This is a genomic window from Halomonas sp. AOP30-A1-24 (assembly GCF_052378165.1).
GTDB classification, from domain to species: domain Bacteria; phylum Pseudomonadota; class Gammaproteobacteria; order Pseudomonadales; family Halomonadaceae; genus Vreelandella; species Vreelandella citrativorans.
On sequence record NZ_JBQSXL010000011.1, the window covers coordinates 57672 to 115342 of the forward strand.

A 57671-nucleotide genomic window follows, 5' to 3' on the forward strand; every position below is an offset into this window, starting at 1 on the left:
CATTGCCGACCGCCACGTGGACCATATCGCCGAATCGGTTGACGCTAGCATTCGCATTCGTCATGCGCTGGAAGAGGGTTTGGTGGCGCGTCCTATTGCACGGGTGCCATCCATCTTCTGCGCAGCACCTCGCTATCTTGAGCAGGCCGGATACCCGCACACCCTGGAGCAGCTTAAGGAGCATGACTGCCTGGTATTTCGGTTTCCTTTGGATGGGCGCTATCTCGGCTGGGGCGCAATACGCAACGGCATACGCTTCGATGCGCCGGTGAAGGCACGTATGATCAGCGACGACATTGATGCACTAGCCCAGATGGCCATTGAAGGTGGCGGCATCACACGGTTAGCGGCGTTTATTGCAGAACCGTTAATTGCGCAGGGCAAGCTTGTCGCACTGTTTACGCCGCCGTTTGCGGCTGATGAGCCCTTAGAGGTTGACCCACTGGAGTTTTTTCTTTGTGTCCGGCATCGGCGTGAATTAACGCCCAAGGTCTTGGCGTTTCAGCAGTTTTTAACCGAGACTCTCCCTGCCCACTGGCGAGCCTAGGCCGACATAACGCTTTGCAGCATCCCTTCTGCTTCCGTTTCGCTCACCCCCAGCATTAACAAAATCTGGCGCTGGGTCGCCAATAACACATGCTGACGCTCTTCCTCACCGGGTAAGCTTTTGGCAATGGCTACAGCCCCCACCAAGGCTGCCAGAATAACCCGCGACTTATCGGCAATCACCTCGCGGTCGTGGGCAAAGGGGAGTTTTTTTAGCTTACTCAAGGCAAGCAAGCGCATTTCAAGCATCTTTTTCATCCGCAGGTAAGACGCCTCAAACATGGTACGAATCTCGGCTTTCTCGCTGCCTATTTCATTAAACAGCACCGCTTCCGGCCCTGGCTGTTGCTTACGCTCAAGCTCCTGGAGATTCCAGTAGTTAGAGACCAGCTCCGTTAGATGCTGCAAGGAGAGCGGCCCTTTTACCAAGCGTGCCGCCCGGCTGCCATCCAGCGTTTTACGCACCGAGGCATCATACAACGCCTCTTTGGAGGCGAAGTGGGAATAAAAAGCCCCGTGGGTCATTCTGGCCAGCTTCATGACCTGACCGATGGAGACTTTATTAAAGCCGTATCGGCTGAACAGTTCAGTGGCTGACGCCAGGATACGCTCTCGGGTTTTCGCCTTATGGCTTTTGGGATAAGGCATGTTGACCTCGTTATGTACTGCTAAATCGTTCGGCTAAATTGTTTGGCTAAATAATCCTGCTAAATATTATCTTGATCATATAATGCGTACTGCTAGCGTAGCCGTATTTAAAGCACTGAGGAGCCGCTATGCACTCACCTATTGTTATCACCGGCATGGGCATGGTCAGCCCGCTGGGATTTAACGTCAAGACAAGTTGGGACGCTCTGCTGCAAAGCCGTTCAGGGATCCGCCAGATTACCCGCTTTGATATCGCTCAAACGCCTATCAAAATTGCCGGTGCGGTTGCCCACTCAACTGATGACCCGCAGGCGGGGCTTTGTCTGGATGATATCGTGGATGCCAAAGAGCGCCGCAAGTTGGACCTGTTCAGCCTTTACGCCATGGCAGCGGCAAAAGAGGCGCTTGAGCAGGCTGGCTGGCAGCCAACGGACGAAGCACAACGCCGCGCCACGGCGACCATTATCGGTTCCGGCATTGGCGGGTTCCCCACGATTACCGAGGCCCAGCAAACGCTACAGCAGAAAGGTTACCGTCGGGTGTCGCCGTTTACCGTACCCGCGTTTCTGGCCAATATGGCGGCGGGCAATCTGTCGATTCGCTATGGCTTTCAAGGGCCTTTGGGCTGCCCGGTGACGGCGTGTGCGGCGGGCCTGCAAGCGATTGGCGACGGCATGCGTCTAATCCGCAGCGGTGAAGCCGACGTGGCGTTAGTGGGCGGCGCCGAGGCGTGTATTGATCCACTATCATTAGCGAGCTTCAACGCGCTCAAAGCGCTTTCCACCGAGCATGAGCAGCCTGAAAGTGCGTCGCGCCCCTTCGACAGCACCCGTAACGGCTTTGTGATGGGCGAAGGTGCGGGCCTGCTGGTGATTGAAACACTTGAGCATGCACAAGCGCGCGGCGCCACGCCGCTGGCCGTCATTAGCGGCTACGGTACCAGTGCCGATGCCTACCATATTACTGCCGGGCCAGAGGACGGTAACGGCGCCGCCGCGGCGATTCATTCGGCGCTGAAAATGGCGGGGCTTAACGCGGATGAGATTGGCTATATCAATGCTCACGCCACCTCCACGCCCGTGGGCGACCGGGCAGAAATTGCCGCCTTACGGCGTGTGTTTGGTAGCAAACTGCCACACATTCCGATCTCTTCCACCAAATCGGCAACGGGCCATTTGCTGGGGGCGGCGGGCGGTGTTGAGAGCATCTTTTCAGCGTTTTCTGCCACCACGGGCCAGCTGCCGCCCACGCTTAACCTGACGCACTGCGATGAAGATATGCGGGACCTGGACTTCATCCCGTTAACCACGCGCACCCAGCCCGCTCAGCATGTGCTGTGCAACGGATTTGGGTTTGGCGGGGTCAACGCAGCACTGATTATCAGCCAGACGTAGCACTTGGTCATCGGTTTTTTACCGCCGTTCGCGTATCCTCTTGGCCTGCTTTTAGCGGCGGAAGAACATGAAACGCTACGAACGCTTTGCCGAGGAAATATCCGAACTGATCCGCAGTGGTGTGCTGGCGCCGGGGGAACGTGTGCCCTCAGTTCGCCAGGCCAGCCGCCACTACGCCATCAGCCCATCGACAGTGTTTCAAGCCTACTATCTGATGGAAAAGCAGGGGCTAATCGTGTCGCGGCCACGCTCGGGCTACTTTGTCCGCGAACAGGCGCAGCAGTTTCTCAACGAGCCCGAAATGACCTTGGGCCACCCTGAAACGGCCGACATTGCGGTAAGTGAACTGGTTTTTTCAGTGCTGGGGTCGCTTCAAAATGTCGATACGGTGCCTTTTGGCTCGGCCTTTCCAAGCCCTGAGCTGTTTCCGCTTCCCCGCCTGGCGCGCAGCATGGCCAAAGGGCTGCGCGAGCTTTCTCCCAACGCCATCATCACCGATATGACCGCAGGCGATACGGCACTGCGCCGCCAGATCGCCCTGCGTTATCGGCTGGCAGGCGTACACCTACCGCCTCAGGAATTGGTGATTACCAATGGCGCCATGGAAGCCCTCAACCTGGGGTTTCAGTGCGTGACCGAACCTGGTGACCTTGTCGCCATCGAGTCCCCAGCCTTTTACGCAAGCCTTCAGGTATTGGAGCGCTTGAAGTTACGGGCGGTCGAGATTCCTGTTCATCCACGGGAAGGAATCGACCTGGACAAGCTGGCAGACAGCCTTGCCAAGTACCCTATTAAAGCCTGCTGGCTGATGAGCCATTTGCAAAACCCGCTTGGGGCGAGCTTGAGTACGGCCAAAAAGAAAGCGCTGTATGGGCTGTTGAAGCAGCATCAGGTGCCGATGATCGAAGATGATGTGTATGCCGAACTCTATTTTGGCACCAACCCCCCCGTGCCGGTTAAGCACTTTGATGATGAAGGGCTGGTGATTCACTGCGGGTCGTTTTCAAAGTGTCTGGCGCCCGGTTATCGGGTCGGCTGGGTAGCCGGAGGGCGCTACGCCGAAAGCATTTCCCGGCTGAAACTGATGACGACAATTTCACCCTCGGTGCCCGCTCAGGTAGCCATTGCAGATTACCTTCAGCACGGCGGCTACGACCGCCATTTGCGCAAGCTGCGCCTGGCGCTGGAATTTCAGCAAGCCCGTATGCTCTCGGCGGCGGCACGCTACTTTCCTGCGGATACCCGCGCAACACGCCCTGCGGGCGGATACTTTCTGTGGTTTGAATTTCCCAAGCCGGTGGACTCGCTGCGCCTGTTTCAAATAGCCCTGGCAAACGGGATTAGTATTGCGCCTGGGCCTATTTTCTCTGCCACGCAGGGGTATCAAAACTGCGCCCGCTTAAGCTATGGCCACCCATGGACACCGCGCAGCGAAGAGGCCATGGCGTTTTTGGGCGAACAGCTAAGAGCAATGCTGGCATCTTGTTAGGCGCTGCTTGTAAGGTGCCCATTTTCAGACGCTCGTTTTAGCGACTTACGCTTTTTGGCTATGCAGATGACGATTGTCTGCCGATGTTAACCGGGAAAGCTTTCCAATTTGATACAGGTCGTGCAGATACATATCAAGCCGGAAAATGCCGTGAGAGATGGCGATCAACACGAAAGTTAATAGCATCAGCACCGAGGGTTCATTCAGCCAGGTAAAGGCAGCCGATGAAAAGGGGTATAGCAGCGTATAGATGCTCATTCCCCCCAGGAACTGCGCCAGCATACTGTTCACAATCACCAGTAAAATCATCAGTACGCGGACGTCCCATGTTGGCAGCCGAGTCTTCCAAAAGGGTAATTGGCGCACGCGTAACTCGTCGCTAAAAATAAGCTGTTCCCTTCGACGCAGAAGCGGAATGGCATAGGTGCCCGCTTTTTCCTCAGTAAACGCTTGAAGCGCCATGTGAGGATCCATCTGAGGCCCAAATATTTGGGCGACCGCCTGGTCAAAGTCGGCTGACCCGCCTGCTTGCTTCGCCAACAATGCTTTATGCGAAAGCTCGCTTAGGCGCTCTTTATCGCCGCTTGAGAGCTTCAAGTCATTGGCAAAGTTAATATTATAATTAACCTCATACACCTGGTATAAAGCGGCCGTGACACCTATAAAAATCATAAAATAAATGAAAACAGTCAGCATAGTAGCGCGCCTCTTAAACGTTTTATTACCCTAACAGCCTGACGTCTGGTTAACGAATGTCCTGCTCGCCATCTGTGCGTTTTTGAATTCTGCCTTGCACTGCCGTTTCAGTACAGACTCAGAACGTTACGATAAATACATATCAGCTTAAAGGCTGACCCAGCGCAAGCAAACCCGGCTAGCGTGACACCTTCGCCATTTAGCCAGCCTTAATGATTTTGCTATACGTGAGTAACGTCATACAGCGCATAGCGCATGAAAGCCATCAAAGACTGAGCTAACATAGCGGCCCGCGATCAGAATCGCTTAAAACAACAATGAAACTTCAATAAAACCTCGCTCACAAGGAACCCACCATGCCCCCTCAAGAATCCAGCACGCTGGCGGCTTCTCCCTCGGCCAAGTCCATGTATGCCAAATACCTGGCCGCGCTTGGTCCTGGGTTTTTATTTGCGGGTGCAGCCATTGGCACGTCTCACGTTGTTCAATCAACACGTGCTGGGGCGGAGTATGGCATCGGCTTGCTGGGCTTTATTTTACTTGCCGTACTGCTTAAGTATCCGTCTTTCTTCTTCGGACCGTTTTATGTCAGCGTCACAGGCAAGTCGCTGGTTGAAGGCTACCGCCAGACCTTTGGTAAATCCGTGGTGGCGCTGTTTGCGCTGGTCCAAATACCTGTCTCGGCGATTATTATTGCCGCCATTGCGATTACCACGGCAGGTCTTGCCGGCAGTATCGTGCCTATGACGTTAAGCCCGCCAACCATCGCCGTGATACTGATTGCCCTGTGCTGCGTGCTGACATTCGCAGGCGGTTACAAGCTGCTTGATTGGGTCAATAAAGTCTTTATTGTCATCTTAAGCGTCACTACCCTGTTGGCGGCCCTGGTGGCCGTGCCCCTGGTCGACTGGACCTTCTACCCCGCGACAGCCGTCTCTCCGCTTTTTAATACGGCCACCTTTATTACCCTGGTAGCGGTGCTGGGCTTGATGCCGTCTGATATTACGCTCGCGGTGATGAACTCACTGTGGTCAGAGGCGCGTAATAAAAATCAGGGCGTGCGCAGCGGCACTGCCGCCGAAAAAATCGACTTCAATATCGGCTATATCGGCGCGGCCGTTCTGGCGGCCTGTTTTGTCGTAATGGGCGCTGGCGTGATGCACAGCCAAGCAATAACGCCCGCCGATGGCGCCGTCGCTTTTGCAAGCCAAGTGATTGGCCTTTATACCAACACCTTGGGCGAGTGGAGCGGCGTGGTCGTGGGTATTTCCGCGTTTACCGTCATGCTCACCACACTGCTGACCGTGCTGGATGGCTTTCCACGCATGATCACGGCCTCTTACTATACGTTTACACGCCCGGAAGGCGCCACGGAAGAGAGCCGTACGATTGAGGGCAGCCGCGCGTTTTTTATATGCATGGTGGGCTTATCACTACTGGCCGTGGTGATTCTGTATACCTTGATGGGCAGCTTCCGGCTGTTTATGGACTTTGTCATGGTCGTGGCATTTTTGATAAGCCCGGTGCTGGCTACCCTCAACCACCTGACGGCAAACGGCTCAACCGTGCCGGTGTCCCAGCGCCCTTCACGTCTGATTAATGCCTGGAGCTGGTTAGCGATCGCTACCCTGGCGCTTCTGTCACTGGGCTATATTTACGTACGCTTTATTCACTAACTCGTGTGCTTGCTAGTCAGCGCCTCGCGAAGCCGCTTTAGTTCATGGCTAAGTACTGACTGGCTTAAGTGCAGTTTTTCGGCCGCGCAGGTATTGATAGGCTCGACCTCGCATTTGCACCGTGCACCGGCACACCGGTATGTGGCGGTATGTCGACCGACTTACTGCTAAAAGTTGATATAAAGAACTATCGCCCTTCATGGTCCTCAAGAAGGGCGAATTTTATGGTCTATTTCCAATCCAAGGCTCTTAAAAATTTGTTTCAAAAACATGACGCAAAAGAGATTTTGGTGCACGTTTCAGCGTTTTCCTTCCCGAAAAAAATCCTATCTAAAATCCGCTATTAACAGGCTTTTTAGAAAGCATCTCGCTTGCCAATCTAACTTTCCTTTTTTTACTAAATTAACCTTGTTAAGATGCTTAGAAAACTAATCAAATCGATTAAAATTCGTTAGGGAACGCTGGTTTTGAAAAATTCAACTTCACTTCCATGCCAAGCTTCTTTTGATCTTGCTTTATTGAAACCACTTTTTTAACGCTGGCTTATCTGAACCAGTCAATGAGTGGTTCCTCAAAGTAAGGTATAGGCATGACATCTCTGTTGCTGCATAGCGGTAAGACAGACCAATATCGCGCCCTTGGCGAGACGGGGCAGCCGGTTTTTCACTCTGCGCTTCAATTACGTAAAACTATTGCACGCCGCCTAAAAGGAAAAGAGCGCCACCTTGCTATACCACAACGCGACCAGCAGGGAGAAGGCGTCGATTGGTACAGTGGCATCCCCGGTGACGTAGTGCCTTGGAAGAATGCTACTGAAGGTGAACGAGAGGACGCGCGTATTCAGTTGGAATCTTTTAAAAAAGAGATTCAAGCTGTCGAAATGCCCGGTGACGGCCAGGGCGGTGACCACGAAGTATTCGCACGCTTAGTCAAATGGTCTTGTCACTTCCCAGATGAAAACCATGTTTATTTGGTGGACGGCACTCCGGTACTCACCTTTTGGGGCTTTATACATCCTGAAGCCGACCGGCACGCTAATCCTTTGCAGTGCCTCTATCCCGAGACTGAGCCAGCACAGGCTCCTGCGCCCATATCCCCGCCTCTAGCTCCACTAGCGGCTGCCGTGCCTAGCAATGAGCCCACTGCTGTGAAACCGCGCCCTTGGTGGCGCCGTTTATGGTGGCTATTGCCCTTGGCTTTACTTTTAGGCTTGCTGTTGCTGCTGGGATTGAAACGCTGTTCTACACCGCCGCTAGAACCCAAGGTTGAGCTAAGTCTACCGACGGTCCAAACGCCTTCTTTTGCTGTTCCTCAACTGCCCTCGCAGGGCTTGAATACTTGGCCTTTTAGTATCGGCCCTAAAAATCTTGCGCTGCCAAATGGCGTTTTTGGGTTAAACGCTGGAGCCAGCATGCCAGCCCAGGGAAGCTCAACTGGAACGCCTGCTATAGCGTTATCTGATAACAGCTTGGCAAACACGATGCCATCTCAATCAAATATGGATTTAGCGCTTTCTGAGCCATTGCCACCTGTCAGTGAGCTGCCCGTCAACGCGTTATCACCCAGTGCCACAGAGCCGCCAGCAGGCAGAGCCAATACAGCCCAGAGCCCAACAGCCCTCCCTGAGCCACTAAACCTTCCTGCCAACACGCCAGATGGAACAGCTGCTTTTCTCGACGGTAATTGGCAAGGCGCAGGCGTAATGGATAGCCAGAGTGGTCAGCCTCTTCAAGTACGCTACGCATTCAACCAAGGCGAAGGACAGATGTTTATTCGCCGCGGTGGGCAGGCTGGTGTGATGTGTTCAGGTCCTGTGACTGCCGTGATGCAAAGTGGTGAACTCCAGGTTGAAGCCCAAGAGCGTGCTCGCTGTGAAGACGGCAGTAATTACGAAATGCCGCGCGTAGAGTGCCATCAAAACGAGGGCGAAATGGCCGACTGCGCAGCCAGCTATGACGATGAACCTTTTCCCATGCGGCTTCAGAAAGCCAGCGAATAGGACGGTAAACGGATTATGTTACCTGAGATTATTAATTTCGAAGAGGTGGCAACTCTGGTTAGCCACTCCGGCGTTCAGTTCCTGGACTTTGGTTTAACACTGGAGCCTCGCAAGGAGCCAGCTGGGGAGTTCATGTATCTGGCCACTACGGACAAGATGCTGACTCGCCTGCTGGTTAATGAAGAAGATGGCTCTTTATTTCATGAAGTAGAGCCTGGCGAGTTTGAAATCGTTAAACGCCCTCAATTCGACATGGCGATGTCGACAAGTCTTGAGCAGTTGGATAAAGCCTGGCTCCCGCTCCCCTTTTTCCGTTTTCGGCCGCCAAGCAAGTTTGATGAAGGCCCTGCCAACTGGGCCCGCATGCGCTTGACGGCCTTGGATGAGCCCGATATCGACGGCCATACTCATCGCCTGACGTTAGCCTTTGATACACAAACGCTGCCGCGTCGTGATAACACCGCATACCTTTGCCCAACGACGGATGACGTCAACTCAGGCACCAACTTCCGCCTGGCCACCAGCACGTCGAACATGCGCTGGTTTCTTGACCAATCCTGGGTAAGAGAATGGCTTGAAGAGCTTTTCCGCGAAGCCAATCCCAAGCTTGATAGCCAGGAAATGCGTGACGCTCTTGAAGAGTGCCAGCATTTTGCACATTACCTGAACGTACTTAGCCTGCTGCGCCAGCCTATCGAAGAAGAGCACAGCAAGCAGGGCAAACGCGTTCATATTCCTGACATCAAGGTTATCGCCCAGAAAGAAGGGGTAATTCCCGTCGACCTAGTGCTCGATGTCGGCAACTCGCGTACGTGCGGGATTCTGATAGAAGATCACGGCCAGTCGGGCATGGGGCTGAGACACAACTATGTGCTTGAGCTGCGTGACCTTGTCGATCCTGAGCGGGTTTATAGAGACCCGTTTGATAGTCGTATTGAATTCTCACAGACCTTTTTTGGCAAAGACCACTTATCCGTCAAGAGTGGCCGTCATGACGCTTTCTTATGGCCTACCATCGCCCGGGTTGGCGTGGAAGCAGGACGTTTGGCCGGACGGCGGCGGGGCACCGAAGGCTCCACAGGTCTATCCAGCCCCAAACGTTACCTGTGGGACGATGAGACATATCACCACGGTTGGCGCTTTAACAGTGCGTATGTGCGTACCGACACGGAGCCACATGCCACCGCCGCCCCCTTCTCTCATCTGATTAACGAGCTGGGGGATGCGCTCTACACGCTGGATGAAGAAGATCAGCTACCTGTCTTCAAGCCGCACTACTCGCGCAGCTCGCTGATGACCTTCATGCTGTCAGAAGTGCTGGCACAAGCATTGATGCAGATGAACAGCCCCGCTCAGCGTGCCCGGCAAGGGCATACCAACCGCCCTCGCCAGCTACGCTCTATCACCCTGACAGTGCCTCCAGCGCTGCCACAGGCAGAACGCAGCCTGCTGGTATCACGGCTTGAGCAAGCGGTTGCCCTGATCTGGAAAAGCCTGGGCTGGGATCACGGTGAAGAAGAGAGTAATCCGTTTGAAGCAGAAGCTGACGGCACCTTACGCGTCCCGATGCCGAGCTTGCGTGTAGAGTGGGACGAAGCCTCCTGCGGCCAGTTGGTTTACCTCTATACGGAAATCAAGGAGAACTTTGCCGGGCATCCAGAAGAGTTCTTCGCAACGCTTGCACGCCCTGATAAACCCCATCGTGAGCAGGTCAGCCTTGCCACTATTGATATTGGTGGCGGCACCACGGACCTGGTCATTACCGACTACCATCTTGACCGCAGTGGATCAACGAGCGGAGGCAGTAATGTCTCCGTCGTACCACAGCAGCGCTTTCGTGACGGTTTCCGCGTCGCCGGAGATGACATCCTGCTTGATGTCATTCAGCTGTTCGTACTTCCCAGTTTTGAGGCCGCGCTCAAGCAGGCAGGAGTAGCATCGCCTGACTCGATGATGTCGCAACTATGCGGGCAGGACAACGCTAATGCCCAGAATCAGGTTCTACGCCAACAGCTTAACCTGCAGGTTTTCACCCCGCTCGGCCTAGCGCTACTTGAGGCCTATGAAAGCTTTAACCCCGAGCAGCCTTGTGGCTCAGAGACACTCACCTACGGTGAACGCTTAGGCGAGCACAAGGTAAGCACATCGGTGCACCGTTATGTCGAAACGGCACTAAGGCACGAGCTGGGCATGGACCTTACGTTTGATTTGATGAGCATTCCGCTTACGTTCAACTTGCTGGACGTTCATCGTGCCTTTTTGCAAGATCGCTTCAACATCTGCAAAACCCTGGCATCGCTGTGTGAAGTGGTTTTCCAATATCAGTGCGACATGCTCTTGATTACCGGCCGCCCATCACGTTTACCGGGTGTCCAAGCCTATTTGCGCAAAATGCTGCCACTACCACCGGGGCGCATCCTGCCACTGCAGGGTTACCGCACAGGCAGTTGGTACCCCTTCCATCGCAACGGCCGTATAGACGATCCTAAAACCACGGCTTCCGTAGGCGCGATGTTGTGCTCACTGTGCACCCGCCATGATCTGTCCAACTTCTTTTTCGATGCTGCGAAGCTGAAACCCTATTCAACGATTCGTCATATTGGTTTGATTGATAACAATAATACGATCCCTGATGCCGATATCACCTATCGCGATATAACAACCTCCGAAGACGGCACCATGATTCATCTGCAAGAAGATGAAACAGGGGAAACGCCCGCAATCGAAATGCGCGGTGCACTTCGAATCGGCTTTCGCCAGCTAGCCGCTCAGCGTTGGTCAGCGTCTCCGCTCTATACGCTGACGTTTACCCCGACCGGGACGGAGAAGTTCGAAAAAGCCAAAGCCAATACGGGCCACGCTTTCATATTGAAGGTACGTTTAGCGGTGGATGAACGGGCCAGCAAAGGCAGCCTGATCAGTGATCGCCTGAAGATCGCCAGCGTTGAAACGAGCGGTGAAGGCAGCTTTAGCTCACGTGACCTGAAGCTGCAGCTCAATACACTTAATGATGCCGGACTGGGCGATACCAACTACTGGCTGGACAGCGGGAGCGTAAAACGCACATGAACCAGTTGACACCCGAACAGTTGTCACCAGGACAGCTGACGCCAGAACAGAAACAGCTCAGCGAAGGCTGGAAGTCCTTTTATCAGGGCGCAGGTGAAGCCCTGGAGTGGATTGACTCAGTGCGCCAAAGCGCCCCTAGCCTCGACAGTGAAGCAGACACGCTGGGGCTTGCCCTTTATCGATCCCGTAACCTTGCGAAAAGCTTATCGCATGCCGCCACGACACCAATGACCGTCGGCTTTTTTGGGCTCTCTCAAGCGGGTAAGTCGTATCTTATATCCGCACTGGCGGCTGGCGAAAACGGCAAATTGGAAACGCGTTATGGCTCGGCTCGTTTAGACTTTATCGAACACATCAACCCTGTCGGTGGTGGTAAGGAAGCGACCGGCCTGGTCACACGATTTAGCCGCACGGCAAGCTCCGGCCCCAGCGAATTCCCGGTTGAACTCAAGCTGTTCAGCGAAGTGGAAGTAGCGAAAGTATTGGCGAATGCCTGGTTCAACGACTTCGACCACGAACGCGAAGACGTTTACGAAATTGATGAAAGCAAAGTCGCGCGCCTGCTGTCGCTTTACGCTGCTGAATCTGATGAAAAGCGCCAATCAGGGATAACGCCGAAAGGTGTAACGCCCGAAAATGTGGTAGAGCTTTGGGACTACCTACAGGCGAGCTTTCCTAAATCCGTCAGCAAACTCAACGCCCGCTACTGGCCGCAGGTAGTCAAGCTTGCCCCGCAACTTACCAGCCACCAACGGGCTGAGCTGTTCTCCATTTTATGGGGCGAACAACCCGAACTTACCCACCTTTATCGCCAACTCGCCCAGACCCTGGATGCCTTGGGCCACGCCGCTCGCGTTTATGCCCCGCTTCGCTGCCTGGTAGTGAGCGATGGAGACGGCTTTAGTCAGCGCGACAGCATCATGAACGTCGACATACTGGAGCGCCTGGGTACCGCAAAGGATTATACGCTTGAGGTTTGCCCCTCAATTGGCGATACCCTGGCCGCGCCGGTTAGTTTATCGGTTGCCCAACTCGCAGCACTCACGGCGGAACTGACCTTTCCTCTGATCGAGCCTACCCGTGACCCGCGGGTAGAGCAGGTGGACCTGCTGGACTTCCCCGGTTATCGCGGCCGTTTAAGCCTACGTAATATTGGTGAATCAGGAAGCCAGGAAGGCCTTTCTCAACTCTTGCTGCGTGGCAAGGTGGCCTACCTGTTCGAGCGCTACACGGACAGCCAGGAAATGAACGGCTTGGTGGTCTGTACAAGTTCAGACAAGCAGAGCGATGTGACAAGCGTTGGCCCGGTCTTAACCCGCTGGATCGAAAAAACCCAAGGCGAAACAGCCGCCGAACGCGGCCAGCGCGATCCTGGGCTGATCTGGGCGCTCACCATGTTCGATAAGCGTATTTCCGGCGCGTTGCAACAAACCGAAAGCCAGTTGCGTGAAGGCTGGGAAGGTCTGATCAAAATGACCATGCTGGAGCGTTTCGGAAGCTTTGAGTGGATGCAGGAGTGGTCACCCGGCCAAGCGTTTAATAATACTTTCTTGGTGCGCAAACCGCGTTTGCCTGTGCCGTTCCTGGTAAGTGAAGAAGGCCGGGAAGTTGCCATAAACGAAGCAACACAAGCAGCCTTGGCAAGCATGCAAAATACCTTCATTGAAAGCCCGACGGTACAGCAGCACGTTCAGCAACCCGCCGATGCCTGGCAAGCAATGCTGACGCTAGATGATGGTGGCATGGCCCACGTTGGCGACTACCTGGGCCGCATTGCAGGCTTGGAGTACAAATTAGGCCGGATCGAAAGCCAGCTCAAGGAAACATATCGTACGCTGGTCACGGATCGTCTTGCTACTTGGCACTTCAATGACGCCGATGGTGAAGTAGAGCAGAAGCGCGCCATTGCAGGCCGTTTCTGGAAAGAGCTTCAGGTGCGCTGGCAATCAATGGGAGAGCTGCAATATCACCTGGAACTGCCCGACGAAACCGTTCGCGACCTCTACCTCAGTGACAGCGAAGACAGCCTGTCATCATCCACAGAAGATGACGACGACGCTAGCGTCGACAATGGTGGGCTATATGGCAGCAGTAGTGCTGGCCTGGAAGCTGACTTTGGAGCGCTTCCTTTTGGCGACAGTCCTGGCGAACCAACCGATATACCCGCCCAGGCACCAAGAGCGCCCGTGCTGCAAAGTGCTGATCACCGCTTTGCCAAGGCCGTCTATCACGCCTGGGTAGGTCACTTGCGTGAGTTTCCCCAGCGCCAAGGGCTGTTACGCATGCTGGGGCTGGATCGTGATTTGATGAAGCTATTGGCCGATGAACTGATTACAGGTGCCAGCCGGTCAAAGGTACAAGAGAAACTGCAAGAAGCCCTGCTGCAACGCATTCAAAGCGGCGCCCGCCGGGATCGGCTCGTGTCACGGCAAGTATTGACGGCCCAGCTCGTGCTGCGTGATTTCATTGCCTGGCTCGGTTTTCACTACCTTCCTGTGGATCAGCGGCCTGCAAGCCTTGTGGGTAGAAAAGGTCCCCTATTTGGCTATCAGCGTGACCACCTACCCAACGGCGAATTACCGCAACTACCTGACCAGCCCGTCAATCAAGCGCAGGTGTATTTTGGCAACTGGCTATCCGGACTTTATCTCATGACTCAAGAAAATGCCGGGCATAGCGGCGGTCGCGAAATCACCATTGAGCAGAATGAGCGCCTCGGTGAGGTACTTGCGTTATTCACTACCAAGGAGAAGGCGTATGCGTAAAGTTGAGCTTCGCCCCCTGTCTGATCTTAAACCCGGTTATGCCCAGCTAGTAATGATCGGTGGCACTCCTCCGAGCGAAGGTCTGTCGGTAGACATTCAGCGCAACCAGGATGAACACTTTTTACAAGCCGATGGAAAGTGGGGAAGCCACTCTTTTAAATTCACGCTGCCAACGCTGCAAACCAATGCGGACGGCCACTCGACGGCTGTGGTCGATGAGCAGATCGTTGACCCACTAATCGAAAATCCGCATGCCACCAATATGGTTCGGTTTTACGCTGCTGATGGCACGGAGTTGGGGCGCGCACGTTTAAAGCTAGCCCGTGACCTGATGCCATCCGGCGCCAGTGGCAGTACGCCCTCATTAGCCGCAGGAGCGGCCCTACATTCACCGGCGGCGCCAGAACCCGAACCAGAGCCTGACCCCATACCGGTTGAGCCATCACCCGCCGAGGTTACAACGCCAGCGCCAGAAGCGCCCCAGACAGCAAAAAAGGGCAATAAGCGATGGCTTTGGATAGTACTGGCTATTGTGCTTTTGGCACTTCTTGCAGCCGCCGCCTGGTTCGGCCTAGCGATGCGCAATGCGCCTTCAGACGCTGCCAGCGAAGCAGAGCAGGAGGAAAGTCAGCCTGAACAGCCGTTGGAAGAAGAGCCTGCTGCCCCAGAACCTGAACCTGAACCTGAATCTGAACCTGAAGCTGAAATAGCTCCGGTCGGTGAAGAGGGCCCGGCAGAAGGGATTGCCGCTCCCTGCTCTCTTCAGCGTATGACCGAACAGGGCGAACTTGAGTTTATTCAGAGCTGCACCTCTGCTGGGATTGATTCTGACGTCATGCTGAGCGTGATTGACGACGCGCTAGCGAATGAGCGTTGCGGCATAGCACGTCGTCTTTACGCCCATGAGGCGCTTAATGGCGATATTGACGCCGCGCTTGGCTATGCCCGCCAATTTGATCCTGAACAGCATGCATCCAGTACCTGCTTCCCAGAAGCGGATGCTGAAACCGCTATCTTCTGGTACGAGACCGCCCAAGGCATTGACGCCACAAATCCAGAAGCTAATCAGCGACTTGAGGAACTTCAGCCATGACACTGCACAGGATACTGCTGAGCCTGACGGTAGGCATGTTGGCAGCTACTCAAGCGCTCGCTGACGACCGACCTTTATTACAAGAAGGAAAGGAAACACTTTACCAACGCGTTTTGACAACGCCAGGCTGTCACCTCGTGCAAGATGCAGGCGGTGCAGGGGGCGAGCTCCAACCTGCCTTTAGCCGTTTTTATGTGTATCAGTTGAGCGAGAAGAGTGGCGAAAACTGGCTAAAGGTGGGCCCCGATAGTTATGGCAGCGCCATTGGCTGGCTGCCTGAATCCTGTACGGTCGATTGGAAAATGCAGCTCACACTGTCATTTACCAATCCTGCTAATCGTGAACGTCTGATGTTCTTTAAAGAACGTGACGGACTGATGCAAATTTTTGACGACTTTGAGCCTTCCGGAAAAGTAGCTCCCTTACGTGCTCAGCTACGCCGTGATGGTGAGGCTTCGGGGATCGTCGCCCAAGAGCCTGAGTACTTTGTCGATCTTCAAGAACAGTTTTATTTACTGCCTATTCTTGAAGGCGAAGAGATCATGACTGAGGCTGGCTTTATGACACGCTTGCTGCGTGTTGCTTCTGTCAGTGAGGCGGCTGAAGAAGGCCAGCAGGATGATACCCAGAAGGATCCTTCAGCGCAGTTACGTGAGTTTAATGCCGGTGTTGTATTTGTCATTGACTCCACCTCTTCCATGGGACCCTACATTGAGCGTACCCGTGAAGCCGTTGAGCGTATATACCAGAGGATTGAGGACCAACAGCTCACAGACCAGGTAAAATTTGGCCTGGTTTCCTATCGCGACAGCGTAGACGCAGCACCCGGCATTGAGTATGTCACCCGTATGTTCGCTAATCCTGCTGATATTGAAAGCGGCAACGATTTTATGGCCCGGGTGGCAAGCCTCAGCGAAGCCCAGGTTTCTACCGTTGGCTGGGAGGAAGATGCTTATGCGGGCATCATGCAGGCAGTCGAAGAGATTGAGTGGAGTAATTTTGGCGCGCGCTACATTGTTTTAATCACTGACGCCAGTGCAATTGACAGTGATAGCGAGCGCTCGTCGACAGGGTTTAGTGCAGACCAGGTTCGTCTGGAAGCCGCCCGTCAAGGTATTGCAGTCTATACCTTGCATTTAAAAACCCCTGGCGGCGAGAGCAACGGGGACCATGCTAAAGCTGAAGCACAATACAGCAACCTCTCTACGTTCGCAGGCACGGGCACCTCACTCTATTACCCTGTTAATACAGGCGATGTAACACTTTTTGGACAGCGTGTTGATGCTTTAGCCTCCGCGATTACGGACCAGGTTCAAGCGGCATATTTAGGCGATGAGGCCATCGGTAGCGCTTTAAACGCCGAGCCCACTGAAGACCCAAGTGAGCAACGTTTGATGGATGATATGCAGGTCATTGGCCATGCAATGCGCCTTGCTTACCTTGGCCAAGTAACGGGAAGCCAAGCTCCACCCGTATTTGAAGCATGGATTAGCGACCGAGATCTCATTGCTCAACATGTGCCAACCATCGACGTGCGCGTACTGCTTACCAAAGGGCAGCTTAGCGATTTGAGTGACGTGGTCAGTGAAATTCTTAACGCAGCAAATGCTGGGCTTATTTCGCCGACCGACATGTTTGATCGGCTCCGCTCTGTGGCTGCAGCAATGGGTGCGGATCCTAATCAAGTACAGCAAAGCGAAGGGCAGCACTTAAGCGAATTAGGACTTATGGGCGAGTACCTTGACGACCTCCCCTATCAAAGCGAAGTGCTTAATCTTGATGAAGAAACCTGGCTGAGTTGGGATGGTTTGCAGCAAGAACGCTTTATCAGACGCCTCGCCACTAAACTACGTCATTACCAGCGCTATAACGAAGACGTTGATAGGTGGGTATCTCTCGCTGAAGGCGCCGACCCTAGAGATGATGTCTATCCGATTCCACTAGAAATGATGCCTTAAGCCTGTGCTGAATCTAAAGGAATTACGTGTGGCACGTGGTGAGGGCGATGAGCGTCACGAAGTCTATTTGCCAGAACTTGCTCTCATCTCGGGACAAGTAGCGGCAATTGTCGGCCCTAGCGGCTGTGGTAAAAGCACCCTGCTAGAAGCAATAGGGCTTTTGCTCGCTCCCAGCACGCTGCAAAGCTATTCGCTTGGGAAGGCAAAGACCGACGTGGCCGCCTTGCTGCATAACAGGAACGAAAACACCCTGGCCAGCATTCGCTCGAAAGACATTGGCTTCTTACTACAGAACGGTGGGCTGCTGCCGTACTTGAGCGTACGCGACAATATTACGCTCCCCCGGCGCTTATTGGGCCTACCCGCTAGTAGTGAACGCATTCAGCATGCCTGTGCCAAGCTGCGCCTGGACGCTCTGTTGGATAAACGCCCTAGTGCGCTTTCCATTGGAGAGCGCCAGCGCACTGCTTTCGTGCGAGCGATGGCACATGAGCCGCAGGTATTACTGGCCGATGAACCCACGGCAGCTCTTGATCCATACGCAGGGGCTCAGCTTTTTGACCTTATGGTATCGCTTGTGAAAGAGCTCGATATGGCTGCACTCGTGGTCTCCCATGACTACACGCTGGTTGATCAGTTCAAACTGCCAAGACTGGCAGCCTCCTTAACGCCAGAGGGGTGTTGTTTTGCCTTCGCGCAGTAACCGATTTTTTCTCATTACTCGTTTAGCGTTGCAGGATCTTTGGCATGATCGCCAAGTATCGTTATGTATCGCGGCCGCTTTAGTAGCAGTGATTGCGCCGCTGTTGCTGCTTTTCGGACTCAAACATGGCGTTGTTAGCCAGCTTCAAAGCGAGCTACTTGATGACCCACGAAACCTCGAAGTGCGCATGCTGACAAGCGGTAGTTATGACGATCACTGGATGACGAAACTGCGCGAACATCCCGAGGTAGGGTTCGCTATTGGGCAAACACGCTCACTGAATACTCAAGCCAATTTGCTGAAGGATCGTCAGCACTTCCTGGAGGGCATCGAATTGATTCCTTCGGCACCTGGCGACCCGTTGCTAAACACCCTGGATCGCTACCCTGAAGGGGCACGCATCATCTTAAGTGAGTCAGCGGCCAGGCGCCTTGACGTCATCGAGGGCGAATCTCTTACTTTAGCGGTTAACAGAAGGCTTGATGAACAGCTTGAGCGTGGTCACCTGAACGTAGAAATTGCGGGTGTACTAGAGCCTGCCCGCTTTTCGCGTCCGGCTGCTTTTGTGGATCTTTCACTGCTTATTGAGTTGGAACACTTTCGAGACGGTCAAGCAAGTCCCCTTTTAGGCATAAATAATGGCTTAGCGCGAGATGATTACCCATTGAGATACGCCCGGGCGCGTGTTTACGCCAAGGATGGCGATTCAGTACAGGGATTAGTGGAGTGGTTGGAGAACCAGCGTATTGATACTGCAAGCCAGCTTGCTGATATTGAAAATGTACGCACCATCAATAGAGTTCTAGAACTCGTTTTCGGTGTTATTGCCGTAACAGCGATTATTGGATGCATGGCCTCCATGAGTGGTGCTTTTTTAGCCAACATTGATCGAAAACGCCGTGAGTATGCTGTTTTACGCTTGCTTGGTTTTCAACGCCCGGCTATCGCCACCTATATAGCCGCTCAAGTGAGCGTGTTAACGCTAATCGCTTTTGTGGCAGGGCTGGGCCTATTTGCGCTGGGTTCCGTCGTTTTTAACCGTGCCCTCGCCACGAGCCATTTAGCCTCAGGCGTTGTGAGCCATATTACCCCCCTCCATGCCGTGATCGCTTTAATACTCGCTTTTTCGGTAGGGCTATTGGTCGTCATGGTCGGCGTGATACGTGCCTACGGAATTCAACCAGCGGAGAGTCTACGTGAAGCTTGAACGTTGCCTTATCTTATTATTGTCCGGACTTAGCGTTTCCAGTATTGCCCAAGCGGAGCAATGGCCTGAAAGACTCTACAACCCAGCCCCTTCGAGTGGGGATGTGGTGCTTCCAATGCCGTGCGGTGGTGCAATGACGTTTCGCCAGGTACATGTGCCCGTCAGCAAACCACTCGATGACTTTCCCGTTCAAGTAGGGCAAGACGGCACAGGATGGGGTTACGTGGAGCAAAGCCGTCCAGCACATATTTCGGGTAGCTTTATAGACGACCAAGGAGCTACCTCCCGGTACTACCTAATGGCCAAGTACGAGCTAACCGAACTACAGTACGAAGCCCTAATGGAAAACACATGCCCAGGCCTCTCTAATCGTAAGCGTCTTCCCAAAGTAGGCATTAGTTGGTTTGATGCCATGCAGGTTGGCGATACTTACAACCTGTGGCTGCGTGACAATGCGGTGGATGCACTTCCTCAGGAAGACAGTGCGTTAGGTTTCGTGCGTTTACCCACAGAAACTGAATGGGAGTTCGCTGCACGTGGCGGTCTTGAAGTAAGTACGGCGGAGTATCGTGATTCTCGTTATCTCATGCCAGAAGGAATTAATGCTTACGAATGGTTTTCAGGCGCTCAGTCTTCCAATGGACGACTCCAGCTAACAGGCCTATTGGCCCCTAATCCATTAGGCCTACATGACATACTGGGTAACGCCAGTGAAATGATGTTTGAACCCTTCCGACTTAACAAGCTTGACCGCCAGCATGGCCAAGCAGGTGGCGTTATCGTGCGCGGTGGCAATTATTTAAGCCCTCGTGAAGACATTCGCACGGCCTTACGTAGTGAAGAGCCGTACTATGATGGTGAAGGCCAATCCCGCGGCCGTGCTACCGGCATGCGCCTGGCTGTCGTAGCACCGACACTTACCTCCCGAGAGCGTATCGCAGAGATCGAAGAGCAGTGGGCAGCGCTTGGACTGGGAGAGGAAGAAGATGGCACGCCGGATACGGCAGTCCAGTTGGCCGCCCTGGCCTCTGGCGTACAAGATGATGCTTTACAAGAAGAACTTCAGTCACTAGAGCGCCAGTTGCGTGCCAGCAACCAACGTCGTGAAGAAGCACGCAACCAGGCAATTCGTGCCAGCCTCAACTTGGGTGCTTTTCTATGCACCAAGTTAGAAGACGATGGCATTTTTTATGATTTTCTGGCGGATAACTATCGGGTTAACTGTGAAAACGACAACCCTGATGCCAGTTGCGGAATGCGGCAAACCCGCCTGGAGGATCAAGAACAGCGCCTTCAAGGTCTTAGCCGTTATTACGCAAGCAGTTTGGTGGAATCCGCCACTCTATATAGTTCCGATTCTCTAGCAGAACAAGTGCAAGTATTTAGCGAAATTCTCTCCCTTAACGCTCAGTTAAGCGAGCTTGAACCCTATCTTCAAACTTACTGGGGGCATCAGCAACAGTTTTTAAACAATCAGAGCATTACCGCCGGGGCTTGGCTTGAGAACTGTAAAGCCATGGCAAAATAATAACCACTATTAAACAACGCAAGGGAACAACACATGTCGCTCTACACCACTTATTTTAAGAAGCTGCTCGTTGGCTCAGCAATAGCAAGCACACTTGCTCTATCTGGTTGCGCCAGCACCGGTAGTAGCTTATTCAACAGTTCTGACAACCAATCAGCAGATCCACGCTTAACGCAAGGCAACGATGCTCAGTTTTTCAATAAATCTGGTTTTCAAGCCTGCGCAGCAGGTGCAGCTGTTGGCGTTATAGGATGTATGCTCAGTGGCTCTAGCAACCAAGCTCAGTGTGCCATTATTGCAGGCATCAGTGCCTGTGGCGTCGCCATGGGTGCTAACTACTATTTAGACCAGCGGCGTAATGAATATGCTTCATCAGCAGAGCGCTTACAGATGATGAGCAAAGATATTCAGCAAGATACTCAGAAAGTTATCGCCCGCACAGAAACGGCCCGTCAAGTTATGGCCGAAGACCGCCAACGTATCGAACGATTAGAGCAGGAAATGGCTGAGCAACGTATAAACCAGGAAATGGCTCAAAACGATTTAGCCGGTATCGACAGTAATATCGAGATCCTACGACGCGATATTCGAAACATGCAAAAAACAGTGACCGAATATGAAGAAGTGGCCCAGTTAGAGCGTCAAGAAGCAAGCTCTTCTGAAATTCAGCAGGTTGAGCAAGACATTGCCGTAATGAATCAGCAGGTACTAGCGCTGCAACAAGAAGTCGATGATCTCTACAGCATGCGTTCTGCGATCACTCTGGGGTAAGAAGACACTATGATGAAGTTTCAACTTATGGCTGTCGCTTGCGGCCTGATACTACTTAATGGCTGTGCCACTTCTCCGCAAGCTTGTGACCCCAGCCAAGAAGCCAGTCTTCTCACCAAGCTATCTTGTGATGCTGGCGGCGGCTATCGGTCACGTATCGATGCTGGCGAGCAGCAAGTGCAGCTTGATAAAGAAGAAAATGCACTGTTTCGTGATATCCAGCGGCAAATTGCAGAGCAGCAACGTGCTACACGAGATGAGCTACGCGTGACTAATCAGCAACAATATGAACTTGAGCGTACGATTGAACACTTAATGGTGCGCTTACAGAGCCGCTCTCAAGATCAGTTAGGGCTACAGCATCAACTGAACGCGTTAGCGCAGCAGAATAACGCGGACTTAGCAACGTCTGGTGCAGAAGAGGAGAGTTTCGCTGAACGACAAGCACGGCTTAAAGCTTTGCAAGAGCAAGTAGACAGACTTCAACAAAGCCTGGGCTATGCACCGTGATGATTCAAAAGATAGCGGCCTCCTCGCTGGAGGGCCTCCATGCAGCGTATTCTGCGTGAGGAAGGGCTTGCTTTGGCAGACCCTCTGCAACCACAGCGGTTGCAGAGGCTCGTCCATCGCTACAGCCCTCCTAGCATAGGCAACTTATTTGCCACGCCTCGCCCGGGAAATTCCGATAGTCTGGAGTGGTGGACGGAGTTACCGGGACAATCCCATCACTTTAAAGAGCTTCCACTCAGTGACCAGCAGAAGCTGAAAGAGCGTCTTGATCAACGCTTATTGGCTTTAAGCAACCTGATCACTGAACTGGAAAAACGAGACAACGCAGCTGCGAGTGAGTTAAGGCAGTTGCCCTCGGGGCCCAGCACCGAAAATCTGTACTCAGTAAATGGCGAACCGCTTTTAGTTCACTGGGTACCCGTGCAGTCGATGGCAGGTCCTGTTACGTCCTCAACGCCAATCAATCAACCTGTAATGGCACGACCAGCAGATCCTCCAAGGCGGCGCTATCACTTGCTATTACCGTTATTACTCTTACCGCTTATGGTTGGGCTAATACTGCTTGGCTTGTGGCTTGCCTTTAATCGATGGGGACCGTTTTCTCTTCCTTGGCAACCAAGCGAAGACGAAACAATCCCTCTTGTCTGCTATAGCGACAACACCCCCCCACCAGAATTCGTAGCTATCTTTGATACTTCCGGTTCCATGAACCTGAATATTCAAACGTCCAGGGAAGATGAATTGTGGTTTTTCAACATGCCCGATGCCCTGCGTGAGTTTCAGATCAATGATCCACGTATGCAGCAAATAATTGCCAGTCCCTCACGTCTCACTGTCGCTCAAGGAGCCTTCACCGACTTAGTGCAGGCGATTGACCCCAGTGTCGATATTGGACTGATCACCTATCAAGGGTGTGACGCTACGGTTATGCAAGGCATGTTCTCTGCAGAGCAACGCCCACAGCTCATAAAGGGTGTTAATCGATTGCTGGCTAATGACGGTACACCACTAGGAGCAAGCTTATTACAGGCCGCCAATATCGTTGATGGCAAAGAGCGTGATGCGGTTATTTTAGCGTTTGTTGATGGCGATGATGGCTGTGGTCAGGACCAATGCGCTATTGCTCAAGAAATTGCCCGCCAACAGCCCAGGCTCAAAATTAACGTTGTGGATATTTCGAACAGCGGATTATCAAACTGCATCGCCGAACAAACAGGTGGGCGCGTGTTCGGATCTCAAGATGCTGAAATGATTAGTACAATGCTATTAGATGCGGGAAGAGAAGCACTTGGTGAGGAGTACTGCACCCCCTAAGTCTAAGCCTTTAAAACCATAGTATTAACCAATCCTAGCGCCTGACAATAAACCCTCACGCCGCTCAACGGGCGTGCGCAACCAAAGCGTTAACAACACCACGGCCAGCAGCACTTCCGCCAGGTCGCCGCCGTAATACATCCATTGGGCGGCGGCCTGTACTTCCTCAAGCGAATGGCCAGTACCACGAGGCCAACCGTAGCCGTACATCAGCTTGCCCAACAGGCTATGAGTGGCAATAGACGCAAACAGTACGCCCATCCGAAAAAGCAGGCTCAGCCGATGGGGCGACACATCAGGCTCGGCCAGAATCGTCCAGCAGAACAGGTACCCGGCCAAAAGAAAGTGCAGGTGTATGACAACATGCACTATCGGGTGATGGAGAGATAGCGCATAAAGCGGCGTTAAATAGAGCACGTACATACCGCCGATATTGAGCACAAGTGCGCTAACCGGGTGTGAAACAAAGCGCACAAACCGGCTGTGTAGCAAAGCGACGACTCGTCTTCCGCCCGCCTGAGGCAAGGCGCGTAGCAGTAACGTAACAGGGGCCGCCAGTACCCAAGCGAGCGGTGCAAACATACCAATTAATAGATGCAAAACCATGTGGCCCACTAGATCATGGTGCGCCCAAGCCATTAAAGGGGGCGCCACGGCGATAGCTATCAGCAGACTACCCAGGCTAAAAAAGATACTTCGCCAAACGCTCCATCCGGCTGTTTGTTGCCGCTGGGCATAAGCGGCCAGAAGATACGCCAGCGTAAGTAGAACGATCAGTGCCACGGGCAGCCAATCAAGCATCGACCCATGAGCGGCGTGATCGTGAGCCTGCATGCTTAACGACGCGCCAAATGCTTGGCGCGAAAAAGCAGCCAGACGCCTACCAACAATAATCCTATCGCCGCGCCATTCCACACCACGTCATACATCAGCGGATCAACCCCATAGCGAATCTGGTGCAGGCGTAAAATCTTGTGGTTAATAACACCATCGAAAAGCTGAAACCCGCCCATCCCCAGAAAGAAGCCCGCTTGAGCCCATGGGATCGACAACCGTTTGCGCTGGGAAAGATCAAGCAGCATAAACACCCCAACCACGATGGCAAGGAGTTCAAAGGCATGCAGCAAACCGTCCGAGAGAATCCCAAACGCAGGTGTGGAGAAATCGAAAAAATGGTGCCATTGAAGCAGTTGGTGGAAGACGATTTCATCGACAGCGGCCATGACACCAACTCCCATCAGAATGGCTGCCCACAGCGAGCGTTGGGTATCAAATACTGATGAGGCGGGGTAGCTAGCCATGGCATCCTTGCTCCTGGAAGTTTCCCCTCAAGTTAGGTACGCCACGCGCTTATCGCAACCAGAAAGAGGTGATCCCAGGCTAATTTTAACCATGTTAAGCCTCATCGTTACCCCCTAGAATAGCCACGTCGGTGTTCTTTCGAGAACCTAATAGAGAATCCGCCGTGGCCTGGCCGCGAAACGGAACTGCCCCCGCAACTGTAGGCGGCGAGCGATGCTCGACAATGCCACTGGACGCTATGTCTGGGAAGGTGAGCTAGCGACGACCCGTCAGTCAGGAGACCTGCCGACACCCTAACCTTCATCGAGCGGGTCGGCTCGGCTGGCTACTTAGCCAGCTACACGCCAGCGGCCTGCTCATCATGCACGGGAGTGTACATGATGTTGAGATTAACCACGGCGGCTGTCGCCAGCCTTTGGCTTGGGCAAACCGCCAATGCCGCCACCGATTACCCCTTGACGCTTGAAAGCTGCGGGCACGAGATCACACTAGAATCGCCCCCTGAGCGGGTAGTGAGTATCGGCCAAGCGCCCACCGAGATCCTTTACATGCTGGGCCTTGAAGATACGGTTGCTGGCACCGCACTCTGGATTAACCCGGTACTGGAGGAGTTTGCTGACATTGACGCTAATGTCGAACGGTTGGCGGATGATGCACCAAGCTACGAAAGCGTGGTGGCTACCAAGCCCGACCTGGTGATATCTGCCTATGAGTGGATGATTGGACCCGCAGGCGTGGTCGGTACGCCTGAGATGTTTGCCGATGTGGGCATTCCCAGCTGGACCATGCCCACGGAGTGTATTGGCAAAAGCAACCACCAGAGCATGGACGGCGCCCGCACAACGCTGTTTGATACCGAACTGCTTTACAACAGCATCGCGACGCTTGCGCAGATGTTTGATGTTGCCGAACGCGGTGACGAGCTGATAACCGAACTGAAGGCGCGTGAAGCTGCGGCCATCGAAAAAGCGGCGGCTCTTGATTTACCGGACGATACTACCGGCGTGTTTTGGTACTCCTCCGCCGACCTGGGCATCGACCCTTACGTGGCAGGTGTTAATAGCGTGCCCGGCTGGATGATGTCGAAGCTGGGCATCGCTAACGTCGTGACATCAGAAGAGGAGTGGCCCACCGTCGGTTGGGAAACCATTGTTAGAAGTGATCCCACGTTTATTGCTGCCGCCAGAATGGATCGCCGTCGGTTCCCAGCCGACGACATTGCCGCCAAGCGGGCGTATCTTGCGTCAGACCCTGTCACCAGCATGACCGAAGCCGTGCAACAAGGCCGCATTATTGAGATTGATGCCCATGCGATGGACCCCTCGGTTCGAGCTATTTTTGCGCTGGAAGCACTCGCCAACCAGTTAGCGGAATTTGACCTATCACCGTGAGGCATTGCGCCGCCACATTGAGCGTGCCCCAAGGGCGCGCTTCTTACTCATTAATGTATGGGCTTACTCACTATGAAAATGATGCAACGACTTATTGTTCTGCTTGGTCTGCTACCGCTGGCGGCTCTAGCCAACACACATACCGTTGAGATGCTGAACCGCAATGATACCGGGCCAATGCCTTTCGCACCGGACTATCTTATTGTTCAACCTGGCGATACGGTGAAATTTCTAGCCACCGCCCCGGGGCATAATGCGGCCACCATTGACGGCATGATCCCCGAAGGCGGCGAGGCATTTGTAGGCAATATTAACGAAGAGATTGAGGTAACACTGAATGCCGAGGGCATTTGGGGCATTAAGTGCTCGCCACATTACACCATGGGCATGGTGATGCTGATTCAAGTCGGCGATACCACCGCGACGGAAGAGGATCTGCCCGACAACCTGCCTGCACCGGCACGCCAGCGTTTTGTTGAAATCCTGTCACGGCAGGCAAACAATTAACTATATTACTTTATCTATTAGGGCGGCTTGCCACATCAAACCGCCTTTCAAGATCAGCATTTATTTATCACCTCGCGAGTTTTGGTCACTTTTGATATGAAGAAGCTCTCTGGGTGAACTATCTAACATGTAATGTTGATCTTCTTTGCTCTCTATCCACTCAGATAACCAAGTGAGCAGACATTAAACATACGACGTTAACACCCACCAACATGCCACTTAGATCGCACATCGCCCCACCATCTCCTTTACGACACCTTGCTATCTAACAGCGACGCCACCATTAAAAAAAGAAACAACTGATAAGAAAAAATAAAAATCACTTTAAACACATCAACTATAGACTTCAAAAAAGTCATAAAAACTTACCGTCAAGATAGACAAGTCTGATTTTTAACTAAATTTGACTTAGATCAAGCCTAAAATCATCTTCTCCCCTCATGGCTTCAGCTATAACGCTCATTGCCGATAAAAGTAAGCAAGCCATTAATGCACAGGCACACGCGCAGGTTATGGTCAGCTTTTCAACGTCGTTGTCATAAATTATCCTTTTCATGTGAGAAAACATAATGCTGAAGGTATTACACCGTATTACTATAGGCCGTAAGTTTATTCTGGTTCTCGCCTTGCCATTGCTAGCCATGACCTGGCTAGCAGTGTCAGGTATTTTAGAACGTAAAGCGATTGTGTCTGAAATGAATCATCTTCAGGAGATGACGGTACTGAGCCAGTATGCCGGTGACCTGGTTCATGAACTTCAGCGCGAGCGTGGTATGACAGCCGCCTTTTTAGGCAGCCGCGGGCAAAACTTTCGCACTGAGCTGCCTAGCCAGCGCAAGGTGACCGATGGACAGATTGAGAAGTTCAATCTTTATACCGAAAATCTTATCTTTTCTGAAGATGACACAAGCGTTCAAGAGCAGGTAGTTCAAGCTAAACAAATTTTGCATGAGATAAACACAATCCGTTTGCGCGCCGACAGGCTGGAAATACCAGGCGATCAATCCAACCGTTATTATACGGACATTAATGATTTTTTAATCAACATTGTCAGCCAACTTACCTTTAGCGTTGAGCGCGGAGAAATTGTTCGACAGCTCAATGCTTATTACAATTTGTTAAACATAAAAGAACTAGCGGGTATTGAGCGGGCCATGTTAACAACCGCTTTTAGTGCAGACGCCATGTCTTCTACCGCGTTCGCCAATTTGCTGTCGATCACAGGCCGATCAGAAGCATACCTTAAAACGTTTAATCAGCTTTCCAATGCCAGCCTGCAGAGCGAGCTGGCAGCTATACTGGAAAGTGATCTTGCTAAAACGCTTGCTGACATGCGACGTACCGCGGTGGAGCAAGGCACGGCTGGAGATTTCAATATCAATCACCAGCAGTGGTTTGACCAACAAACCATGCTGATTGACAGCCAGGCGGAAGTAGGACGAGAAGCGGCCGATCTTCTGCTTGAAACAGCCCAGAGCTTGCGTGACAACGCGGTCAGCGAGCTGGCGTATTATCTGGCGTGCTCCTTAGCGGCGGCTCTGTTAGCGGTTCTGCTTTCTGTGCTCATTGTCCGCAGTATTGTACGCCCGCTAAAAATAGCGCTTGAAAACATCCAGACACGTGGAGGAGATCTGACTCAGCGCTTGGCGATTCCAGGAAGCGATGAGTTGTCACAGCTTTATCAGGCGTTCAACGAATCAACGGCTAAAACGGAAGAGCTGGTGGCCAGCATCAAGCAGGGTGCTCAGTCTGTCGAAGTTGCCAGCAAGGAGATTGCCAAGGGGAATGCAGACCTTGCCCAGCGCACCGAAGAGCAATCTGCGTCGCTTGTGGAAACGGCATCCAGCATGGAGCAGATTACGGCCACCGTGAAGCAAAGTGCAGATACGGCTCAGGAAGCACGTCGTTCTACACAGGACATGGCAAGCCAGGCAAATTCCGCTAACGATATAGCCGAACGGGCGCGTATGGCGATGGAGCAGATCCATGAAGCCAATCAGCAAGTCACCGCGATAGTGGAAGCCATTGATAACATCGCTTTCCAGACCAATATCCTAGCCTTGAATGCCTCCGTAGAAGCCGCAAGAGCCGGGGAGCAAGGGCGTGGATTTGCAGTGGTAGCCTCAGAGGTACGTAACCTGGCAAGCCGAAGTGCAGAAGAAGCCAAGCAGATTCGAAAGCTGATCGACAATAACGTTAAAAGTATAGAAGACGGGGAAGAGCTTGTTACCTCAACAAGCGATACGCTAAAAAACATTGCAGAACGCGCTCAGCATACGGCTGCTTTGGTGTCAGAAATATCCGCAGCAACCACCGAACAGTCATCAGGCATTGAGCAAATTAATCAGGCGTTAACCCAGTTGGAAGAAGTCACTCAGCAGAATGCTGCGCTGGTCGAGCAGGTCGCCACAGCGAGCCGCTCACTGGACGACCAAGCAGGCGACATGGCCAGCATGGTAGGTCGCTTTAAGGTCACCGAGGAAAGTAATACATTCGCATTAGCGCATCACAGCTACTGAGACCCTTTCATGAAACGCCCGCCGACGAAACATGGCGGGGCGTTTCATGAATGACGTGCCAATAATGAATGGCCTATCCAGCGCTCATTTGCCTGCAAGATCAGCTCAGAGTGAGTCATGTGCAAATATCTCCCTGAGCCTGCTAACAGGCATGCCTGCCCTCATGGTATTCGGTGCGCTCGCACTGGTGCACTTCATTGTTCATCTGCGCTTTTTTCCTACATATTGGCTAGGCTAAATCGCACCGGGACGCTCTAAAGCGTATCCTCTTCACCACACTGATCGTGCTTATCATCGTGGCCGGTACGATCTGGATGCTATGGGACCAACATGCCCGCATGATGGGATAGTTCGCAACGAGCCATACTTATGACCAACGTCGCCATCTTTATTGATACACAAAACGTCTACTACACCACGCGGGATGCATATCGGAGAAACTTTGATTACAACCGGTTTTGGGCGCAAGCCACCGCCAACAGAGACGTGGTGGGTGCGTTTTGCTATGCCATTGATAAAGGCGATAAGAAACAGCGCGAGTTTCAAAATATACTCAGAGCCATTGGTTTTGAGGTGAAGCTAAAGCCCTTTATTCAACGCGCCGATGGTTCTGCCAAGGGCGATTGGGATGTGGGTATTGCGCTGGATGCCATCGAGTACGCAGAGCACGCCGACGTTATCGTACTGGTAACGGGTGATGGCGATTTTGACCTGCTGGTGAATAAAATTCGCGTCAAGTATGGGAAAAAAGTAGAGGTATATGGCGTCCCCCAGCTCACCGCTGCGTCACTAATGAACGAAGCGAGCGCGTTTATTCCCATTAAGGAAGACCTGCTGCTGCGCTAATTCTTACGCTTGCCCCGCTCATCTCAAGCCCTATCCCCGCGCCGAAGCCACACGCATCAAGAGGCGCTTTCCCTTGACGTGTCAGCACAGGCGGGTAGCGCCATTACAACACGTAGCCCGCCACCGGTTCGGTTTTTGAGCGCCAATCTGCCGCGATGCGCCATGACGATACTGCGCACAAGTGATCACTCAAGTCAGCACGAAAACGGCGTGGTAACCCCTACGCGGGCGTGGTGTATGACCTCACGGACAATCACTCGCTATATGCAAGCTACACCAGCACATTCACGCCGCAAACCCGTGAAACCACCAGCGGCGCCACGGTTAAACCCATCGTGGGCGACAGCTATGAAACCGATGGCATCGACCTGGAGATCGCCGGCTCTTTGACGCCCAACTGGAATGTTTACGGTGGCTACACTTACCTGCACTTCCGCCGTGTGGACTCGGATGGCAGCAGCGACCCATCGCATCTGTTCAAGCTTTCCACTACGTATGAACCGTCCGGTTTCTTGAACCGCATGACCTTCGGCGGCGGTGTGTACGCGCAAAGCAACACCCATGCGATATCAGGCCCGGCAGGCCAACCTACAAACGGCGTCAGCACAGGTTCCACTGCCGTCAACTGGCCCGGCTACGCCATCGTTAACGCCATGGCAAAATACGATATCAACGATGAAACCAGCGTAACGCTTAACGTCGACAACCTGCTCGACCAACGCTACTACAACCGCTACGGCTTACGGCGCCCCACGTAGTGCCTCGCTTACGTTGAGGACTGAGTTTTAAGGGGTTTAGAGTAAATGAGGCAGCCGCGCGATTGCGCGGCTTTTTATTGAGCTACATAACTTCTAAATCTTGCACTAAAACCATGGATCTAATTTAAATGTTGCTCAAAAAGCAACAAAGATAACGTTCCTGCTTCTCCTTTCCACCCGTGAAGTCACTTAGGGTTAGTCTTCCTAATAACGTTGCCAATAGGCACATCAATAACGGCAAGGACAGGCAATGTTTACCGATAAGCAAATACAAGATGCAATCGTTCTGCGACAAACTCTCCACAAGCAGCCTGAGCTTAAATACCAAGAAACCCAAACCGCCAAGCTAGCCGCCGAACGATTACGCGCGCTTGGCTACAAGGTAACTGAGGGTATTGCGACAACAGGGATCCTGGCGGAACTGGATACCGGCCGCGAAGGTCCTGTGATCGCGTTTCGTGCTGATATGGACGCGCTTCCTATTCACGAAGCCAATACGTTTGGCCATCGTTCGCAGAATGAAGGTCTTATGCACGCCTGCGGACATGACGGACACACCGCCACGCTACTACTCGCCGCCGAAGTCATCATGGAAAAGCGTGATGAACTGTGTGGGCATCTCAAGTTGCTTTTTCAACCAGCGGAAGAAGGCGGCAACGGTGCGGATGCGATGGTCAAGGCTGGGGTGCTTGAAAACCCTAGAGTGGAAGCCGTATTTGGCTACCACAATCGCCCCGGCTTTCCTGAAGGCCAACTGTTCGTAAAGCCCGGTCCGGCTATGGGTGGCAACGACACGTTCAAAGTCATCATCGAGGGCGTCTCTGGCCATGCGGCCATGCCTCACTTGGCCATTGATCCGATCTACGTTGGCGCCTCGCTAGTACAACAATTGCAAGGGTTGGTGGCCCGTCACAAATCACCCTTGGAATCCGGTGTGATTACCGTAGCGTCCTTTCATGCAGGCGATGCAGCCAACGTAATCCCCGGCGCCGCAGAGCTCGTGGTGAATATTAGAAGTGACCGCCCCTCATCCCGCGATGCGCTGGCTGGCAAGCTTGAGCAGGTCACTAAAGGCGTGTGTGATGCCCATGGCGCCAGCTTCAAACTTGAACACATTCACCAGATTCCACCACTATCCAATGATCCCGAATGGTCTGAACGGGTGTTAGCACTCGCCTCCAAATATGTAGTCAGTAACGACATTCAGCAGTTGGATTACATGCCCACCATGGGTGCCGAAGACTTTGCGTTCTACCTACAGGAAGTGCCTGGCTGCTTTTTCTTCGTCGGTAACGGCGACAGCGCTTATCTTCACAACGAACACTACGACTTTAACGACAACATATTACAGGTAGCAGGTGGCATGTTTGTTGCTTTAGCAAAAGGGCTACTGTTACGCAGCTGACAACCTTTTTACAACCAAAAAATTTCTAAAAACAAGGGTTAACACTATGCAGTCTGTACTCGCTTCTATTGAACGCGTAGGTAACAAACTTCCTCATCCGTTCATCCTATTTACCATCCTCGCCGTAGTGGTTGTAGTTATCTCAGCCATGCTCGCCACGTTTGGCGTCTCGGCGATCAACCCACAAACCGGCGACACCGTCTATGTCCAAAGCCTGCTATCAGGCGATGGTTTAGAATTCATGCTGACCAGTGTGGTCAGTAACTTCGTCAATTTCCCACCGCTTGGGCTTATTTTGGTGGTGATGTTCGGTATTGGCTTGGCCGATAAGGTCGGCCTGATGTCGACGCTGATGCAGGTAAGCGTCGCCAAAGCCCCGCCCTCACTGCTAACCTTCTGCGTATTTTTGGCGGGCATCTGCGGCAGTATTGCTTCTGATGCCAACTACCTGATTTTGATACCGCTGGCCGCCATGCTGTATCACTCGGTGGGCCGTCACCCTATTGCGGGCGCTGCCGCAGCCTACGCCGCCGCCGGTGCAGGTTTTGATGCCAGCCTGTTTATTACTGTCGGGGACGCGCTGTTTGCCGGCATCACTACCGAAGCAGCACGGTTGGTCGATCCTGATGCCTATATTTCGCCAGTTGATAACTACTATTTTGTGGCCTGCTCAGTATTCGTGCTTGCCATTGCGGGTACGCTGATTATCGATAAGGTGGTTGAACCGCGGCTCACGCGCACGCTGCCGATGAGCAAGGATTTTAAGACGGATATCGTCAAGCCGGAGTTAACACCGGAAGAGAAGTTAGGCCTTAAGCGGGTCGGCTTCGCCACCTTGATCTATCTGGCGCTGATCCTGATTGCCGTTATTCCTGAAGCATCCCCGCTGCGTAACGAAGAGGGCGGGCTAATTCCGTCACCTTTCCTACGCTCGCTGGTGCCACTCATGTTTGGCTATTTCGTGACCATCGGCCTAGTGTACGGCATTACCACCGGCAAGATAACGACCAGCCGCGACGTCCCCCAGCGCATGGCCGAATCAGCAAGCGACTTGGCGCCCACGCTGGTGCTGTTCTTCGCCATTGCACAGTTCATCGCCTACTTCCGCTGGTCGGAGCTTGGTCAGTACATTGCCATCGAGGGTTCGAACATTCTGCAGAGCACCGGCTTTACCGGCCTGCCGCTGGTGGGGGCATTCATTGCCATGAGTGCGGTACTCAACGTGTTCATGACCAGCGGCTCGGCCCAGTGGGCGCTGATGGCCCCAGTATTCGTGCCGATGCTGATGATGATCGATTTCGACCCCGCTTTCGTACTGGCCATGTTCCGCATCGGTGATTCCAGCACCAATATCATTTCCCCCATGAGCCCGTACTTCTCGGTTGCCCTGGTGTACATGCAGCGCTACAAGCCGGACATGGGGCTGGGCACGCTGATAGCCACCATGCTGCCGCTAGCGGTTACCTTCCTGCTCGCCTGGTCCGCCTTTTTGATGTTCTGGCTAGCCATGGGGTGGCCGATCGGCCCCGGCGTTTACATGATGGCGAACTGATTACTGCATCGTCAGCATCAGCTTCCATAAATAGTCGGCAGCGGGTGAAAGCCTTCTGCCGACTCTTCTTACCAGATTGCCCTGACTGCTGGCTGCCAGTGGGTGCGCCACGGGAATTGCTCTGAGCTGCCCTTCGTCCACCTCATTGCGTGCAGCCGCCGCGGTCATGAACGACACCCCAATACCGGCACTCGCCATGCGCCGTGAAACAGAATGCAGGTTGCAACGGTAGGCGGGCGTGGCGGGTTGCCCGGCGGCGCTAAACAACGCATTTACAAACTGCTGCGACCCCGATACATCGGGCAGAAAAATAAGCTTGTGCTGCAAAAGCTCTGCTACCGTAACACTCTCCTGCCGGGCCAGCGGATGAAAAGGTGCCACCAGGGCACATAGCGGGCCGCGCTCAAAGGAGTGTACCACCAGCCTCGGATCCGAGATTGGCCCATAGGTAATCGCAATATCCACCTCGTCGTTGGCCACCATCTCGTGGGGCTCACGGGGGTAGTAGATGCCCGTTTTGATCTCGATCAGCACGTCCGGGTAATGTTCGGAGACGCGCTTCATCACGTAGTTGATAAAGCTATCCACAAACCCATCGCCCACCGAAACCACGACCTTCCCCGCCTGTAGATTGCGCAACCGGGAAAGCGTATCCCCCAGCTCCGAGTTGAGCCGCCGCTGGGCAAGAAAGCTATCCACCACCAGCAGCCCCGCCTCGGTTAACATCATATGGCGCCCCTGCCGCTCTAATAGCGCCATTCCCAGCTCTCGCTCAAGGCTGCGAACCTGCCGACTCACCACGGAGGGGTTAATATGCAAATGCTCAGCCGCCGCGCGAATACCGCCGCAACTGCTTACTTCCAGCAGGTAGAAGGCGCGTTTATCGAGTATGTTCATTGGTAACTCGTATAGGCTGAGAGATTATAAAATGTGCTAATGAGTTAGCATCTGGCATCGTATCGTTCTCAATGCAACGAAGCGATATCGGTGATAGGAGCAGGCGGTGATAACGCCAGACTCAATTTCATAGCGCGCACCTCCTCTGCAGGTGGCTGACCAAATAGCCGCTTGAACTCCCTGCTGAACTGGGAAGGGCTTTCATAGCCTACCCGGCTCGCCGCAGCAGCGGCGGTCAATCCATCACGAATCATCAACAGCCGCGCATGGTGCAAGCGCGTCGATTTGATGTACTGGATAGGCGAGGTTTGAGTGACGGATTTGAAGTGCGCATGAAACGCCGGAGCGCTCATTCCCACCTCATGGGCGAGCGTGCCCACTTCCAGCGGAGCGGCGTAATGTACATGGATGCGGCGTAGCGCCTTGGCTATCTTCCCGAACTGCCCATAGTGGGATAACGCCGAGCGAACGCTTCCGCCCTGCTCGCCGGTCAGTACCCGGTAGCAAATCTCTCTCACGATGGACGGTGCTAGAATGCGTGCATCCGCAGGCGTTGCCAGCGCATCCAGCAAGCGTAGCGTTGCACCGGCAAGCGATTGATCAAGCGGTGTGGAAAGCATGCCGCGGGGTGGGGTTGGCTGAACATCGACCGTTTCATCCAGCTGGGTGACAAGCTCTGCAATGACCGCTGTATCAAGGCGGATCGCAATCCCCAGCATCGGTACGTCAGGGCTCGCCTCTGTCTCTGAAATAAACGGCAGAGGTACCGCTAGCACCAGATAGTGATGCGCATCATAAAGATACACTTCGCTGCCCAGATAGCCCCGCTTACGCCCCTGGCAGATGATGACGATGCTCGGCTCATATAGCACCGGGGTGTTTTTGAGCGTCCGGTTTGAGCGCATCAGGCGCACCTCATCCACCAGCGACTGGGTATATCCCTCGCGCGGGGCGAGTTGATATAACCGTTCGATTATCCGGCGCTGCACTACCGCATCGCTACTCGCTACCATGAGCAACCTCGTTCAATGCTCTCACTATTCGCCCTCGTTGATCGCCACTGAGACTGCCAGTGTCTGAGCCAACATAAGAGTAATAGTATAGGCTGTTGGGTCAGTTTCCTGCCTCCAGCCCGCCAATTAATAGCTTTAGGCAAGCATGCAAGAGGATCGTCTATATTGCCGTTCGTGGGCATCCCCTACGCTTTCCCTGTACTTTCCCACAACAGGAAAAACGCATGACCAGCCTATCGAACGTCCCCTCTAAAGTTGTTTTATTGACCGGCGCCAGCAGCGGTATTGGTGAAGCCACGGCCCGCGAACTGGCCAAGCAAGGCCATCGCCTAATTATTGGTGCGCGACGTACCGACCGACTGGAAGCACTGGCGCGCGAATTGTGTGCCAACGGCAGCACAGTTGATTACCAGGCCCTGGATGTCACTAGCCGTGAAGATATGCAGGCGTTTGCCGAGTTTGCGATCACCACCCATGGCCGCATCGATGTCATCATCAATAATGCAGGCGTTATGCCACTTTCCCCGCTGGCAGCGCTCAAGGTAGATGAGTGGAACCGCATGATCGATGTGAACATTCGTGGCGTACTAAACGGAATCGCGGCGGTTCTTCCCACCATGCAGGCGCAACAGGCGGGGCAGGTTATCAACATCTCCTCCATCGGCGGGCTGAGTGTCGTGCCCACCGCCGCCGTGTACTGCGCGACCAAATACGCCGTGCGCGCCATTTCTGACGGCCTGCGCCAGGAAACCAACTGCCTGCGCGTCACCTGCGTTTATCCCGGCGTTGTGGAGTCGGAGTTGGCCAACACCATCACCGACAAGGAAGCCGCCGAGGCCATGGAAGCTTACCGCCAGATTGCCCTTAAACCCGAGGCCATTGCTGCCGCCATCGCCCATGCTATCAACCAGCCTGACGACGTCGACACCAGCGATATTGTGGTGCGGCCTACTGCTAGTCAGTAGTTTTTTAGTGGTGAAACGTGCCTGGGTATCGGGCTGAGGTGGTAATCAGGCACGTCCTTGGTGAGCGTTAAGGCACTTTCCGAGGGTGTAATTACTGTATCTAGAGAATTAGCATCAAGCTGGAGAACGAACATCTAACGGCCACATCTGCTTAAGCCGATTAACCGTATGCGACCACTTAGGCGCGGTAGGCTTGCACACCGTATTTTGATTACCAAACAGCCCCACTTCGCTGAACGCCTGCGCACGCTCGACGGTATAGAGCCAGCGCACCGGCACCAGGTACTCAGCGTTGTCTTCCTCGTCATTAAGCTCTTGATACAAGTGCGGGTAATCATCTGGACGCACTATATCGAGTAACGTTTTGGGGCCGTTTTCCGTTTCAAACGGGTATTCCGTGGCCTGGCTGCGCTCGCCGATAACCTCTCCAACGCCCACGTAACCTGTTTTAGGGATATTGACCCACACCCGGTCGCCTTCTGAAAGCATTGCCAGCGTTTTGGAATACCACGTAGCACCGCCACCGGCGATAAAACCCAAGCGCCGAGCAAGCTCCCACGGCCGGTCGTCACCAAATGAGGCGTAGAACTCGCCGTTCCACGGTTCTTTATTGGCTTTACGTGCTACCGGCTTAGGCGGCTCATCAGGGTCAATCATCCAGGCGCGGCTGAGATAGCGATTGCCGTTATCTTCAAACGCGGAGAAGAACATGGCATTGATGGACAGCTGGGCGTGTTCGTTCAGGTAGTTGATAATGCGCTCGCTGCTGGCATCCAACTGCGTAGCGACCACGACCAGTTGATGGCTCTCGTTGAGTGTCACACTATCCAGCGCCATACCAAACTTGGCCTCAAAGGCTTCGCCCAAAGTGACAAGCGTACGCCCATAGCACTCGGCAAACTGCTGGTAAATATCAATCAACTGGTAATCGGCAAGTGTCACCACCCAAGAGGCGTAGTCGATAGCCTGAGCGACGACATCACGCGGGGTTTTATCGCGCTTTAGCTCTATCACAATTACCGTGCCGTTGGCGTCTACGGCCAGTAGATCGATCAGCTTACCAAAGCCGGTACGCACCTGACGGCCGATCAGCAGCCAGTCCCGATTCAGAATTGAGACATCCTGCATAATCTGCTCTTCCAGCAGGCTTTCATCCGCCAGCCCCGTTGGTAGCAGCTTTTGTGGAAGCGCGCCAGGAGTGTTCGCGAGCTTCCAGATTCCTTGCTCAATGGCCATAGTAATTTGCCACCCTACAGGTGTTAAAAAGTGTTGCCTTTCGAAACGTGGGCGCCTAGTATTTACGCCAACACGGCCCCTATCGGTGAAACTGCCACGCAGTAGCATTGCTTAGGGGTTTTTTATTGCCTTGCTTCCCATTCCCACTGCTCCCAGCCTTCTATAATTCCCATGCCTTTTAGATTTAGCCCTGCTTCGCGCAAATCTGGGAAACTGCTTAACAACTCTGATAAGCGGGCCCACCAAGTGCTCGTCGGGTTAACCGTCATCAATAGGTACTGAACAATACAGAACAGTAGGAAAGGACGCGCCTGAACATGGGAGTTTTGCCAGCCCAGGGAAAATAGAGAGGCCTCACTATGGGCGGGCTTACGCGGCTGGTCCGTCATATTGCGATTCCACAACCGACTATGATGGGCACATACATTGCGTAAATAATTCAAGCTGCGCAGCCATGCGTCCGGCAACCGTACTCATCGGAGCCAACAAAGGTAGGCCGCCCTGACGGTCGGTGATGGTCTCGTAGGCGATGCAGGTGGCACAACTTTCGATAAGGCCCCGGGTCAAGGCTTCCTCGGCGGCCAAGAGGAGGTAAGTGAACAGCGTTTGGCCCCCCTTGAGGCGTTTGATTTCTTCGGACTGCGGCTCCTTAACCTTGAGTATAAGCTCAGCACTGCCCCACACCTTAGCCACATCAGCCTCGGTGCGGACGCCTGCGGCTTCATAGGTAGCACCCGCGAAACCAACGCCCTCTCCTGCCCCGGCCTGCACGGTGACGGTGTGACCACGGCTGACCAGCTCGCGGGCGCCGGCGAGGGTCAAGGCGACACGATATTCGTGGTTTTGATTTCCTTGGAAATAGCAATCTGCATGATCATTATCTCTTTTTGTTAGGAGGCCGAGCGCATGACCCTCCGGTCATGCGCTGATATTGGTAGACCCGGCTCGATCAGGAGGGGAAAGAGAACTGTGCGCCCTCACGAACCCCGGCCGACGGCCAGCGCTGGGTGATCGTCTTGCGCCGCGTGTAGAAACGTACCGCATCGGGGCCATAGGCGGAAAGGTCGCCAAACAACGAACGCTTCCAACCGCCGAAGCTGTGGTAGGAGACCGGCACCGGTAGCGGCACGTTGATGCCCACCATGCCAACCTGAATACGGTCGCTAAAATAACGTGCCGCTTCCCCATCGCGGGTATAGATGCAAGTGCCGTTGCCATACTCGTGATCGTCGATCAGTTTCATCGCCTCATCCATGGAACCGGCGCGCACCACCAGTAGTACCGGGCCGAATATCTCCTCTTGGTAACAGGTCATCTCGGGTGTCACCCGATCGATCAGGGTGCCGCCCACGTAAAAGCCATTATCGTGCCCCGGCACCTGAACACCGCGCCCATCGACCACGATGGTGGCGCCCTGCTGTTCGGCACTGTCGATATAGCCGCAGACCTTCTCCTGGTGCGCCTTAGTGATCACCGGGCCGAAATCGTTGCTCTTGTCGGAGAAGGGGCCGACCTTGAGCGACTTCATCTGCTCCTGCATCTTGGCGATCAGCGTATCGGCGGCTTCGTCGCCCACGGCCACCGCAACGGAAAGCGCCATGCAGCGCTCGCCCGACGAACCGAAGGCCGCCCCGTTCAAGGAGTTGACCACGTTGTCCATGTCGGCGTCGGGCATGACGATGGCGTGGTTCTTGGCGCCGCCCAAGGCCTGGCAACGCTTGCCGCTAGCGCTTGCCCGGGAGTAGATGTATTCAGCGATCGGAGTGGAGCCGACGAAGCTGACGGCCTGCACGCGCGGGTCGTCGAGCAGAGTGTCGACGGCTTCTTTGTCACCGTTGACCACATTGATCACGCCGGCGGGCAGCCCCGCCTCTTGGGCCAGCTCGGCAATGTAGAGTGCCGAGCTGGGGTCACGCTCGGAGGGCTTGAGAACAAAAGTGTTGCCGCAGGCGATGGCCATGGGATACATCCACAGCGGCACCATCGCCGGGAAGTTGAACGGCGTGATGCCAGCCACCACGCCCAAGGGTTGGAACTCGCTCCAGGAGTCGATGCTGGGGCCGGTATTCTTGCTGTGCTCGCCCTTGAGCAGCTCCGGGGCGTAGCAGGCGTACTCCACATTCTCGATACCCCGGGCGAGTTCGCCCCGCGCATCATGCACTATCTTGCCGTGCTCTTGGCCGACCAGGCGGACGATTTCGTCGGCATGCTCTTCCAGCAGTTGCTTGAAGCGGAACATGATCCGGGCGCGCTTGGCGGCCGGGGTGTCACGCCAGGCCGGATAGGCGGCCTCGGCAGCGGCAATGGCCTCCTCGACGGTAGCTTTGCTCGCCAAGCTCACCTGGCCGGCAACCTCGCCGACGGAGGGGTTGAAGATATCCTGGGTACGCTCTTCGCGGTCGACACGCACACCGTTGATCAGATGGCCGAGTGTTGTCATGAGTTGCCTCTTGTTGGGTCTGTCGGTTTAGTCTGCAGAAGTAAGAGCTTCAGTTCAGTTCGCTGATGGCATCGCCTATCACATTGACGACGCGGTCGATCTCCTCACGCTCGACGATAAAGGGCAAGCCGAGCTGAATGGTGTCACCGCCGTAGCGCACGTAGAAGCCTTTTTCCCAGCACTTCATAGCGATCTCGTAGGGTCGGCGGGCCGGCTCACCAGGGTAGGGTTCGATCTGCAAGGCGCCAGCGAGTCCATAGTTACGGATATCGCTGATATAACGCGTGCCCTTAAGCCCGTGAAGCGCTTCTTCGAAGACTGGGCTCATCTCGCGCACGCGGTCGATCAGGCATTCCTGCTCGAGCACGTCCAGAGCCGATAGGGCTGCGGCACAGGCCACCGGGTGCCCGGAATAGGTGTAGCCATGGGGCAGCTCAAGCATGTAGTCGGCACCACCCTGCTCCATGAAGGTGTGATAAATCTCACTTTGAACGATCACGCCGCCCATGGGGACCGCACCGTTGGTCAGTTGCTTGGCGAAATTCATTATATCGGGAGTGACGCCGAACTCCTCGGCACCGGTCATAGATCCCATGCGCCCAAAGGCGGTGATCACCTCGTCGAAGATCAGCAGGATATCGTGTTGGTCGCAGATCTCGCGCAGCCGCTGCAAGTACCCCTTCGGCGGCGGGATTACCCCTGCGGAACCAGCCAGTGGCTCGACGATCACCGCGGCGATATTGGAAGCGTCGTGCAGCGCGATCAACTCAAGCAGCTCGTCGGCCTTCTCGGCACCGCGATCGGGCATGCCACGGGTGAAGGCGTTCTCAGCAATCAGGGTGTGGGGCAGGTGGTCAGCATCGACGCCCTGCCCATAAAGCGCCCGATTGGCACCAATACCGCCCACACTGAAACCACCGAAATTGACGCCGTGATAGCCCTTGGCACGCCCGATCAGCTTGGTCTTGGTGGGTTTTCCTTTCTTACGCCAGTAGGCGCGGGCAATCTTCAAGGACGTATCGGCGCTCTCGGAACCCGAGCCGGTGAAAAAGGTGTAATCCAGACCTTTAGGTGTCAGCTCACGCAGACGATGAGCAAGTTCAAACGCCTTGGGATGCCCGAACTGGAAAGCAGGTGCATAGTCCAGCTCGCGCAACTGCTTGCTTACCGCGTCGGCGATTTCTGGGCGAGAGTGCCCAGCGCCACACGTCCACAATCCGGAGAGGCCGTCAAAAACCTGGCGACCCTGGGCATCGGTGAGATAACTGCCCTTGGCACCGGTGATGATACGCGGGTCGCGTTTGAACTGACGGTTGCCGGTGTAAGGCATCCAGTATGCGTCGAGTTGCTCGACGCTGAGCCCGGCAGTAGGGGAAAACTCTTGAGCTGACATATCTATTACCCTCTATAGAGTCTTGTCATTAATGGGGTTTAGAAAACCAGCCTAGAACGCCTCTTTGATAAGTTAAATAAACAACTAGTTTATTTCAAATAACTACTTACTTAACTTTTAAGCACGATGACGCTACGATGGGGGTTACATAAATCTCACTGTGTAGGTAAGGAGCAAGAAAAATATGGCACTTCGGAAAGTAGCGCCAATGGGGCAACCAAGCGACTCTGACCTTCGGCTCCTCAGAATTTATCGAAAAGTCGTGGAATGCGGGGGTTTCTCAGCGGCTGAAGTCGAATTAAGCATTAGCCGTGCTGCCATTAGCATGGCAATGAATGACTTGGAAACACGACTTGGCCTCCGCCTTTGTCAACGTGGCCGTAGTGGCTTTGCCCTAACGAATGAAGGCTCTGAAGTTTACCAATTGTCTCTACAGCTTTTAGCGGCAGTTGAGGGATTTCGCACTCAAGTCAACGGCTTGCATGCCCAGCTCAAAGGTGAGCTCAACATTGGTATTACCGATAACCTAGTAACCATGCCCGAAATGCATATAACTCATGCGCTTAATGCACTCAAAGAGAAAGGCCCCGATGTTCGTATCAACATTCGCATGATTCCGCCTAGTGATATTGAGCTAGCCGTTCTTGATGGACGCTTACATACCGGCGTTATTCCTAATCTCAAAACTCTACCAGGGCTTGACTACCTGACACTGTACGAAGAAACCTCAAGACTTTACTGCTCGACTGAACACCCACTATTTCACGCGAACAATATTACGGAAGAAGACTTACCACATTACGACGCTGTTGTACCCGCTTATGCCCAAACACCAGAAATAAAGGCAATGCATGAACCGCTTAAAGCATCAGCGTCAGCGACCGACCGCGAGGGCGTTGCTTTTCTTATACTGTCTGGGAGCTATATCGGATACCTACCCACTCATTATGCTGAGCGATGGGTACGCGACGGGCAGATGAAAGCACTGCCACCCAATAAATGGCATTACTTCACAGGTTACAGCGCCATCACCCGTAAAGGAGGGTTTTCTAATTTAGTTTTGGAAACATATTTTGATGAGTTGAATAAACTGATCAGCACCTCTCCAAACACTAATACTTAAGCATAATAGAGACGGGGTAATTACGTGCCAAAAACCAACTATGTTAAACAAAACCTTACGTTAGATTAATCAAATACTTATTTAAAATAAAAATTATTTACCCTAGCCTGAACTTCGCAATGTCAAGTTATTTGAAGAGCTTGATATAAATCAAAAAAACCTATTAGTGACAGGAGGGGTAAATCTATTTTTGATTAACTAGAAGTTGATCAAAGGTGGCTTTAATCTTTATCTAGATCTAGAAAACATAAACAGCAATAGCGGATAATTTTCAAGAACTAAAAACCATGCACTAAAGCTCAACACCCAGTCTATTAAGCTAATATATACTATAAAACTCTTCTTAATAAACAAAGTACAAGAAAGGAGTAGTAGAGATGCCGAAAAGATTACCGCTTACGAAGATTCGCACAAGCGTAGCGATTGCAGCCGTTGCTATGGCGAGCGTGGGCATTACGTCCCAAGCGCAAGCTAATGAGCGCTTCATATTGGCACATGCCATGCCAAGCGATCATATCTTCCACGCTATTTCTGAGCGTTTTATCGACGAGATTCAGGAAAGTGAGGAGTTTCAGATTGCCTACCACCAAGGTGGTGATTTAGGAGACTGGACGTCTCTATTTGAGCAATCCATGCAAGGCGTTGTGCCGATGACGCTGACTTGGGGTGCCTCGGAATTTGACGAACGCCTCGACCTCTCATGGCTTGGTTATGTTGTTTCGAACTGGGAAGACGCTCGGGATGTCTATGGGCCTAATGGCGAAATGCTAGAAGTCTATAACAGCATATTTCATGATCTCGACCTGCATACTATCGGCATTATCCCTACCGATTTTGGCTCCCTTGTTATCCGCAAAGGCGTAGGAGAAGTCCCTGTCAACTTCCCCGAAGATGGCAACAATATTAAGGTCCGTGTACCACCTGTCCCTATCGCCATTGACCGCTTCCGTAACCTTGGCTTCGCATCAGTACCTATTCCACTCTCAGAGGTCTATACCGCCCTACAGCTAGGTACAGTCGATGCCCGAGCCTTTTCGACTGCAGTAGAAACTTACCAGCAGCGAGATGTTCTGGAAACGAACATTCTTACCAATGACTACTTTGAAACTGCTTTCTGGCTAGTGAATAAAGACTGGTGGGAAGGACTTTCTGAGGAGAACCGCGACTTACTACAGAGCGCTGCCGACGACACTGTGCTGTGGTCTTGGGATGAGGCTCAGAGCTTGAGTGAAGAATTCCTGGATAAAGTGCGAGATTCAGGCATTGATGTCGTCGAACTCAGTGATGAGCAGATTGCCACTGCTGCACAAATTGTTCATGAAACAGAATGGCCTGAAATGGAGAAGCTGGTCGGCTCCGAAATTATGGCAAAACTGAGACAAGCCGCTGGTATTGAGTAAGACCCAAGGCCCGCGTTTAGTGGGCCTTTCTCTTTGGAGTAAAGTGATGCCAATACAAGAAAAGGAAAAAGACTTTTCCCCTGCGGATGAAAGCCATCAGGTAAGCCAGGTGGCAGAAGTGACTGCCGTGCCAAACTTTCCTGTTAGCCCACTCTATTCAGTTTTTTTAAAGTGTGAAGCCGCTTATGCAATGCTTCTCAAAAGTTCGCTGGCAATATTTAGCATTCTTTTGGGTGGCTTGATGTTTGGTCAAGTGCTAATGCGCTACGTCTTTAACTCCCCATTTCTAGGCATTGAAGAGATTGCGCTGCTGCTAGGAGCATGGATTTATTTTCCGGCTATTGCCTATACCACTAGAGAGGGCGAGCATATACGCGGCGGCATATTAGATCTTATTGTTAAATCTCGTAGCAAGACCCAAATCATCAATCTCTGCATGTCCCTACTGAGCATAGCTGTCTGCGTGGTGTTTGGTTACTTTGCCATTAAGTACGCCATGTTTGATTTCGATCGAGGTCGCTTGAGCTCCTATATGCGCTGGCCTAGGTGGTTGTGGTCTGCCTCATTAGTAGTGGGCTTTTTAGGCACTATATTAGCGTTGCTCATGCAAACGATTAACCAGTTCCTTGACCTTCGTCGCATACAAAAAGAAGAGAGGCAACGATGCTGATTTTTTCCCTAGCTCTCGGGATTATTGTAGCTTTATTACTCTTGGGAATGCCGATAGCCTTCGCCTTTGGTCTTGGTGCTCTTGTCTATTTGCTCAGCACTGGTGCTGATATCTCATTCCTTATTCCTTATGCATTTCAAACGACAACCAGTTTTGCGTTATTAGCGCTACCTCTTTTCGTATTAGCGGGCGTGGTAATGGCCCAAGCGGGGATATCCACACACTTACTCAACTTCATCAATGCCTTCGTAGGAAGAGTTAAGGGCGGCCTGGGAGCTGTTACCGTTATAACGTGTGCTCTTTTTGGAGCCATTTCTGGCTCATCTTCTGCCGCCATCGCAGCGATTGGCCAGATTATGATTCCGCGAATGGTTCGAGAGGGCTATCCTGTTGGCCATGCAACCGCCTTGGTAGCATGCTCTTCGGTACTTGCACTGCTCATCCCACCTTCGGTACCGATGATCGTCTTCGCGATAACGGGTGGGCTTTCCGTTAGCGCTGCCTTTCTTTCCACCGTCATTCCCGGCGTATTACTGATGATTATCTACGTCGGGTTGAATTTCTTTTTCCTGCGCAACAACCCCAACATACAAGTTGATGAAAAACTGCCTGTACGACAGGCTGGCATTAAGATCCTGAAAAGCGGTAAAAGCGCAATTTGGGCACTTCTAATGCCTATCATCATCCTGGGCACCATTTATGGAGGCATAGCGACGCCTACTGAGGCAGCAGCCATAGCCTTCGTATACGCCACCTTTGCTGGATTTGTGCTCTACCGCACTCTTAGCGTCAAGGCATTCTGGAATGGCTTGATTCAAGCCACATTGACGATTGGGTCAATCATTGCCGTGCTTTTCTTTCTCTTCATGATGAGCCGCGCCATGATCCTTCAACAGGTGCCGAGCCAAGTGACAGGCTTTCTACTGGGACTATCAGACAGCCCACTCGTCATTCTATTGCTTATAAATCTCGTTCTGCTTTTAATCGGCATGATTGTCGATGACATTTCCGGCAGCATCTTAGCTGCAGTTGTGCTGCTGCCATTAGCCACTGCTATTGGCGTACATCCTATTCATTTTGCCGCTATTGTTGGCGTCAATTTAGGGTTAGGTAATGTCTCACCACCATGCGCACCTATGCTTTATATGGCTGCAGGCGTTAGTAAAATATCTCTCGATAAGTACTTTGGGGTCACAATGAAGTTTTTGCTCTTTGGCCACCTTCCAATGGTACTGATAGTGACCTTCATACCTGAGTTATCACTGGCCCTACCTAGGTTTATTTTGGGCATTACCTAACAGGTATGCCCTATCGAGTGAGATAAGACGTAAGCTTACTTTTAGTAAAATATGATTCACCGAAACTAAACGTTACCGACCCGGGTCGGGGCAGATCAACAAGATGAAAAGTGGTCTTGTTTCGATCCAGTGCCAAATAGGCTGCAAGAAAAGAGCTAATCACTGCCAAGAAGGTTGTCCCAATTGTTGTGCCAGACTATGCCAAAACCGACGCGCGTTTACAAATGGTCATAGACAAAACAAAAGGGCTTACGAATAAACGTAAGCCCTTGATATGTCTGGCGCGCCCGGCAGGATTTGAACCTGCGACCCTCGGCTTCGGAGGCCGATACTCTATCCAACTGAGCTACGGGCGCATTGGGTGCGTATCGTACCTGTGCGGGCGTGCTGTGTCTAGCCGCGCGGCGGCTTTACTGTTCGCTTAATTGACCGTTTTGCTTCGTGTGATGCATGCTTTGCAGGCACTTTCCTTTATTACACATCCGGAACCTATAAAAATGAAAACATTCGCACAACATGCGCTGGCACTCTCTGTTTCCTTGGCGCTTTGCAGCTCAGCCTACGCGGCTAATTTTGACGATATGGACCCCGTGACTCTGCGCTTGGCGCACGTGGTCAACGAGCAGGATGGCTTTCATATCGCTGCTACCAAGTTTGAGGAGTTGGTGGAAGAGCGCACCGACGGCAAGGTGATCATTGATATCTACCCCAATGCTTCATTAGGCGATGAGCGTACGTTGTTGGAAGGCATGCAGATTGGCACCGTGGATATGGGATTGATTACCAATGGTCCGGTGGCCAACTTTGTCGAAGAGATGGCAGTGTTTGAGCTGCCCTTCCTGTTCCCGTCCCCTGAGGCGGCTTATGGGGTTTTGGACGGCGAAATCGGCCAGGAGCTTTTAGATAAGCTTTCCGACGTTAACCTGAAAGGCCTGGCCTACGCCGAACGCGGCTTTCGCAACCTGACCAATAGCGAGCGCGCAGTGAACACGCCGGCCGATATGGACGGCCTGCGCATTCGTGTGATGGAAAACCCCGTTTACACCGATACCTTCCGCGAGCTGGGCGCCAACGCCATTCCGATGGCCTGGACCGAAGCACTCACGGCGATGCAGCAGGGCACCATCGACGGTCAGGAAAACCCGGTAAACGTGGTCTACTCCTTTAAGCTGGGCGAAACGCAGAACTACATGACGCTCTCGCGCCATACCTATGCCCCGGCTATTTTTGTGATGGGCATGTCGGCCTGGAACCAACTGCCGGAAGAAGCACAGGCCGTTTTGGAAGAGGCTGCCCAGGAAGCCGCCGAGTATGAGCGTCAGGTTAATGCCGATATGGAAGCCGAACAGCTAGCCGCTCTGCAGGAAGCCGGTATGGAGATTAATGACTCGCCTGATATTGAGGCCTTCCAAGCTGCGGTGGTGCCGGTGTACGAGAAGTACGGCCAGCAGTTTGGCGACTATCTGCCACGCATCCAAGAAGCACTGGCGGAGTAAGCCACGCCTCACCAGTTGATTGATTGATGCACCCAACAGGCTACCTCACGGCGGCCTGTTGGCTGAATGCGATGACTAACCAAGTGCTCAGGCCAGAATTTTTCCGGGGTTAAGCAGCCCTTTAGGATCCATTGCCTGTTTCAGGCGCATCATCAGGGCGATCTCTTCTGGTGAGCGTGAAAGTGTCAGGTAGTCGCGCTTTTCCAGGCCCACCCCGTGTTCAGCGGAGATCGAGCCGTTGTATTTCACCAGCGAGCCGTACACCAACTCTTCGACCTGACGCCGGGCGTCCTGGCTGGCGTCACGCACCGTGACGATGATGTGCAGGTTGCCATCGCCCAGATGGCCAAACACTACCAGCTCGCAGGTTTCTGGCCATTGCACCTTCAGCTTGCCTTCTAGCGCCGTTACGTACTCATCCATGTGGGTGATCGGCAGGCTAACGTCGTAGGAGAACATCGGGTCAAGCGCGTGCACCAGGGTTTCGATATCCTCGCGCACGGCCCAGATACCTTCGCGCTGGCTGCTGGAGCTGGCCAGCACGGCATCCGTGATCAGCTCTGCTTCGAGGGCTTTTTCCAGTACACTCGCAAACGCTTCGGCATCTTTCTCATCGTCCGAGCCAAGCGTTTCAATAATGGCGTAGAACGGCGAGTCGTTGGCCAGCAATGCGGTATGTTTGGTCGTTGCGGAAGTCATCAACGCGTAGTGGTTGTTCCATAGCGCTTCGAAGGCACTCAGGCTGTTGGCAAGCTCTTTGGAGGCCATGTTTAACAGCGATGTCAGCGCGTCGAATGAGGGCACCGCGACGAACGCGGTCTGCTCGCTGGGCATATTCGGATGCAGGCGCAGCACGGCCCGGGTAACAATTCCCAGGGTGCCTTCGCTACCCATAAACATCTGCTTTAAATCGTAACCGGCGTTGTTTTTCAGCATGGTGTTCATGGAACTGACCACGGTGCCATCGCTGAGAACCACTTCCAGCCCTAACACCTGTTGGCGCATCATGCCGTAGCGAATCACCCGAATGCCGCCCGCGTTAGTGGCGATGTTACCGCCAATGGTGCAGGAACCGCGCGCGCCCAGGTCCAGCGCAAACTGCATGTCGATCTCTTGAGCGGCTTCCTGAACGTGCTGAAGCGTCACGCCCGCCTGTACCTGCATCGTGGAACCCACGGCATCGATATGCTCGATCTGGTTCATTAGCTCCAGCGACACCACGAGTTCGTCAGGGCTGGCAACGGCGCCATGCACGACGCCGGTTAATCCACCGTGGGTGACCACCGGCTGATTGGCCTCATAACAAAGCGTCATGACCTGGCTGAGCTGTTCAGTGGATTGCGGTCGAATAATTGCTTTTGCCTGACAAGACGCTTTGGTGAACCAGTCGACACTGCGCTGGGCAACATCATCACCCAGCAGTACGCCTGTTTTTCCTACGATGTCGGTAAGACTATTAATCAGCGTGTCCATTCTCTGTTCCTGTCAGGGCCGGTCGGTGCGGCGTGAAGCCTGGCTATGTATTTATACGTAGGTAGAGAGGCTATCGCCAACCGTGTATTTGCTCAAGGTTACGATCTAAAACGTTTTTTATTGCCAGCGTGGTTTCCCGGCAGGCTCTACGACGAATGGCGGGATTACAATCAATTATTTGTTCGCTAAAACCAATATGGTATAGATGACGCGCTGATTAAGCCCCTCCCCCTCTACACTATAAAAAAACAGATCATTCCAAGGAGATAACGTGGATAACGTCCCCTCTTCCCACATGCCCCGCCATTTACTTAAACGCGCCACACGGGCGATTGCCTGCATAATGAATAGCGATGACAGCGCCCCAAGTGCGGCGGCATACCAAGAGCTACTTGGCGAACAGTTCAGTAACCGCCTTCCTCGCATCCAGGAGGCACTGCTGTAACGTGGCCACTTTCTCTCAACCTTTATTGGCACTATTAAGAGGCATAGAGCGCGGTCTAGATACGGTTCTCCAGCCAGTGGTCTTTGCGGGCATGGCGGCCTTGATCGGCGTGATTACGCTGCAAATTGTCTCTCGAGTGTTTTTCACCGCCTTTGGCTGGACCGAAGAGGTCGCCCGTTTTCTGCTCATCTGGATTACCTTTCTAGCCGGCACGCTGGCTTTTCAGCGCGGCCATCATATCGCCGTTACCTTTGCCGTCGACGCGCTTCCCGCTCGTTTACGCCAAATAGCGCGAATACTGGCGGTGATGGTGGTTATCGCTTTTATGATCACGCTGGTAGTGATCGGCTATCGCTACATGCAGGTACAGAGCTTTCAGAAATCCGCCTCGCTGCGCGTGCCGATGTCGTACGTGTATGCCGTAATGCCGATCAGTGCAGCCATCATGGCCTGGTATGCGTTGGTCGATCTGCTTGAACTGGTGCTTGAAGGCAAACCCTCGCAACCCACTGGAGAACAGACACCATGACCATGCTGCTATTTGGCCTGTTCTTCCTGTTTATGCTAATGGGCGTACCAATTGCCTTTGCGATTGGCGCAAGCACTCTGTTTGCCCTGTATCAGTCGGGCGTGCCGCTGATGGTGGTGACCCAGCAGATGTTCCAGGGCATCAACTCCTTCGCGCTGGTGGCGATTCCCATGTTCATTCTTGCCGGTGACTTAATGGCCCAGGGCAAGGTGAGCGAGCGGTTGGTGAGTTTTGCCGATTCGCTGGTGGGCTTTATGCGTGGCGGGCTTTCGGTCGTATCGGTCATGGCGGGCATGTTCTTTGCCGCTATTTCGGGTTCGGGGGCAGCCACCACGGCGGCGGTCGGTTCAAGCCTGGTGCCGGAGCTTAAGCGAAAGGGCTACGACCCCGCATCGGCGGCCAGCCTGATTGCCGCCAGTGGCACGATTGGCGTGGTCATTCCGCCCTCGGTGCCCATGATTATCTATGCGGTGATTGCCCAGCAGTCGGTATCCAAGCTGTTTTTGAGCGGTTTTTTACCTGGTTTGGCAATGGGTTTGGGATTAATGGCGATTGCTATTACCCAAGCCTATAAACGCCAGTACCCCAAGGGGACACCGCTGTCCATCACCACCATCTTGCGCACGTTCAAGGCGGCAAGCTGGGGCTTGATGACGCCGGTGATTATTCTGGGCGGTATCTTCACGGGGATCTTTACGCCCTCTGAAGCGGCGGTGGTAGCCGTCAACTATGCGCTACTGGTATCGCTATTCATCTATCGTGATTTAACCCTGCCCCAGGTGTATCGGCTGCTGATCCGCTCAGCCATCACCACTGCAGTGATCATGCTAGTGATTGCCATGTCGGCGGTGCTGAGTTGGACGCTATCTAGCTGGCAGGTGCCTGGTGCTATCGCGCAATCGGTGTTGTCGCTCTCCACCAACCCGCTGATTATCATGCTGCTGGTGGTCGCCGTCATCCTGCTGACCGGTGTGTTTATCGAAACGGCAAGCGCGCTGATTATCTTAACGCCGGTGCTGCTACCGCTGGTGCTGCAGCTGGGTATCGATCCGATCCACTTCGGTCTGATTATCGTGGTAGGGCTCTCGATAGGCATGATCACGCCGCCAGTGGCGATCAACCTGTACGTTGCATCTTCAGTGACACAGCTACCGCTTGAGCGTATTACACGCGCCATCGTGCCTTATCTGCTGGGGCTAATCGGCGTGCTGCTGCTAGTGGTCTATGTCCCCATATTCATGGGGTGGTCGGGAACTTAATATCGTCCAGATATGCTCTTCAAGGGAGCCTGCCCGGCTCCCTTTGAACCCCGTATTTATCAGTACGCCGCCATTCATGCACAAGGTCACAGGAAACGGCTACCCTTTTGAAACGACTTTCTAAACTGGCCAGGGGACACGCCAAACAGTTGATAAAAGCAGTTTCTAAAGTGCGAAATACTCACAAACCCTGTTGCTACGGTCACCTCTGCTATCGGTTTATTTGTTTGCTGCAATAGCTGCCGCGCCCGTGTTAAACGCAACTCCATGTAATACCGAGAAGGGCTAGCGACAATATAGTGACAGAACAATCGCTCTAGCTGGCGCCGTGAAATACCCACCCAATTGGCTATTTCAACAATAGATAACGGCTCTTCAATATTGTTTTTCATCAACTGAAGGGCTGTTTTAAGTGTTTCTGGTAACGTATGGTTTTGATCAACGTTAATCGTTGAAATGTCTGGCAGTTCTATTTCCTTGTCACAGCCGAGCATTTCCTCAACCGCACTGGCTACCTGGTCACCACAATCAGCTCTCACCACTTCTAGCATGAGACTTAGGGAGCTGCTCGCGCCCGCGCAGCTTAATCTCTTTCTATCCACAACGTAGCTTCGAGCAGAGATAGTAACGTCTTGAAACTCCTCAGCCATCATGGCGCGTCCGTCGGGATGGTACGCGCACTGATAGCCACTCAACAGGCCTGCGTCTGCAAGAAAGTAGGCGCCATTCCATAAACCACCCAATACAACGCCGTGACTGTCTGCCTTTCTTAGCTTATTACGCACAAGCGCTGAGGATTGCGCTTTAACTCTCAAGCCACCACACACTATCAATACATCTACTTTTTCGTTGAAAAGATCAAAATCCGCGAGAGATGCATCCGCGTTAATTTCAATCCCCAAGTCTGATAGCACAGCGGCGCTGCCATGACCGACAACCCTTATGTTGTATGTGGTCGTTGAGTTCATCAAATTCGTTGTTACCAGCGCATCGACAGCACCTGTAAATGCCATCATGGAAAAATTTTCCATCAACAAAAAAACGACTGTTTTCACTTTTGCAGGCACTGCCAGCGTTTGTTCTGGTGGTAAATAGGCCATATTTTTATTTTTCAACAAGCTACAAAACTTATCTTTCATATATTCCCTCAACCTGACCACGACGACGGTGCAAAAGGGGGCGTTTTCAAGATACCAACATAACCTGAAAGGTAATCAATTGGCATCGCATCACTGCTGGCCAGGATAAGTGTGCAAGGAATTGTTAGCTATCCTATGGTCGCCCATCGCCATTCATGAATATAAAACTGTGCATGAAGCGTCAATAAGGGTGCTTTAAACATGCTTCTATCATGTTTGCCGCGATTGGCAGCTGATGATTGTTATCATTTATATCGTACCGGGTTGCTTCTTTGATGGCATAACACTACTGCTAATGACGCTGCCTATTACGTTTCCCATGATCACAAGCCTGGGGTTTGATCCCATCTGGTTTGGCATCATTTTATGGATTACCAGCTACTAAACGTTCCTCCATCCAACGCTCCAGGGTGAGCAAACGGCCCGCTCTTGCGTTGAGGGCGGGCCGTTGATTGGGTTATTGATCGCTGGATAAGCGAAGTTCTGCTTTTCTGTCTCCTGGTGTTTAACAGAGCACTCATTTCTTTGCCGTGAGTACATCCTCGGGCCGCATCACCTCACCACACTGGCTTGGGCTATAACCCGGCAAGCGCTTGACCGCTTCCTGAAAGGGCTCACCCTGCAATGCCTTCAGAAAGGCACATAGCCGTGGTTCTTCTAACGAACGGTGATGGCAGGCCAAAAGATAGTCTTCGATAGCCAGCGGTAAAAAATCAAGCCCAAACTTTTGAGCGGCAGCCTCGACACCAAAGCCGCAATCAGCCATGCCAGCGGCGACGTAAGCAGCTACCGCAGAGTGGGTAAACTCCTCTATTTCAAACCCACGAATCTTTTTGCTGGAAACCGCCGCCTCTTTTAACAGGCAGTCCAGCAGCGAGCGCGTGCCTGACGAAGCCTGGCGGTTGACGAACCGCACGGACTTATCAGCCAGCGATGCGACCCCCGTGATACCAAGCGGATTACCCGGCGCCACCATCAGCCCCTGAGTCCTAGCGATAAAGCCAATCACTCGGTGCTGACGCGGCTTTAAAAGCCCTTGGTAAGTATCGCGTACGCGCTCACCGACCTTGCCACGCGGCAGATGAAAACCCGCCACATCGCAACTGCCCCGATGAAGGGCCGGCAGCGACTCTTGCGGGCTGCAGTACTGTAAGTCCAGGGGTATTTCGTGCAGGTATTTGGGAAGTAGCTCGACAGCAAAACCATGGCTGGCGTGCAGCCGCAACACCGATAGCGCCCCTTGCTGCTGCTGTTGAATCGCCAGGTTCAGTTCAGACCCCAGGCTTTCCAGCTGCGGCCCCAGGCGGGCAATCGCACGCTGCTCGGCCCACAACAACTTTTCACCTAGCAGTGAAAGCCGTGCGCCGCGCCCACGCTGCATCTCTACCAGCGGTACGCCAAAGAACTCCCCACTCTGGCGCAAAAGGTTCCAAGCATGGCGATACGAGATGCCGACATCGCTTGCGGCGAGCGTGAGTTTTCCCCGCCGATAAACCGCTTCAAGCAAGCGAAGTAGATGTATATCAAGCTGATTACCCTCCTCATCGCGAAAGCACCAAGAGGGGATAACGCTGATTTTTTGCATGGCTTTTTTCATAGGCATAATCTTTCATATTTTGTACTTATAGCGTTGATGCTAGCGTTGCACTGACCGTGGTGCACGCTCTTTTTAACACATCGCTTAAAATAGGCAGAGCTGTGCATGTTTACTAAATAATAAATCAGCACCAGGAGAGACATGATGAATGAGTCTCGAGAATGGTCGTCGCAGTCGATTCAGGCCGAGATCAATGCGCTACGCCACAAACCAGGCGCGTTGCTGCCGATTCTTCATGCCCTCCAGGACCGCTTCGGCTTTATTCCTCCGGATGCCGTGCCTCTCATCGCCGAGTCATTACAGCTGACCAGCGCTGAAGTACACGGGGTCATTAGCTTTTATCACCACTTTCGGACCGCACCGCCGGGTCGCCACGTGGTGCAGATCTGTCGCGCCGAGGCATGCCAGGCCGTCGGCGCGCGCCAGCTTGAGGCTCACGCCAAAGCGCGCCTGGGCATCGATTACCACCAGACCACCAGCGACCGCGACATCACCCTTGAGGCCGTTTACTGTCTGGGCAACTGCGCCTGTGGCCCCTCCGTTCGCGTGGATAATGGCGTGCGCGGTCGGGTAACGCCTGAAGCTTTCGATGCATTATTGGATGAGCTGCAAACCAGGCCGCTGGAGGTAATCGCATGAGCATTCGTGTTTTCGTACCCCGAGATACCACCGCGCTGGCGCTGGGCGCCGATGCCATCGCCAACCGGCTGGCACGAGAAGCCGCTGCCCGTGGTGAATCCATTACGCTGGTGCGCAACGGCTCACGCGGGCTGGCCTGGCTTGAGCCGCTGGTTGAGGTGGAAACACCCACCGGCCGCTTTGCCTATGGCCCGGTGGCACTTGCCGATATCCCCGCGCTGCTGGACAGCGGCATGCTGCAGGGCAGCGTCACCCATTCATTGGCCCTGGGGCCAACCGAAGAGATCGATTACCTCGCTCGCCAGCAGCGCCTGACGTTCGCCCGCATTGGTATTACCGACCCACTCTCGATTGAAGATTACCGGGCGCATAGTGGGTTTCGCGGCCTGGAGGCAGCGCTGCAAAGCGCGCCACCGGACATTGTTGAGGAAGTAAAAGCCTCAGGGCTGCGCGGGCGCGGTGGGGCGGCGTTTCCTACTGGCATCAAGTGGCAGACGGTGCTGGACACACCGGCCGATCAAAAGTATATCGTCTGCAACGCTGATGAAGGCGACTCCGGTACCTTCGCCGACCGGTTGGTGATGGAGTGCGACCCCTACCTGCTGATTGAGGGCATGACGATTGCCGGGCTTGCGGTAGGCGCAACCCAAGGATACATCTACCTACGCTCAGAATACCCGCTGGCCAAGGAGATTCTTGACGAGGCCATCGCCCATGCCGAACAGGCCGGTTATCTGGGTGAGAATCTGTGTGGCAGTGGCCGCGTTTTTCATTTGGAAGTGCGCTTGGGCGCTGGGGCATACATTTGTGGTGAAGAAACCTCGCTGCTCGAAAGCCTGGAAGGCAAGCGCGGCCTGGTACGCTTCAAGCCGCCGCTGCCCGCTATTGAAGGACTATTCGGCCTTCCTACCGTGGTTAACAACGTGCTTTCGTTGGCAGCAGTGCCGTTTATTCTTGCCGAAGGCGCCGAGGCCTACGCCACCCACGGCATGGGCCGCTCCCGGGGCACTCTGGCGCTTCAACTGGCGGGCAACGTCAAACGTGGCGGGCTAGTAGAGCTAGCCTTCGGTACCACGCTGCGCACCCTGATGGAGGAGTTCGGTGGCGGCACGTTAAGTGACAAACCGCTGCGTGCTGTGCAGGTGGGAGGCCCGCTGGGCGCCTACCTGCCGGAATCCCAATGGGACTTACCGCTGGACTACGAAGCCTTTGCCGCCGAGAGCGCGGTGCTAGGTCACGGCGGTGTGGTGATGTTTGATGAGAGCGTGGATATGGCCGAACAAGCGCGCTTCTCGATGGAATTCTGCAAGGTGGAGTCCTGCGGCAAGTGTACGCCATGCCGTATCGGCTCAACCCGTGGCGTGGAAGTGATTGATCGTATCCGCGCCGACCAAAACCGCGAGGCCAACCTCGCCCTGCTCCATGACCTCTGCGAAACGATGGTGGATGGTTCGCTCTGTGCCATGGGGGGCATGACCCCCTTCCCAGTGCAAAGCGCCCTGAACCACTTCCCTGACGATTTTCAGCGGGCCGCGAACGGAGACAGATCATGATCGGACACTTTGACCCCAAACAGTACGCCAGAAGCGCCGCCCACGATAAAGACCTGGGCACGCCTTTCCCAACGGGTACGGCGCTGGTGAACCTGGAAATTGATGGTATTACCATCACGGTGCCGGAAGGCACTTCGGTACTGCGTGCAGCGGCGCTGGCCGATATTAATATTCCCAAATTATGTGCCACCGACAGCCTGGAGCCGTTCGGCTCTTGCCGGTTATGCGCCGTACAGGTAGAGGGCCGCCGTGGGCTGCCAGCCTCCTGCACCACCCCCGTGGTGGAAGGCATGCAGGTGACCACCCAGAACGAGCGACTCGCCAAACTGCGCCGCAACGTGATGGAGCTGTACATCTCCGACCATCCGCTGGACTGTTTGACCTGCCCGGCCAATGGCGACTGCGAGCTACAAGACATGGCGGGCAGCGTTGGTCTTCGCGAAGTACGCTATGGGTTTGACGGTGAGAACCATCTTCAGGCCACCAAAGATACCTCCAACCCCTACTTCAGCTTCGACCCCAGCAAGTGCATCGTCTGCTCCCGCTGCGTGCGCGCCTGCGAGGAAGTGCAGGGCACCTTCGCCTTGACCATCGACGGTCGCGGGTTTGATTCCAAAGTGGCCGCGGGGCAAGACGAAGCGTTTATGGATTCAGACTGCGTTTCGTGTGGCGCCTGTGTACAGGCCTGCCCGACCGCCACGCTGATGGAAAACAGCGTCATTGATCACGGCGTGCCGGACCGCAGCGTAGTCACGACCTGCGCCTATTGTGGTGTGGGCTGCTCGTTTGAAGCGCAAATGAAAGGTGACAAGCTGGTGCGCATGGTGCCCTACAAGGGCGGCGACGCTAACCACGGCCACTCGTGTGTGAAGGGGCGCTTTGCGTTCGGCTACTCCTCTCACCCCGACCGCCTGACCACGCCGATGATCCGCGACAGCATCGACCAGCCCTGGCGCGAGGCCAGCTGGGAAGAAGCCATTGGGTTTGCCGCTAATCGCCTAAAAGCGATTCAGGCCGAGCATGGCCGCGAGAGCATTGGTGGTATCACCTCATCGCGCTGCACCAACGAAGAGACCTACCTGGTGCAGAAGCTGATTCGCGCAGCGTTTGGCAATAATAATACCGACACCTGTGCACGGGTCTGCCACTCGCCCACCGGCTACGGCCTGAAAACCACGCTGGGCGAATCTGCCGGCACCCAGACCTTTGACTCGGTAATGAAAGCCGACGCGATTATCGTGATTGGCGCCAACCCCACCGATGCCCACCCGGTATTTGGCTCGTTGATGCGCAAGCGCCTGCGACAGGGCGCGAAGCTAATCGTCGCTGACCCACGCTCTATCGATCTGCTCAAAACGCCTCACCTGAGCGACGCCCAGCATTTGCCGCTGCGCCCTGGTACCAACGTCGCGCTGATCAACGCGCTTGGGCATGTGGTGGTCACTGAAGGTCTTGAAGAC

At 53.7% G+C, this 57671-nt stretch carries 48 protein-coding genes, 1 tRNA gene, 2 pseudogenes and 1 riboswitch (2 of these 52 cut by a window edge); of the genes and pseudogenes, 36 read left to right on the top strand and 15 right to left on the bottom strand.

Features of this window, described 5'->3' with window-relative positions; all coding sequences use genetic code 11:
- A protein-coding gene (locus tag ACT3TJ_RS08255; protein ID WP_441678578.1) for a LysR substrate-binding domain-containing protein crosses the window boundary here: on the top strand, window positions 1-547 show its 3' portion. The gene continues 377 nt to the left of window position 1, outside the view; only the last 547 of its 924 coding nucleotides appear in the window; its start codon lies beyond the left edge, outside the window; its stop codon occupies window positions 545-547.
- Here the strand turns inward: ACT3TJ_RS08255 and ACT3TJ_RS08260 are convergent.
- Window positions 544-1194 carry a TetR/AcrR family transcriptional regulator gene (locus ACT3TJ_RS08260; RefSeq protein WP_441678576.1) on the bottom strand — a complete coding sequence of 217 codons (651 nt, stop codon included), beginning with the start codon at window positions 1192-1194 and terminating at the stop codon, window positions 544-546. The two genes, ACT3TJ_RS08255 and ACT3TJ_RS08260, sit on opposite strands and share 4 nt — an antisense overlap.
- 128 nt (window positions 1195-1322) lie before the next feature.
- On the opposite strand from ACT3TJ_RS08260, the gene fabF reads away from it, so the two are divergent.
- Complete coding sequence (gene fabF / locus ACT3TJ_RS08265) at window positions 1323-2588, top strand: beta-ketoacyl-ACP synthase II (RefSeq protein WP_441678574.1); 1266 nt, start codon at window positions 1323-1325, stop codon at window positions 2586-2588.
- Between the two features lie 67 nt (window positions 2589-2655).
- Window positions 2656-4077, top strand: a complete 1422-nt coding sequence (mapR, locus tag ACT3TJ_RS08270) for a GntR family transcriptional regulator MpaR (RefSeq protein WP_441678572.1) — start codon at window positions 2656-2658, stop codon at window positions 4075-4077.
- A gap of 45 nt (window positions 4078-4122) precedes the next feature.
- Here mapR and ACT3TJ_RS08275 read toward each other — a convergent pair whose 3' ends face one another.
- Window positions 4123-4773 (bottom strand): hypothetical protein, encoded by a 651-nt coding sequence (locus tag ACT3TJ_RS08275; RefSeq protein ID WP_441678570.1) that lies wholly within the window; start codon window positions 4771-4773, stop codon window positions 4123-4125.
- A 356-nt stretch (window positions 4774-5129) separates the two neighbouring features.
- Between ACT3TJ_RS08275 and ACT3TJ_RS08280 the strand changes: the two genes are divergently transcribed.
- From ACT3TJ_RS08280 to ACT3TJ_RS08340, 13 genes are all read left to right on the top strand, one after another.
- Window positions 5130-6449, top strand: coding sequence for an NRAMP family divalent metal transporter (locus tag ACT3TJ_RS08280; RefSeq protein ID WP_441678568.1), 1320 nt, complete (start codon window positions 5130-5132; stop codon window positions 6447-6449).
- 68 nt (window positions 6450-6517) lie between these two features.
- A complete protein-coding gene (locus tag ACT3TJ_RS08285; RefSeq protein WP_441678566.1) occupies window positions 6518-6796 on the top strand; it encodes an arginase family protein in 279 nt (92 codons plus the stop codon).
- Window positions 6797-7038: 242 nt separating this feature from the next.
- Complete coding sequence (locus ACT3TJ_RS08290) at window positions 7039-8448, top strand: SrfA family protein (RefSeq protein WP_192528416.1); 1410 nt, start codon at window positions 7039-7041, stop codon at window positions 8446-8448.
- A 15-nt stretch (window positions 8449-8463) separates the two neighbouring features.
- The gene (locus ACT3TJ_RS08295; protein WP_192528417.1) at window positions 8464-11517 is read left to right on the top strand and encodes a virulence factor SrfB; all 3054 of its coding nucleotides are present in this window, start codon (window positions 8464-8466) and stop codon (window positions 11515-11517) included.
- A complete protein-coding gene (locus ACT3TJ_RS08300) occupies window positions 11514-14282 on the top strand; it encodes a putative virulence factor (RefSeq protein ID WP_192528418.1) in 2769 nt (922 codons plus the stop codon). The genes ACT3TJ_RS08295 and ACT3TJ_RS08300 overlap by 4 nt, the downstream gene beginning before the upstream one ends.
- Window positions 14275-15375 (top strand): hypothetical protein, encoded by a 1101-nt coding sequence (locus tag ACT3TJ_RS08305; RefSeq protein ID WP_192528419.1) that lies wholly within the window; start codon window positions 14275-14277, stop codon window positions 15373-15375. The genes ACT3TJ_RS08300 and ACT3TJ_RS08305 overlap by 8 nt, the downstream gene beginning before the upstream one ends.
- Window positions 15372-17333, top strand: a complete 1962-nt coding sequence (locus tag ACT3TJ_RS08310; RefSeq protein ID WP_192528420.1) for a vWA domain-containing protein — start codon at window positions 15372-15374, stop codon at window positions 17331-17333. The genes ACT3TJ_RS08305 and ACT3TJ_RS08310 overlap by 4 nt, the downstream gene beginning before the upstream one ends.
- Window positions 17334-17361: 28 nt before the next feature.
- Entirely contained in the window at window positions 17362-18036 is a 675-nt protein-coding gene (locus ACT3TJ_RS08315; protein ID WP_287076923.1) for an ABC transporter ATP-binding protein, read from the top strand.
- Window positions 18020-19243, top strand: coding sequence for an ABC transporter permease (locus ACT3TJ_RS08320; protein WP_225733911.1), 1224 nt, complete (start codon window positions 18020-18022; stop codon window positions 19241-19243). Before ACT3TJ_RS08315 ends, ACT3TJ_RS08320 begins: the two co-directional genes overlap by 17 nt.
- A gap of 133 nt (window positions 19244-19376) precedes the next feature.
- A complete protein-coding gene (locus tag ACT3TJ_RS08325) occupies window positions 19377-20771 on the top strand; it encodes an SUMF1/EgtB/PvdO family nonheme iron enzyme (protein WP_225733912.1) in 1395 nt (464 codons plus the stop codon).
- Between the two features lie 33 nt (window positions 20772-20804).
- Window positions 20805-21542, top strand: a complete 738-nt coding sequence (locus tag ACT3TJ_RS08330) for a hypothetical protein (RefSeq protein WP_192528422.1) — start codon at window positions 20805-20807, stop codon at window positions 21540-21542.
- A gap of 9 nt (window positions 21543-21551) precedes the next feature.
- Window positions 21552-22052, top strand: a complete 501-nt coding sequence (locus ACT3TJ_RS08335; protein WP_225733913.1) for a hypothetical protein — start codon at window positions 21552-21554, stop codon at window positions 22050-22052.
- 39 nt (window positions 22053-22091) lie between these two features.
- On the top strand, window positions 22092-23366 hold the full coding sequence (locus ACT3TJ_RS08340; RefSeq protein WP_192528423.1) for a VWA domain-containing protein: 1275 nt from the start codon (window positions 22092-22094) through the stop codon (window positions 23364-23366).
- A 24-nt stretch (window positions 23367-23390) separates the two neighbouring features.
- Here the strand turns inward: ACT3TJ_RS08340 and ACT3TJ_RS08345 are convergent, their stop codons facing one another.
- Entirely contained in the window at window positions 23391-24200 is an 810-nt protein-coding gene (locus ACT3TJ_RS08345; RefSeq protein WP_192528424.1) for a cytochrome c oxidase assembly protein, read from the bottom strand.
- A gap of 2 nt (window positions 24201-24202) precedes the next feature.
- A complete protein-coding gene (locus tag ACT3TJ_RS08350) occupies window positions 24203-24667 on the bottom strand; it encodes a DUF2243 domain-containing protein (RefSeq protein WP_444665573.1) in 465 nt (154 codons plus the stop codon).
- Between the two features lie 112 nt (window positions 24668-24779).
- Window positions 24780-24972, top strand: a riboswitch (cobalamin riboswitch).
- A gap of 73 nt (window positions 24973-25045) precedes the next feature.
- On the opposite strand from ACT3TJ_RS08350, the gene ACT3TJ_RS08355 reads away from it, so the two are divergent.
- The 7 genes from ACT3TJ_RS08355 to ACT3TJ_RS08385 all read left to right on the top strand — a co-directional run bounded on the left by ACT3TJ_RS08355 (window position 25046) and on the right by ACT3TJ_RS08385 (window position 33646).
- On the top strand, window positions 25046-26059 hold the full coding sequence (locus tag ACT3TJ_RS08355) for an ABC transporter substrate-binding protein (RefSeq protein WP_087110786.1): 1014 nt from the start codon (window positions 25046-25048) through the stop codon (window positions 26057-26059).
- 81 nt (window positions 26060-26140) lie between these two features.
- Window positions 26141-26566 (top strand): pseudoazurin, encoded by a 426-nt coding sequence (locus ACT3TJ_RS08360; RefSeq protein ID WP_225733914.1) that lies wholly within the window; start codon window positions 26141-26143, stop codon window positions 26564-26566.
- 569 nt (window positions 26567-27135) lie between these two features.
- Window positions 27136-29085 carry a methyl-accepting chemotaxis protein gene (locus ACT3TJ_RS08365; protein ID WP_087110784.1) on the top strand — a complete coding sequence of 650 codons (1950 nt, stop codon included), beginning with the start codon at window positions 27136-27138 and terminating at the stop codon, window positions 29083-29085.
- A gap of 369 nt (window positions 29086-29454) precedes the next feature.
- Window positions 29455-29931: a LabA-like NYN domain-containing protein gene (locus ACT3TJ_RS08370; RefSeq protein WP_087110782.1), complete on the top strand. Its 477-nt coding sequence runs from the start codon at window positions 29455-29457 to the stop codon at window positions 29929-29931.
- Between the two features lie 233 nt (window positions 29932-30164).
- Window positions 30165-30689 (top strand): TonB-dependent receptor domain-containing protein, encoded by a 525-nt coding sequence (locus ACT3TJ_RS08375; protein ID WP_217883886.1) that lies wholly within the window; start codon window positions 30165-30167, stop codon window positions 30687-30689.
- A 250-nt stretch (window positions 30690-30939) separates the two neighbouring features.
- Window positions 30940-32094: a M20 metallopeptidase family protein gene (locus ACT3TJ_RS08380; protein ID WP_087110780.1), complete on the top strand. Its 1155-nt coding sequence runs from the start codon at window positions 30940-30942 to the stop codon at window positions 32092-32094.
- A 46-nt stretch (window positions 32095-32140) separates the two neighbouring features.
- A complete protein-coding gene (locus ACT3TJ_RS08385; protein ID WP_087110778.1) occupies window positions 32141-33646 on the top strand; it encodes an AbgT family transporter in 1506 nt (501 codons plus the stop codon).
- On the opposite strand, the gene ACT3TJ_RS08390 is transcribed toward ACT3TJ_RS08385, so the two are convergent.
- Together ACT3TJ_RS08390 and ACT3TJ_RS08395 are read right to left on the bottom strand one after the other, a co-directional pair.
- Window positions 33647-34543, bottom strand: a complete 897-nt coding sequence (locus ACT3TJ_RS08390) for a LysR family transcriptional regulator (protein ID WP_087110776.1) — start codon at window positions 34541-34543, stop codon at window positions 33647-33649.
- Between the two features lie 68 nt (window positions 34544-34611).
- Window positions 34612-35556, bottom strand: a complete 945-nt coding sequence (locus ACT3TJ_RS08395; protein WP_087110774.1) for an AraC family transcriptional regulator — start codon at window positions 35554-35556, stop codon at window positions 34612-34614.
- Window positions 35557-35780: 224 nt separating this feature from the next.
- Between ACT3TJ_RS08395 and ACT3TJ_RS08400 the strand changes: the two genes are divergently transcribed.
- Complete coding sequence (locus ACT3TJ_RS08400) at window positions 35781-36521, top strand: SDR family oxidoreductase (protein ID WP_087110772.1); 741 nt, start codon at window positions 35781-35783, stop codon at window positions 36519-36521.
- Window positions 36522-36635: 114 nt separating this feature from the next.
- Here the strand turns inward: ACT3TJ_RS08400 and ACT3TJ_RS08405 are convergent, their stop codons facing one another.
- From ACT3TJ_RS08405 to ACT3TJ_RS08425, 5 genes and pseudogenes are all read right to left on the bottom strand, one after another.
- Window positions 36636-37757 carry an endonuclease NucS domain-containing protein gene (locus ACT3TJ_RS08405; protein ID WP_087110770.1) on the bottom strand — a complete coding sequence of 374 codons (1122 nt, stop codon included), beginning with the start codon at window positions 37755-37757 and terminating at the stop codon, window positions 36636-36638.
- Between the two features lie 122 nt (window positions 37758-37879).
- Entirely contained in the window at window positions 37880-38146 is a 267-nt protein-coding gene (locus ACT3TJ_RS08410; RefSeq protein ID WP_176372233.1) for a hypothetical protein, read from the bottom strand.
- A gap of 55 nt (window positions 38147-38201) precedes the next feature.
- Window positions 38202-38629 (bottom strand): annotated as a pseudogene (locus ACT3TJ_RS08415) (alanine dehydrogenase); the annotation flags it as partial.
- 77 nt (window positions 38630-38706) lie between these two features.
- Window positions 38707-40197: a CoA-acylating methylmalonate-semialdehyde dehydrogenase gene (locus ACT3TJ_RS08420; RefSeq protein WP_087110768.1), complete on the bottom strand. Its 1491-nt coding sequence runs from the start codon at window positions 40195-40197 to the stop codon at window positions 38707-38709.
- Window positions 40198-40246: 49 nt separating this feature from the next.
- Entirely contained in the window at window positions 40247-41590 is a 1344-nt protein-coding gene (locus ACT3TJ_RS08425; RefSeq protein WP_087110766.1) for an aspartate aminotransferase family protein, read from the bottom strand.
- A 184-nt stretch (window positions 41591-41774) separates the two neighbouring features.
- Here ACT3TJ_RS08425 and ACT3TJ_RS08430 point away from each other — a divergent pair, with 184 nt between their 5' ends.
- The 4 genes from ACT3TJ_RS08430 (at window position 41775) to ACT3TJ_RS08445 (ending at window position 46081) form a co-directional block, all read left to right on the top strand.
- A complete protein-coding gene (locus ACT3TJ_RS08430) occupies window positions 41775-42713 on the top strand; it encodes a LysR family transcriptional regulator (RefSeq protein ID WP_087110764.1) in 939 nt (312 codons plus the stop codon).
- 377 nt (window positions 42714-43090) lie between these two features.
- The gene (gene dctP / locus ACT3TJ_RS08435; protein WP_087110762.1) at window positions 43091-44113 is read left to right on the top strand and encodes a TRAP transporter substrate-binding protein DctP; all 1023 of its coding nucleotides are present in this window, start codon (window positions 43091-43093) and stop codon (window positions 44111-44113) included.
- A 46-nt stretch (window positions 44114-44159) separates the two neighbouring features.
- The gene (locus ACT3TJ_RS08440) at window positions 44160-44783 is read left to right on the top strand and encodes a TRAP transporter small permease (RefSeq protein ID WP_087110760.1); all 624 of its coding nucleotides are present in this window, start codon (window positions 44160-44162) and stop codon (window positions 44781-44783) included.
- The gene (locus ACT3TJ_RS08445; protein WP_087110758.1) at window positions 44777-46081 is read left to right on the top strand and encodes a TRAP transporter large permease; all 1305 of its coding nucleotides are present in this window, start codon (window positions 44777-44779) and stop codon (window positions 46079-46081) included. Before ACT3TJ_RS08440 ends, ACT3TJ_RS08445 begins: the two co-directional genes overlap by 7 nt.
- 279 nt (window positions 46082-46360) lie before the next feature.
- On the opposite strand, the gene ACT3TJ_RS08450 is transcribed toward ACT3TJ_RS08445, so the two are convergent.
- Window positions 46361-46437 (bottom strand) — tRNA-Arg (locus ACT3TJ_RS08450).
- Between the two features lie 141 nt (window positions 46438-46578).
- Here ACT3TJ_RS08450 and ACT3TJ_RS08455 point away from each other — a divergent pair.
- Window positions 46579-47577: a TRAP transporter substrate-binding protein gene (locus tag ACT3TJ_RS08455; RefSeq protein ID WP_087110756.1), complete on the top strand. Its 999-nt coding sequence runs from the start codon at window positions 46579-46581 to the stop codon at window positions 47575-47577.
- 87 nt (window positions 47578-47664) lie between these two features.
- Here the strand turns inward: ACT3TJ_RS08455 and ACT3TJ_RS08460 are convergent, their stop codons facing one another.
- On the bottom strand, window positions 47665-49050 hold the full coding sequence (locus tag ACT3TJ_RS08460) for an FAD-binding oxidoreductase (protein ID WP_087110754.1): 1386 nt from the start codon (window positions 49048-49050) through the stop codon (window positions 47665-47667).
- Between the two features lie 271 nt (window positions 49051-49321).
- Here ACT3TJ_RS08460 and ACT3TJ_RS08465 point away from each other — a divergent pair, with 271 nt between their 5' ends.
- From ACT3TJ_RS08465 to ACT3TJ_RS08475, 3 genes are read left to right on the top strand one after another with little or no spacing between them, the layout of a single operon-like run.
- The gene (locus ACT3TJ_RS08465; RefSeq protein WP_176372232.1) at window positions 49322-49495 is read left to right on the top strand and encodes a hypothetical protein; all 174 of its coding nucleotides are present in this window, start codon (window positions 49322-49324) and stop codon (window positions 49493-49495) included.
- Window position 49496: 1 nt separating this feature from the next.
- Window positions 49497-50024, top strand: a complete 528-nt coding sequence (locus ACT3TJ_RS08470; RefSeq protein WP_087110751.1) for a TRAP transporter small permease — start codon at window positions 49497-49499, stop codon at window positions 50022-50024.
- Entirely contained in the window at window positions 50021-51283 is a 1263-nt protein-coding gene (locus tag ACT3TJ_RS08475) for a TRAP transporter large permease (protein WP_087110749.1), read from the top strand. Before ACT3TJ_RS08470 ends, ACT3TJ_RS08475 begins: the two co-directional genes overlap by 4 nt.
- Before the next feature lie 86 nt (window positions 51284-51369).
- On the opposite strand, the gene ACT3TJ_RS08480 is transcribed toward ACT3TJ_RS08475, so the two are convergent.
- Entirely contained in the window at window positions 51370-52422 is a 1053-nt protein-coding gene (locus tag ACT3TJ_RS08480) for a GlxA family transcriptional regulator (RefSeq protein ID WP_087110747.1), read from the bottom strand.
- Window positions 52423-52654: 232 nt separating this feature from the next.
- Here ACT3TJ_RS08480 and ACT3TJ_RS08485 point away from each other — a divergent pair.
- Window positions 52655-52789: pseudogene (locus ACT3TJ_RS08485) on the top strand (TRAP transporter large permease subunit); the annotation flags it as partial.
- A 150-nt stretch (window positions 52790-52939) separates the two neighbouring features.
- On the opposite strand, the gene ACT3TJ_RS08490 reads toward ACT3TJ_RS08485, so the two are convergent.
- Window positions 52940-54007, bottom strand: a complete 1068-nt coding sequence (locus tag ACT3TJ_RS08490) for a substrate-binding domain-containing protein (RefSeq protein WP_087111264.1) — start codon at window positions 54005-54007, stop codon at window positions 52940-52942.
- 156 nt (window positions 54008-54163) lie between these two features.
- Between ACT3TJ_RS08490 and ACT3TJ_RS08495 the strand changes: the two genes are divergently transcribed.
- The 3 genes in view from ACT3TJ_RS08495 to fdhF are tightly spaced (each overlapping or abutting the next) and all read left to right on the top strand, a layout consistent with a single transcriptional unit that may run on beyond the window.
- Window positions 54164-54658, top strand: a complete 495-nt coding sequence (locus ACT3TJ_RS08495) for a formate dehydrogenase subunit gamma (RefSeq protein WP_087110744.1) — start codon at window positions 54164-54166, stop codon at window positions 54656-54658.
- Window positions 54655-56211: a formate dehydrogenase beta subunit gene (locus ACT3TJ_RS08500; protein WP_087110742.1), complete on the top strand. Its 1557-nt coding sequence runs from the start codon at window positions 54655-54657 to the stop codon at window positions 56209-56211. Before ACT3TJ_RS08495 ends, ACT3TJ_RS08500 begins: the two co-directional genes overlap by 4 nt.
- Window positions 56208-57671: the 5' portion of a formate dehydrogenase subunit alpha gene (gene fdhF / locus ACT3TJ_RS08505; RefSeq protein WP_087110740.1), read on the top strand. The gene runs 1419 nt beyond the window's last position; only the first 1464 of its 2883 coding nucleotides appear in the window; it begins with the start codon at window positions 56208-56210; its stop codon lies beyond the right edge, outside the window. The genes ACT3TJ_RS08500 and fdhF overlap by 4 nt, the downstream gene beginning before the upstream one ends.

What these genes read in the sequence shown, in the direction of transcription:
- ACT3TJ_RS08260 (WP_441678576.1), bottom strand. Translation starts at nt 1,194, where the DNA reads ATGCCTTATCCCAAAAGCCATAAGGCGAAAACCCGAGAGCGTATCCTG.
- fabF (WP_441678574.1), top strand. Translation starts at nt 1,323, where the DNA reads ATGCACTCACCTATTGTTATCACCGGCATGGGCATGGTCAGCCCGCTG.
- mapR (WP_441678572.1), top strand. Translation starts at nt 2,656, where the DNA reads ATGAAACGCTACGAACGCTTTGCCGAGGAAATATCCGAACTGATCCGC.
- ACT3TJ_RS08275 (WP_441678570.1), bottom strand. Translation starts at nt 4,773, where the DNA reads ATGCTGACTGTTTTCATTTATTTTATGATTTTTATAGGTGTCACGGCC.
- ACT3TJ_RS08280 (WP_441678568.1), top strand. Translation starts at nt 5,130, where the DNA reads ATGCCCCCTCAAGAATCCAGCACGCTGGCGGCTTCTCCCTCGGCCAAG.
- ACT3TJ_RS08290 (WP_192528416.1), top strand. Translation starts at nt 7,039, where the DNA reads ATGACATCTCTGTTGCTGCATAGCGGTAAGACAGACCAATATCGCGCC.
- ACT3TJ_RS08295 (WP_192528417.1), top strand. Translation starts at nt 8,464, where the DNA reads ATGTTACCTGAGATTATTAATTTCGAAGAGGTGGCAACTCTGGTTAGC.
- ACT3TJ_RS08300 (WP_192528418.1), top strand. Translation starts at nt 11,514, where the DNA reads ATGAACCAGTTGACACCCGAACAGTTGTCACCAGGACAGCTGACGCCA.
- ACT3TJ_RS08305 (WP_192528419.1), top strand. Translation starts at nt 14,275, where the DNA reads ATGCGTAAAGTTGAGCTTCGCCCCCTGTCTGATCTTAAACCCGGTTAT.
- ACT3TJ_RS08310 (WP_192528420.1), top strand. Translation starts at nt 15,372, where the DNA reads ATGACACTGCACAGGATACTGCTGAGCCTGACGGTAGGCATGTTGGCA.
- ACT3TJ_RS08325 (WP_225733912.1), top strand. Translation starts at nt 19,377, where the DNA reads ATGACGTTTCGCCAGGTACATGTGCCCGTCAGCAAACCACTCGATGAC.
- ACT3TJ_RS08330 (WP_192528422.1), top strand. Translation starts at nt 20,805, where the DNA reads ATGTCGCTCTACACCACTTATTTTAAGAAGCTGCTCGTTGGCTCAGCA.
- ACT3TJ_RS08335 (WP_225733913.1), top strand. Translation starts at nt 21,552, where the DNA reads ATGATGAAGTTTCAACTTATGGCTGTCGCTTGCGGCCTGATACTACTT.
- ACT3TJ_RS08340 (WP_192528423.1), top strand. Translation starts at nt 22,092, where the DNA reads ATGCAGCGTATTCTGCGTGAGGAAGGGCTTGCTTTGGCAGACCCTCTG.
- ACT3TJ_RS08345 (WP_192528424.1), bottom strand. Translation starts at nt 24,200, where the DNA reads ATGCAGGCTCACGATCACGCCGCTCATGGGTCGATGCTTGATTGGCTG.
- ACT3TJ_RS08350 (WP_444665573.1), bottom strand. Translation starts at nt 24,667, where the DNA reads ATGGCTAGCTACCCCGCCTCATCAGTATTTGATACCCAACGCTCGCTG.
- ACT3TJ_RS08355 (WP_087110786.1), top strand. Translation starts at nt 25,046, where the DNA reads ATGATGTTGAGATTAACCACGGCGGCTGTCGCCAGCCTTTGGCTTGGG.
- ACT3TJ_RS08360 (WP_225733914.1), top strand. Translation starts at nt 26,141, where the DNA reads ATGCAACGACTTATTGTTCTGCTTGGTCTGCTACCGCTGGCGGCTCTA.
- ACT3TJ_RS08365 (WP_087110784.1), top strand. Translation starts at nt 27,136, where the DNA reads ATGCTGAAGGTATTACACCGTATTACTATAGGCCGTAAGTTTATTCTG.
- ACT3TJ_RS08370 (WP_087110782.1), top strand. Translation starts at nt 29,455, where the DNA reads ATGACCAACGTCGCCATCTTTATTGATACACAAAACGTCTACTACACC.
- ACT3TJ_RS08380 (WP_087110780.1), top strand. Translation starts at nt 30,940, where the DNA reads ATGTTTACCGATAAGCAAATACAAGATGCAATCGTTCTGCGACAAACT.
- ACT3TJ_RS08385 (WP_087110778.1), top strand. Translation starts at nt 32,141, where the DNA reads ATGCAGTCTGTACTCGCTTCTATTGAACGCGTAGGTAACAAACTTCCT.
- ACT3TJ_RS08390 (WP_087110776.1), bottom strand. Translation starts at nt 34,543, where the DNA reads ATGAACATACTCGATAAACGCGCCTTCTACCTGCTGGAAGTAAGCAGT.
- ACT3TJ_RS08395 (WP_087110774.1), bottom strand. Translation starts at nt 35,556, where the DNA reads ATGGTAGCGAGTAGCGATGCGGTAGTGCAGCGCCGGATAATCGAACGG.
- ACT3TJ_RS08400 (WP_087110772.1), top strand. Translation starts at nt 35,781, where the DNA reads ATGACCAGCCTATCGAACGTCCCCTCTAAAGTTGTTTTATTGACCGGC.
- ACT3TJ_RS08405 (WP_087110770.1), bottom strand. Translation starts at nt 37,757, where the DNA reads ATGGCCATTGAGCAAGGAATCTGGAAGCTCGCGAACACTCCTGGCGCG.
- ACT3TJ_RS08410 (WP_176372233.1), bottom strand. Translation starts at nt 38,146, where the DNA reads ATGACGGACCAGCCGCGTAAGCCCGCCCATAGTGAGGCCTCTCTATTT.
- ACT3TJ_RS08420 (WP_087110768.1), bottom strand. Translation starts at nt 40,197, where the DNA reads ATGACAACACTCGGCCATCTGATCAACGGTGTGCGTGTCGACCGCGAA.
- ACT3TJ_RS08425 (WP_087110766.1), bottom strand. Translation starts at nt 41,590, where the DNA reads ATGTCAGCTCAAGAGTTTTCCCCTACTGCCGGGCTCAGCGTCGAGCAA.
- ACT3TJ_RS08430 (WP_087110764.1), top strand. Translation starts at nt 41,775, where the DNA reads ATGGCACTTCGGAAAGTAGCGCCAATGGGGCAACCAAGCGACTCTGAC.
- dctP (WP_087110762.1), top strand. Translation starts at nt 43,091, where the DNA reads ATGCCGAAAAGATTACCGCTTACGAAGATTCGCACAAGCGTAGCGATT.
- ACT3TJ_RS08440 (WP_087110760.1), top strand. Translation starts at nt 44,160, where the DNA reads ATGCCAATACAAGAAAAGGAAAAAGACTTTTCCCCTGCGGATGAAAGC.
- ACT3TJ_RS08445 (WP_087110758.1), top strand. Translation starts at nt 44,777, where the DNA reads ATGCTGATTTTTTCCCTAGCTCTCGGGATTATTGTAGCTTTATTACTC.
- ACT3TJ_RS08455 (WP_087110756.1), top strand. Translation starts at nt 46,579, where the DNA reads ATGAAAACATTCGCACAACATGCGCTGGCACTCTCTGTTTCCTTGGCG.
- ACT3TJ_RS08460 (WP_087110754.1), bottom strand. Translation starts at nt 49,050, where the DNA reads ATGGACACGCTGATTAATAGTCTTACCGACATCGTAGGAAAAACAGGC.
- ACT3TJ_RS08475 (WP_087110749.1), top strand. Translation starts at nt 50,021, where the DNA reads ATGACCATGCTGCTATTTGGCCTGTTCTTCCTGTTTATGCTAATGGGC.
- ACT3TJ_RS08480 (WP_087110747.1), bottom strand. Translation starts at nt 52,422, where the DNA reads ATGAAAGATAAGTTTTGTAGCTTGTTGAAAAATAAAAATATGGCCTAT.
- ACT3TJ_RS08490 (WP_087111264.1), bottom strand. Translation starts at nt 54,007, where the DNA reads ATGCAAAAAATCAGCGTTATCCCCTCTTGGTGCTTTCGCGATGAGGAG.
- ACT3TJ_RS08495 (WP_087110744.1), top strand. Translation starts at nt 54,164, where the DNA reads ATGAATGAGTCTCGAGAATGGTCGTCGCAGTCGATTCAGGCCGAGATC.
- ACT3TJ_RS08500 (WP_087110742.1), top strand. Translation starts at nt 54,655, where the DNA reads ATGAGCATTCGTGTTTTCGTACCCCGAGATACCACCGCGCTGGCGCTG.